The following is a 55,439-nucleotide window of genomic DNA, read 5'->3' as shown; positions in this document are numbered from 1 at the left end:
CTCCACCCAGGGCCGCAGCTCCAGCTCCCAGCTCCAGGCGCTGCGCGGCTGCTGCAACACGTTCCAGTAGCTCGCCGCGATGGCATCGGGATCGAGCATCGAGTCCGGCTTGTCGGCTGCTTCCGTGCGCGCGGCGCTGCGGATGCCGCCGTCGATGACGAAATGCGCGACATGGATACCCTGCGGCGAGAGTTCCCGCGCCAGGCTCTGCGCCAGCCCGCGCAATGCGAACTTGCCCATCGCGAACGACGCCGACTGCGCATAGCCCTTGACGCTGGCCGAAGCGCCGGTGAACAGGATCGCGCCGTGCTGGTTCGGCAGCATGCGCTTGGCCGCCTGCTGCGCCACCAGGAAGCCGCCATAGGCGCTGACCGCGATCGCCTGCGCAACGTCGGCCGGGATCAGATCCACGAACGGCCCGCGCGTCCGGCCGCTGGCATTGTAGACGACGAGGTCGGGCGTGCCGATCTCGCGCTCGACCAGGCCGAACAGCCGCTCGACCTCCTCAGGCTCGGTGGCGTTGCAGGCATAGGCCTTCGCGCCGGTCTCGCTGCAGAGCGCGCCGAGCTTTTCGATTTTTCGCGCGGCAAGTGCGACGCGGATCCCTTGCGCGGACAACAGCCGGGCCAGCGAGGCGCTCAGGCCTTCGCCGGCACCGACGATGAGCGCGATCTTGTATTTCGGGTGTTCCATGGCGTGATCTCTCAGGACGGGGAAGCCGTTGATCTATGCATGGTCCGCGCGGACAACCAGCCAGCCGATCACAATTCCGCAGAGCGAATTGCTCCTTCACGGCGATCATGCCTCCCTGACAATTTGCAGCTTTATCGCTGTCCGCGACAGGAGCATGATCGACATCATCCAAAGCGGCAAGCGCCAAAACAGCGCAAAATGTCCGTAAGGCGGAAACGAAGAGGACGATCATGCACAAGCCGGGCCCAGCGCAGCCGAAACATGTCGCGGCCGAGCAATCTGGCCTGCTGGCGCCCGACACCACAGGCATAAATTTCTATCGCGCCGATCCGGCGCTGACGGACCTGCTTCGCATCCATCTGCCGGATAATCTGTTCCGCCACATCGAGCCGCATCTCGATCGCCTTGGCGAGCTCGCCGGCGGCGTGCTCGACGAATGCGCGCGGCTTGCCGACCGGCACACGCCGGTGCTGCACCAGCGCGACAAGTTCGGCCGCGATGTGCAGTCGATCGAATACCACCCGGCCTATCGCGAGCTGGAGAACGCCGCGTTCGGCCAGTTCGGCATTCACGCGCTCTCGATCCGCAAGGGCATCATGGGCTGGCCGGACAAATATCCGGTCGTGGCCAAGCACGCTTTCACCTTCCTGTTCAACCAGACCGAATTCGGCATGGGCTGCCCGATCAACGTCACCGACGGCTGCGCCAAGCTGCTGGCGAATTTCGGCAGCGAGGCGCTGAAGGCGAAATATTTGGACGGCCTGACCTCGACCGACATGAGCAAGCTGACACAGGGCGGCCAGTTCATGACCGAGAAGGAGGGCGGCTCCGATGTCGGCACGCTGACCACGCGCGCGGTGCAGGAGGGCGACCATTGGCGTCTCTATGGCGAGAAATGGTTCTGCTCGAATGCCGATGCCAAGGTCGTGATGCTGCTGGCGCGCCCCGAAGGCGCCGGCCCCGGCACGCGCGGCGTCGGCCTGTTCCTGATGCCGCGCTTTCTCGACGACGGCTCGCAGAACCACTACCGGATCGTGCGCCTGAAGGACAAGCTCGGCACGCGCTCGATGGCGTCAGGGGAGATCAAGCTCGAAGGCGCGATCGCGTATGCGGTCGGCAAGCTCGACCGCGGTTTCGTGCAGATGGCCGAGATGGTGAACTCGTCGCGGCTCTCCAACGGCGTCAAATCCACCGCGCTGATGCGCCGCGCCTATCATGACGCGATGACGGTGGCGACCAACCGCGTCGTGTTCGGTCAGCGAATCATCGATCTGCCGCTCGGGCGGCGGCAGATGCTGAAGATCATGCTGCCGGTCGAGCAGGCGTTGTCGATGAGCTTTCTCACCGCCGACGCGCTCGACCGTGCCGAAGCCGGCAGCCAGGATGCGGCGGCGCTGCTGCGCATCCTGACCCCGACGCTGAAATTCCGCGCCACGCGCGATGCGCGAAAAGTCTGCGGCGATGCGCTCGAGATGCGCGGCGGCATCGGCTACATCGAGGAATTCGCGACCCCACGCCTGCTGCGCGATGCGCATCTCGGCTCGGTCTGGGAAGGCACCGGCAACATCGTCGCGATCGATGCGCTGCGGCGCGCGGTCGGCCGCCACGGCGCCGAATCCGCGCTCGCTGCCGATCTGCATGCGCGGCTCGACGACAGCGCCTCCGTGCCGCAGGCCTGGCGCGACAATCTGCGCGGGCTTGTCGATCGTGCCGTGGGGTTTGCGCGCGAGGTTGCGGGGAAATCCGAGAACGAGGCCGATGCGCGGCGCGCGACGAGCCTGCTCTATCATGTCGCCAGCGCGGTCGCGCTCGCATGGGAGGCGCATCGCATCCACGAGATGCGCGGTGATGCACGCCGGCTGCTGCTGTCGCGGCTGGTGATCGATCATCGCGTATCGCCGAACGATCCGTTCCGGCTGACGGAAAATGCCACGCAAGCGAAGATCGCCGCGCTGCTGCTCGGCGATCGCTCAGCAGGCATGAGCGAGGTTGGCGAATTGGTTCTGGCAGCGTAGGCTGCGCTCCGCGATCAAACAAAAAAAGCGATAGGGAGTGTTCGATGAAGGCCGCCGTCCTCTACGAAGTCAACCAGCCGCTGGTCATCGAGGATGTCAGCCTGCCGATGCCCGGCCCGCGCGAGGTCCTGATCCGCACTGCGGTTGCCGGCCTCTGCCACTCCGATCTGCACTTCATGGAAGGTCTCTATCCGCATCCGCTGCCGGCGGTGCTCGGGCATGAGTCTGCCGGCGTGGTCGAGCAGGTCGGCTCCGACGTGACTTACGTGAAGCCCGGCGACCATGTGGTCACCTGCCTGTCGGTGTTCTGCGGCACGTGCGACAATTGCACCACCGGCCGCACCGTGCTCTGCACCGACGCGACGGTGAAGATGCTGCCGGGCGTCTCCAACCGCATGCAGTGGTCGAAGCCCGAGAAGCTGCACCAGTTCCTCAATCTCTCCTCCTTCGCCGAGCAGATGCTGGTGCACGAGAATGCCATCGTGAAGATCCGCAAGGACATGCCGCTCGATCTCGCCGCGCTGATCGGCTGCGGCGTCATCACCGGCTATGGCGCGGTGGTGAACACGGCGAAGGTCACGGCCGGCGAGACCGTGGCGGTGATCGGCTGCGGCGGCGTCGGCATGGCCGCGATCAACGGCGCGCAGATCGCGGGCGCCGGCCGCATCATCGCCATCGACACCAATCCGGCAAAGCTCCAGCTCGCGACCAAGCTGGGTGCCACCGACATCATCAATCCCGCCGACGGCGACGTCGTGAAGCAGGTGCGCGACCTCACCAATGGCGGCGTGCATCACGCCTTCGAGGTGCTCGGCCGCAAGGAGACTGCGGAGCAGGCGTTCGGCATGCTCGCCGCCGGCGGCACCGCCACCATCGTCGGCATGATCCCGTTCGGCCAGAAGATCGAGCTGCACGGCTTCGATTTCCTGCGCGAGCGCAGGATCCAGGGCTCCTCGATGGGCTCCAACCATTTCCGCGTCGACATGCCGCGCCTCGTCGATTTCTATTTGCGCGGCCGGCTTCATCTGGAGGACTGGATCTCGGCGAAGCTGAAATTGTCGGAGATCAACGAGGGTTTCGCCAACATGAAAGCCGGCAAGACGCTGCGCAGCGTGATCGTGTTCGATAGCTAGGCGCTTTACCTCTCCCCGCATTGCGGGGAGAGGTCGGATCGCCCCCGGGGGCGATCCGGGTGAGGGGCCATGCAAGGTGGTGGCGCCACAATTGGTCTCTTCGACTCCTCGTTTGATCGAGTCGGCATGTACTCGGGGCGCGGCTGGCAGTGTGCCGTGCCCCTCACCCGCCGCCTGCGCTACGCTCCGGCGTCGACCTCTCCCCGCATTGCGGGGAGAGGTAAAGAGCTCACCGCGACACGTGCGCGGACACCGCCAGCCATGTCCCGTTCTTCTTCGCCCAGCAATCGGTATACCGCCCCGTCGCCTGCTGGCCGTCGGCCGTCGTGTAGCTGGTCGCCGCGTGGATGATGGCGAAGTCGCCCATGATGCGGATGATGACGTCATGCGCATGCAGATTGCGGATCGCGATCGGCTGAGCCGTCTGCTCCAGGAAGGCGGCGCGATCGACCAGTGTCTTGTCGGGATTGGAGCAGTAGAACTCCGGCGCGAGGATCTCGTCGAAGCGCTTGACGTCGCAGGCCTGCACGGAGGCGACGTAGTCGCGATTGAGCGCGGTGAGCTGTTCCATGTCCTGGCTCATGACGTTCTCTCCCCTGTGTCGTTGACGACAGGACTAATCATCGAACAATGGCGGCGGTGTGAAGCCGCCGAACTCCCTCTCGATCAGCTCGGCGAGCTTGAGCGGCGTGCGGTCCTCGAGGAAGGGGCCGACGATCTGGATGCCGACGGGCAGGCCGTCTTTCGACAGGCCTAGCGGAACGGCCGTCGCAGGCAGGCCCGGAAGCGTCGCGATGCCCGGCCAGGCGAGCTGGTCGGAATAGGGATAGTCGTTGCCGTCGATGCTGATGCGTCGCAGGCTCTGTTCCGGCAAATGATCATGCGGAAAGGCTGGCGTCGGCATGATCGGGCAGATCACCGCGTCGAAGCTCCTGAACAGCGCGCGCCATTGCGCACGCAGGCCGGCGCGGCTACCCGCGTCGAGCACCCAGGCGCGGTGGCTCGCAATCGTGCCGCGCAGTCGCTCCGCACCGAGGCTCCGGTCCTCCGGCGCCAATTGGCTCGCCCGTGCCCGCGAATCCGCGAGTTCGTCGGGCAGGAAGAACGCGCCGAGGAAGCCCAGCAGCATGCGCATGTAGAGCCGCGAGGTCTCCGCGAAATCCGGCAGCAGCGCGCTCTCGCGCGCGACCGCAACGCCGGCCTTCGCGAGATCGGTTGCAAGTTTGTCGATCGCGCCGCGGACATCCCGGTCGGTCGGCAGCAGCGGGTGGCTGTCGATCACCAGGACACGAAAATCCCGCAGCGACTGATGTCGTGCAGCAGGCAGGTCGAGCTTGTAGGCGACACCGGCTTCCAGCGGATCCGGCCCGGCCATGACGTCGAGCAGCAAGGACAGATCCGCAGCGGTGCGCGCCATAGGACCGATGACGGCGAGGTCGCCCTCGCGCGGAAGGGCTGGAAATGGCGGCGGGGTCTCACCGCGCGCCGGGCAGAGATTGATGGTCGGCTTGTGCGCGAAGATGCCGCAATGAAATGCCGGCACACGCAGGGAGCCGCCGATGTCGGAGCCGCTGGCGAGCGCGCAATAACCTGCGGCAAGGGCGGCCGACGATCCCCCGGACGATCCACCCGGTGTGCGGCCGAGATCATAGGGGTTGTTCGTGGTGCCGTAGATGTCGTTGTAGCTCTGCCAGTCGGCGAGGCCGACCGGCACGTTGGTCTTGCCGAGGATCACGCCGCCGGCCTGCCTGATGCGGGCCACCGGCAGTGCGTCTTCCACGGGCCTGAAATCCTTCTGCGGCACGAACCCCCAGGTCGTCGGCAGGCCGGCGATGTTGAAGGATTCCTTGATCATCATGGGCAGGCCGAGCAGCGGCTTGCGCTCGCCGCTTGCCAATGCGGCGTCCGCCTCGCGCGCGGCGCCGAGCGCGCGATCGAAATCCCGGACGCAGATCGCGTTGATCTTGCCGTCGTGACGCTCGATACGGGCGATCGCGTCCTGCGCGAGCTCGACCGCGGAGACCTTCTTCGCGCTCAATGCGGCCGACAGCTCGACCGCGCTCTTGAAACTCCATTCCGATCTGGCCACGGCGCTTCTCCCGCTCCGGTTGTTGGAGGATGATGCGCAGTTTGGCAGAACGCTGCAACCGCTGTTTGACCGCGATTGATGTGTCTCAAGTGTCATCGCCCGCGAAGGCGGGCGATCCAGTATTCCAGAGGCCCGCGTTGGAGAGCTCGCTCTCACCATATCCGCCGCGGCGTACTGGATCGCCCGCCTTCGCGGGCGATGACAGCGAGTACGAGGTCGCTACGCCGCCCCGATCAATATCCCCACCGCCAGCACGATGGCGCCGCCGAGCACGATCTGGAACACCGCCTGCAGGAACGGCGTGTCCATGTAGCGCGAGCGGATGAAGGCGATCGCCCACAATTCGAAGAACACGACGACGCAGGCGATCGCGGTTGCGATCCAGAACGCGTTGGCCCAGGTGTCGGGTACAAGATACGGCGCGGTGTGGCCGAGCCCGCCGAGCGTCGTCATCGCGCCGCAGGTGATGCCGCGCAGCCAGGGCGAGCCGCGCCCCGTGAGCGAGCCGTCGTCGGACAGGGCTTCCGCAAAGCCCATGCTGATGCCGGCACCGATCGAGGCGGCGAGGCCGACGAGGAACGTCTGCCAGTTCTGATGCGTGGCGAAGGCCGCCGCGAACAGCGGCGCCAGCGTCGAGACCGAGCCGTCCATCAGGCCGGCGAGGCCCGGCTGCACATATTGCAGCACGAACATGCGCCGGCGCGTGCGGTCTTCCTCGGCGCGCACGTCGGGCTTGAGGATCTCGCCGGTCAGCCGGGCGGCGGTGTGCTCGTGGCTCTTCTCGGCTTCGGCGAGGTCGCCGAGCAGCCGGCGCACATTGACGTCCTCGGCCTGCTCGGCGGCCTTGGCGTAGAAGCGCTCGGCCTCGAGCTCCATGGTCTCGACTTCCCTGCGGATGGTGTCGAGCGGCAGGTTCTTGGTCAGCCAGATCGGCCGGCGGCGCAGAAAACCCTTGACGTCCTCGCGGCGGATCGGCGGCAGATGCTGCCCGAAGCGCTGCTCGTACATCTCCAGCAGCATGTGGCGATGGCCGCGCTCCTCCTCGGCCATCTGCTCGAACAGCTTGGCCGAGTCGGGATAGCGCTCCTTCAGATCCTCGGCGAAGGTCATGTAGATGCGGCTGTCCTCCTCCTCGGAGGAGATCGCGACCGCCAGCACCTCGCGCTCGGTCAGATCGGCAAAATTCTTCACGGCGGCTCTGTTTCAGTAGTTTAGAACTATTCTAAACTATATAGGGCGCCGCGGTTCCCGGGTCAAATCAGGCCGCGCCGGCCTTTGCGAGGAAATCGAGCAGCAACCGGCTCACCTCGGCCGGCTGCTCCTGCTGCACCCAATGGCCGGCGCCGTCGACGAGATGGCAGCCGAGCAACTTCGTGCAGCCGCGCCCCTGCATCGCCTCGAATACACCGGGCCGCTGATAGGTGCCCCAGTCCTGCTTGCCGGAGATGAAGCAGGAGGGCACGTCGATGCTGCGTCCCGAGAACAGCTGCATCTCGCTGTTGAGCATGCCCGACGTGCCGTAGCGATACCATTGCAAGCCCCCCTGGAATCCGGTGCGGCCATATTCGGCGCTGTAATAGGCGAGCTCGTTGTCCGGCAGCCATCGATTGGCGGCGATGGCGGCGGGCGAGGGCATCTCCTTTGCGACTGTCTCGGCCATGGTCTCGCCGGCGTCCATCACGTAGTAGGTCGGCAGCTTTGCAAGCTCGCCCGCCGACCACGCCTTGAGCGGATACGGCTTGTTGTCGGTCCAGTCCGCGCTCTTGTGATGATAATAAGCGCGCAGGAAATCATGCACGCCCTGCGGCGCGTGCTGCATGTCCGCGTTGGCCGGACGTGTCGCGTAATACCATTGATAGTGCTTGCGCGGACGCGGCAGCGCGGCGAGCTCGCGATGCACGGGGTCTTCGACCGCAGGCTTTGCGGGACCATCAACTGTATTGAATGGCAGCGGTGGCGCTCCACCAAACGGCGCGCTCATCAGCGTCACCGAACGAAACACGTCGGGCCGGATCAGCGCGCACCACGCCGCGACCGGACTGCCGAAATCATGCCCGGCGAGATCGACCTGCCTGTAGCCGAAGGCCGAGACCAAAGCGAGCGCATCGCGCACCAGGTTGAGGAGAGAGAACGGCGCGAGGTCGTCGTCATAGTCCGCTCGCCATCCCGTGGTGCGGCCATAGCCGCGCTGGTCCGGCGCGATCACGTGATAGCCGGCCTCCGCGAGCGTCGGCATCACCTTGCGCCAGGAGAAGGCGAGCTCGGGAAAGCCGTGCAGCAGCAGGATGCAGGGACGGTCCCTGGTCTCGAAGCCGGCTTCGAGCACATGCATGCGCAAGCCGTTGATGCCGTCGACGTAACGCGAGCGGATTCCGGCAGGCAGGGAGATGTCGGGGAGTCTTGTCATTGCTTTCTCCACACGGGTGGAATCGTAGGGTGGGCAAAGCGAAGCGTGCCCACCATAAGGAGTGGTGGGCACGATGCGCGAAGCGCGCGCCTTTGCCCACCCTACGGCATCTCGGCTAGATCACACCGCCGCACACACGAACGCGTTGCCCTTGCGCTTGATCTTCCCCACCGACGGTGACGGGAAATGCGCCGTGCAGCACAGCGTGTCGGTGTCGCAATAGCGCTCCAGGAAACTGCGGCGCGTCGTGGCTGCCTTGGCCGGATCGACGTCGAACTTGATCGACAGCTCCGGATAGAGCGTCTGCAACGGCGAGTGCATGAGGTCGCCGGAGAACACGGCGTCGTCCCTGCCGCGGCCCATCGTGATGGCGATATGGCCCGGCGTGTGGCCGGGCGTCGGCAGGACGCGGACGTGATCGCCGATCTGGTGGTCGTTGCCGACCAGCTCGTGGCGCTTGGCTTCGACCACCGGCAGCACGCTGTCGGCGAAGGGCGGAATCTCCGTCTTCGCATTCTCCGCGAACCAGTGGTCGTACTCCTGCCTGGCGAAGACGTAGCGCGCCCTCGGGAAGGTCGGCACCCAGCGGCCGTTCTGAAGCCGCGTATTCCAGCCGACGTGATCGACGTGCAGATGCGTGCACATCACGAAATCGATGTCATCGACCGCAAACCCGGCGGCGTTCAGCGCGCGCAAGTAAGTGTCGTCGGTCTTCATGTTCCATTTCGGCCGATTGGGCCGCGGCTTATCGTTGCCGATGCAGCTGTCGATCAAAATGGTGTGGTGCGGTGTCTTCACCACATAGGACTGGAAGCACAGCAGCAGCACGTCCTGCTCGTCCAGCGCCTTGGCCTGCCGCATCCACGCCCGGTTCTCGGCCAGCACCTCGGGTGTCAGTCCCGGCAGCATCTCCAGCGCCGGGACGAACGAGGTTTCCTGCTCGATGACGCGATGGATGGTGAGATCGCCGACCGAGAATTTCAGGCTCATGGACACTCCTTGCGGGTTACGCCGCCGGCGGCACCGAGATCTTCACGGATGGCCGCTCCAGCATTTTCTGATGGAAGGCGTCGAGCTTCGGATAGGCCTTGCGCCAGCCGCAATCGGCGAAGCGGAAATCGGCATAGCCGAGCACGCAAGTTAGACCGATCTGCGAGATGTCGAACGGACCGTTCAGCACGTCGGGCATGTTCTCGAAGCGCGCCATGCCGGTCCAGGCCCTGTTCCAGTGGTCGTCCGACCACGCCTGCCATTGCAGGCCCTGCGGCCGCACCATCTTCTCGTAGCGGCACAGCAGCATGGAATCGAGCATGCCGTTGATCAGGGAGTGATTGGTCTTGGCCTTCCAGCGCCGCGGGCCGTAATCCGGGATCAGACTGCCGCCGGCCATCTCGTTGAGATATTCGACGATGACGTAGGAGTCCAAAATGACGTCGCCGTCATTGGTGATCAGCACCGGCAGCTTCTTCAGCGGCGTGATGCGCGAATAGTCCTCGTTGGCCGTGCCCGGCGCGACGGTTGCGGGTGTCAGCTCGATCTTGTCGATCAGCCCGAGCTCGATCGCGGCAATGCGCACCTTGCGGGCGAAGGGCGAGGCGGGGGAGAAGGTGAGCTTCATGGGAAATAACCTCTATCCAGACACACAGTCCTCATCCTGAGGAGCGCGCCCCTTGGCGCGCGTCTCGAAGGATGGACAACGAGGGAGGGTCTCTGGTCACCCGGCGCGAACGTCGGGTGACTGTGCTTGTGGCGCATCCTTCGAGACGCGCGCGTTGCGCGCTCCTCAGGATGAGGGCGGAGGCTTACGCCGCCACGATCTCCTGGCGCTGCTCGCCGAGGCCCTCGATGCCGAGCGTCACGACGTCGCCGACGTTGAGGAAGGTCGGCGGCTTCATGCCGAGGCCGACGCCGGGCGGGGTGCCCGTGGTGATGATGTCGCCCGGCAGCAGCGTCATGAACTGCGAAACATAGGAGACGCACTTGGCCATGGAGAAGATCATGGTCTTGGTCGAGCCGGCCTGGCGGCGCTGGCCGTTGACGTCGAGCCACATCGACAGGTTCTGCACGTCCTTGATCTCGTCCTTGGTCGCGAGCCACGGCCCGACCGGGCCGAAGGTGTCGTGCGACTTGCCCTTGGTCCACTGTCCCAGGCGCTCGATCTGGAAGGCGCGCTCGGAGACGTCGTTGCAGACGCAATAGCCGGCGACGTAGTTCAGCGCATCGGCTTCCGAGACGTACTTGGCGCGGGTGCCGATGATGGCGGCGATCTCGACCTCCCAGTCGAGCTTGGTCGAGCCGCGCGGCTTCTCGACCGCATCGTTCGGGCCGGAGAGCGAGGTGTTGGCCTTCATGAAGATGATCGGCTCGGTCGGGATCGCAGCGCCGGTTTCCTTGGCGTGGTCGCTGTAGTTGAGACCGATGGCGACGAATTTCGAGATGCCGGTGACGGGCGCGCCGAAGCGCGGCTTGCCGGAGACGGCGGGCAGCGAGGCGGGGTCGAGGGCCGCCAGCTTCTTCAGGGACTCCGGCGAATAGGCCTCGCCCGTGAGGTCCTTCAGATGCGCCGACAGGTCGCGCAACTGGCCGGATCTGTCGATCAGGCCGGGCTTTTCCGCACCCTTTTCGCCATAACGAACAAGCTTCATTCTCGTTTCTCCCTGGAGATGGACCGATCGGTTGATAGCTTCATGGAACAGGGCGGCGGGAAATTCAACCGCCCAAAACGGGCTGCATTGCAGCCCTTCCTTTGGAGGGTGGGCGGGGGATCGTAGGGTGGGTTAGCCGAAGGCGTAACCCACCTCTTTCGTCTCCGCGGAGACAGAAGCGGTGGGTTACGCCTCGCGGTTTGCGCTTCGCGCAATCCGCGGGGCTAACCCACCCTACGAACCCTGCGATTCCAACACCACAAACCTGAACGCGTCCCCGTCGCGCCTGATGTGCCCGGCCGAAAAATGGCCGCCGATCACCAGCGTCTCCGTATCGGCAAAGCGGCCGAACAGCGCTGCCCTCGTCACCGCCGATTGCGCCTGGTCGGAATCCGCGGTCGAGGACCAGCCGAGATGCGCCATCTGGCAGGGATGATGGGCGACATCGCCGGTGAGCAGGCCCTGCTCGCCGTCCGACCGGATCAGGACGCTCATGTGCCCGGGGCTGTGGCCCGGGGTCGGGATCATACTGATCTCGTCAGACAAGTGGTGATCGCTCGGGACGAGATCGGCCTTGCCGGCGTCGACGATCGGCTGCACGGAATCGCCAAACACGGCGGCCTTGTCCGGCTCGATGGAATGGTCGCGCCAGTGCTCGTATTCGGTGCGGCCGAAGACGTAACGCGCCTTCGGGAAGGTCGGCACCCATTGGCCGTCGACCAGCTTCGTGTTCCAGCCGACGTGATCGACATGAAGATGCGTGCACAGCACCGTGTCGATGCTATCGGGTGGAAAGCCTGCCGCGGTCATCGTCTCGAGGAACGGCGTGGTGCGGTTGTTCCAGGTCGGGACGCCGCGGCCCTGCTTGTCGTTGCCAAGGCCGGTGTCGACCACGATGCGCTGGTTCGGCGTCTCGACCACCAGCGAATGGATCGACATCTTCAGCCGGCCTTCTTCGGTGGCGAAATGCGGGATCAGCCAGGGCAGCTTGCGGATTTCATCATTGCTCGCCAAGGGCAGGATGAAGCGGGTCGAGCCGACCGTCTCCAATTCCACCACTTTGGTGACCCTGACCCTGCCGATCTTCCAGTGCATGCGGCGTGCCCCGATGTTCTCGCTTTGGCGCGGAACATGCGCACTTTCCGCCCTCAAGCGCAATGGATCATCTGGTGCGATGCGGCGTTATCGCGGGAACCCTGGAGAAAGCGACGCCAAAAGAGGCTACCATGCCAGAGCTTGCAATTTCCGCCGAGAAAGTCGCCTTCATCATCGAGAAGGCGCGCGAATTCGACGTCAAGGAAGGGGATGCCGATCCCGATTCGGGCTCGAATCCGAGCGATGACGATGCGGTCGATGTGCTCAAGGATGACGGCTCCGATCCCGTCGCCAGCGAGCTCGGCGGCCTCATCGTTGCGCTGAACGAGGACGAGCAGGTCGACCTCGTCGCGCTGACCTGGCTCGGCCGTGGCGACGGCACGATCGATGACTGGGATGATCTACGTGCTCGCGCGGTGGAGGCGCGCGCCGAGTATCGCAAGCCCCGGCACGAAACGGTGCAGTACCTGCTCGGCGAGCCGATGCTCGGTGATCTGCTCGCCGATGGTCTCGATGCCTTCGGCATCGACTGGACCGACGAGCGCCTCACCGCCGATTCCTCCGACCGCAGCGAGCGGGACGAGGATGAGCCGACGAAGCAGCGGTGAATGAACTTGCCTCCTCCCGCAAGAGCGAGGTCTCTCGCTTTCGGCAACGCCTCACCGCACGCCTCGTCCTTCGAGACGACCGCTTCGCGGTCTCCTCAGGATGAGGCTAAGCAGCATTGCGCCCGTTGAAATCGTTGCCGCGCGCACTCCGCCCTCATCCTGAGGGCCCGCCGTAGGCGGGCGTCTCGAAGGATGGGCTGCGGGCGAGCTGTCCCGCCAGCTTCTCAGATGCGATAGCCCTGCTCGCAAGAGCGGGGAGAGGCAGAAGCCTCAGAGCGTGCCCGGGAAAGCGCCACCGTCGAGCAGAATGTTCTGCCCGGTGATGAAGCCGGCCTTGGCGCCGCAGAGGAACGCGCAGGCATAGCCGAACTCGTCGGGCTGGCCGAAGCGCCCCGCGGGGTTGAGCTTGGCACGCTCGGCCAGGATCTGCTCGGGTGTCGTGCCGCGCTTGTCGGCTTCGGCCTTCGCGGTGCCGGTCAGGCGGTCGGTCTCGAACGGGCCCGGCAGGAGGCCGTTGATGGTGACGTTGTTGATCACCGTCTTGCGCGACAGGCCGGCGATGAAGCCGGTGAGGCCGGCGCGTGCGCCGTTGGAGAGGCCGAGGATGTCGATCGGCGCCTTCACCGCGGCCGAGGTGATGTTGACGATGCGGCCGAACTTGCGTGCCATCATGCCGTCCACGGTCGCCTTGATCAGCTCGATCGGGGTCAGCATGTTGGCGTCGATCGCCTTGATCCAGTCGTCGCGCGTCCAGTTGCGGAAATCGCCGGGCGGCGGGCCGCCGGCATTGTTGATCAGGATGTCCGGATCGGGGTAGGCCTTCAGCACGGCCTCGCGCCCCGCCGGTGTCGTGATGTCGCCGACGATCTCGGTGACCTTGACGCCGGGATAGGTTTTCCGGATCTCGTCCGCCGTCTTCTTCAGCGCTTCGGCTCCGCGCGCGGTCAGCGTGACGTCAACGCCGGCTTCGGCCAGCGAGATGGCGCAGGCGCGCCCCAAGCCCTTGCTGGATGCGCAGACGATGGCGCGGCGACCTTTGATCCCAAGATCCACTGTTTCACTCCCGTAATGTCAGGCAGGTTTTGGACGGGCCGCACTCTAGCCAACTGTGACGCGGCTGATAAGGGAGGGAGCCGCGTCAAAATGCATGGCGCGCGCTGCGGCGATGCAAATGCGCGCTAGATGCGCTGCTCCTGCTTGAGGCGGTCGATCACGGACGCTGCCTCCGGCGGCAGTGATTTGAAGCCCATTTGGCCGACCGTGGAGAACAACGGCCGCAGATGCGAGCCGGCGAGGAATGGCGGCTGGTGGTTCGCCGGCACGATCCGGTCGAACACCAGCACCAAGGTGGTGGCGACGAGGCCGACCCTGACGGCGCCGAGCGCGGCGCCGCCGAGCCGGTCGCCGATGCCGGCCTCGCCGATGGTGTCGTTCAGCGCGACGCGGCCGATATGGCCGAACAGCATGCCGACGACGACGAAGATGCCGAAGAACCAGATCCAGTTCTGCAGCAGCGGCGAATTCGGATTGCCTGCGATCTGCGGCGCAATCAGCGGCATCAGCGCGACCGCGATCGGCGCGGCGATGAGATAGGCGAGGATGGTCATGCCGCTGCGGAGCAGGCCGGTCCTGAAACCCAGGCCCACCGCGACGGCGAGCGCGGCGTAGACGGCGAGATCGAAACTGTTCATGAGCACAACCCTGCATTGACGGAACGAATGAACGCCGGGCCGGTCATTCCAGTTTCAGATCGCTAAAATCGTCTGTATTGATGGTTCCAAAGGATCAGGGGGCACGCTCAAGGACATCGTCATGTCAGGCCTATTCGACGTCAGTAAAGAAACCATCCTCGTCACGGGCGCGAGCCAGGGGCTGGGGCGGCAGTTTGCCCGGGTGCTGGCAGCGCATGGCGCGGCCGTCGCGCTCGCCGCGCGGCAGACGGACAAATTGAAAAGCCTGGAAGAAGAAATTCGCGGCAAGGGTGGCCGCGCCGCCGCCGTCGCGCTCGACGTCACCGACACCGCCTCGATCGCGAAGGCCGTCGATGCGGCGGAATCAGCGCTCGGTCCCGTCACGGTGCTGATCAACAATGCCGGCATCGCCATCGAGAAGCTTGCGACCGAGCAGACCGAGGCCGATTGGGATGCCGTGATCGGCGCCAATCTGAAGGGCGCCTATTTCCTCGCCACCGAAATCGCCCGCCGCATGATCGCGCGCAAGCAGGAAGGCAGCATCGTCAACATCGCCTCCGTGCTCGGCACCGGCGTCTTGAAGGCGGTGTCGCCCTACGCGATCTCCAAGGCCGGTATCATCCAGGCGACCAAGGCGATGGCGCTGGAGCTCGCGGGGCAGAACATCCGCATCAACGCGCTCGCGCCCGGCTACATCGACACCGAGATGAATCACGCCTTCTGGTCGACGCCCGCAGGCGAGCGCCTCGCCAAACGCATCCCCCAGCGCCGCGTCGGCGCCGAATCCGATCTCGACGGCGCGATCCTGCTGCTGGCCTCGAAGGCGTCGCGGTACATGACGGGGAGTGTCATCACCGTCGACGGTGGTTTCCTGCTGAATTGAGCCCAACTGTCGTCCCGGACAAGCGCGCCCCAAGCGCGCGCAGATCCGGGACCCATAACCACAGGACGTGGATTGGCGCGAGATCGGTAACTCCGAGTCTTCGCCAAATTACTCCCTGTGGTTATGGGTCCCGGCCTTCGCCGGGACGACGTCGAGAATGAGGTGACAGCGTCGTCTAACTCGCCCGCATCTCCCCCCTGATCATATCCGCCGCCTTCTCCCCGATCATGATGGTCGGCGCATTGGTATTGCCGCCGATCAGCGTCGGCATGATCGAGGCGTCGACGACGCGCAATCCCTCGATCCCGTGCACCTTCAGAGCCGGATCGACCACGGCCATCGCGTCCGAGCCCATCCTGCAGGTGCCGACGGGATGATAGACGGTGTCGACGCGCTCGCGCAAAACGCTGCGGATGTCGTCATCGGTTTGCACATCGGCGGTGAACATGTCCTTCGTCTGCAGCGCGCGCAGCGCCGGCGTCTCCATCAACCGCCGTGTCGTCTTGAAGCCCGCCACCATCGCCTCGAGATCCTCCGCCTCGCCCAAAAAATTCGGGTCGATCAGCGGCGCCTGCATCGCGTCGTTGCTGGCGAGCGCGACGCTGCCGCGGCTCTTCGGGCGGAGCAGGCAGACGTGGCAGGAGAAGCCGGTGCCGCCGTGGCGCTTGCGGCCGTGGTCGTCGACCATGGCCATGCCGAAATGCAACTGGATGTCGGGAATGTCGAGATCGGCCTGAGTCTTCAGGAAGCCGCCGCATTCGGCGAAATTGGAGGTGAGGGGCCCGCGCCGCTCGCGCCTGTATTGCAGGATGGCGCGGATCAGCCGCGGCATGCCCTTGAGCGAGATGCCGGCGAAATAGGGACTGTCGGACATGTAGCCGAAGATGAAGTCGGGATGGTCCTGGAGATTTTGTCCGACACCCGGCAGATGATGCACGCTTTCAATGCCGTGCTGTTTTAGCGCGGTGGCATCGCCGATGCCCGACAGCATCAACAGTTGCGGCGACTGGAACGCGCCGGCCGCCAAAATCACCTCGCGCCGCGCGCGCAGCTGTTTCAGCTCCTTGCCCTGCCGGTATTCGACACCGACCGCGCGCTTGCCTTCGAACAAAATGCGCGTCGCATGCGCTTGCGTCTCGACGCGCAAGTTCGCCCGCTTGCCCATGTGTGGATGCAAATAGGCCCGCGCCGCGCTCCAGCGCTCGCCGTTCTTCTGCGTCACCTGGTAGATGCCGAGCCCTTCATGATCCTCGGCGTTGAAATCCTCGCGGATGCGGAATTGTCCCTCCTGTGCGGCCTGCAGGAAGATCTGCTGCACCGGATTGCCCGAGCGCAGTTTGTTGACGAAGAGCGGCCCGCTTTTGCCGTGATACTCGCCGTCGAAATCGGCATTGTTCTCGGCGCGCTTGAAATAGGGCAGCACGTCCGCATACGACCAGCCGGCATTGCCGAGCGCGGCCCAGTTGTCGTAATCGGCGCGATGACCGCGGATATAGACCATGGCGTTGATCGCGGAGGAGCCGCCGAGCCCCTTGCCGCGCGGCTGATAGCCGATGCGGCCGTTCAGCCCCTTCTGCGGCACGGTGTTGAACGCCCAGTTGTTGACGTTGCCGGCGACCATCAGCACCAGCGCACCCGGCGTTGTCACGACCCAGTTGTCGCAAGGCCCGCCCGCATCGAGCAGCGCCACCGATGTCGCCGCATCCTCCGACAGCCGTCCTGCAACCGCGCAGCCGCCGGAGCCCGCGCCCACGACGACGAAATCGAATGTGTCAGTCAATATTGTTTCCCCCTCAGAGTCTTTTTGTTGGTCGTCATTCCGGGGCGCGACGAAGTCGCGAGCCCGGAATCTCGAGGTTCTCTGGTACGCAAGTGCGCACCATAGTTCGCTTCGCGCCCCCGGAACGACTGCCCCCTTACGACATCAACCGCATCAACTTCTCCAGCCGCGCGATCTTGCCGCCATAGGGCGGATAGAGGTCGGCGAGGCGGTTGAATTTCGAGCGGTAGAACACCGGCTTCAGCTTGCTGAACGTCTTAAAACCCCATTCGCCGTGATAGACGCCGGTGCCGGATGCGCCGACGCCGCCCATCGGCTGGTTGATTTGCGCAAAATGAAACAGGCAGTCGTTGACGGTGACACCGCCGGAGATCGTGCGCGCCAGCACTTCGTCGCGGGCCACGCGGTCCTTGCCGAACCAGTACAGCGCGAGCGGCCGGTCGCGCGCGTTGACGAAGGCGATCGCCTCCGCCGGCTGGCGATAACCCAGCACCGGCAGCACGGGCCCAAAGATCTCCTCCTGCATCGCCGCCATCGCCTCCGTCGCACCGAGGATCAGCGTCGGCGGGAATTTGCGGTGCGCTTTCCAGTTCGGATCGTCCGCCTTCGCCGGCTGCAGGATTTTTGCGCCGCGCTGCGCTGCGTCCGCGACCAGCCCCTCCAGCCGGGCATAATGCCGGTCGGAGATGATGGAGGTGTAGTCCTTGCCGGCGGGATCGGCGCCGAACATGCGCCGCATCTGCGCGCGCACCTTCTCGGCGAAAGCCTGCACCGAATTTTCCGGCACCAGCACGTAATCCGGCGCGATGCAGGTCTGCCCGGCATTGAGCAGCTTTCCGTAGGCGATGCGCTCGGCCGCCTCTTCGAGATCGGCGGAGGCGTCGACGATCGCCGGCGACTTGCCGCCGAGCTCGAGCGTAACAGGCGTCAGATTACGTCCCGCAGCCTCCGCGACCAGTCGCCCGACCCGGGTCGAGCCGGTGAAGACGAGATGATCGAAGGGGAGGCTCGCAAACGCCTTTGCGACCTCTTCCTCAACGCCGGTGATCAGCACTTCGGTCGCATCGAACTTCGCGGCCACCGTCTCCTTCAGCAGCGCGGAAAAGTGCGGCACGAGCTCGCTCGGCTTGATGATGACGCGGTTGCCGGCGGCAATCGCGCCGATCGCGGGCGCGAGCGTGAGCTGGAGCGGATAATTCCAGGGCGCGATGATGCCGACGACGCCGAGCGGCTGCGCCATCAGCCGGTTGCGCGCGGGCAGGAATTGCAGCGATGTGGCGATGCGCTGCGGCGCCATCCAGCCCTTCAGGTGCTTCGTCGCATGCCGGATCTCGCTGTAGACCATCATCGCCTCGGCGATGGTGGTCTCGACCGAAGAGCGGTGGCCGAAATCGACCGCGATCGCCTGCCGGAAGCGTTCTTCATTGTCGGCGACGACGCTGCGCAGCCGCGCCAGCCGGTCGAGCCGTTCGGCCAGATCAGCGGCTGGCCCGGTCCGCGACCGCGCGAGCATGGCACGGAAGCCATCCTCCAGCGCCCGCAGCGCGGCGCTCGTCGGGGGGCGGTCCAAGGCACTATCCAAGGGATGATCCAAGGGACGATCCAAGGCGTGGTCCATGGCGTTCTCCCCTCAAAGGGCGTTTGCCCCGGTTTTTGTTGCCGCAAGCTGGCCCTTTGCGGAACTTCTGGCAAGTCTGCGGCAAATCGATCGGAATCCGGTCCATCTGCCTGTCATAAAGTCGAAAAAAACGCGGCCCAGCCCTTTCCAAAGGCAGCCCGCCTTGATACATACCCCCCGCACCCGACGGGCTTCGCCCCGGGATTGCCTTCCAAGGAAGCCTTTGGGACGGAAGAGAAAAGCCACGCGAACAGCGCCGGCCTCAACCGACCGTCCCCGGTATTCTAGCGAAGGCTAGGCAACGGTTTAACGCGGGGTGGAGCAGCCCGGTAGCTCGTCAGGCTCATAACCTGAAGGTCATAGGTTCAAATCCTATCCCCGCAACCAAATTCGGATTGACCGGATCCGATACGAAAACGGCCCGCATTACGTGGGCCGTTTTTGTTTTGCAGACTGCTGTTTTCAAAACTCCTTGATCGCCTTCCCGTCCGCCCCCACCAGCGTCGACGGCGCCTCGCCGAACACCAGCCCCTCCGGCTGAAACTTGATCGTCTTGCCGCCCTCGACGAACTCCGCAAAATTCCTTGGCGTTGCCGAGTGCACGCCGTTTTGCAGGAAGTCGCCGGTCTCGTAGCAGGTGTCGGGCTTGCCGCCGGAGCCTTCGCCCAAGAACTTCTGGAAATTCTGGCTCGTCACCTTGGCCTTCTTGCGCGCGGACCAGTTGGTGTAGCGGCGGTAGAGCTTGGGCAGGATCACCGGGCCCTTGTCGGTCGCGAGCACGGCGGTTTCGCCCACCTTGGGCTCGCGCAGGTCGAAGTCGAAGGCGCCAATGGTCTTCGCGAGATGCTTCCAGACCAGCAGCTTCTTTGCGCGCGCGGTCTTGGTCAGTGCAAGGAAGGCTGTGATCTCGTCCTCGTTCATCGAGGAGTAGAACGTCGGATAGGCAAAGCCCTGCGCGACCAGCCAGTGGTTGATGTCGACCTTTTCGCCCGCGACCGTCACCTCGATGTCGCCGACCAGCCGGCCATAGGTGTCGAACACCTCGTTCGGCGCATCGACATGGGTGAACACCCGGCAGGGCAGCGTCGGCCCGCCGGCATGGCTGAGAAAATCATGCAACGCCTTGCTCGCGGTGGCGCCGAGGAATTGCCGGTAGGGATGGGTAACCTCGTGATAGGCCTGCTTCCTGGCATCGGTCAGCCCCTTCTTCTCGGCGGCCGACAGCGGCGACGGCATGTAGTGCAGCTCCGGCGCGTCGATGCCCTGGAGGCGAATGGTGAGCTTGCCGTTCTTGATCGGTGGCGTCGAAGTGCGGCCCTTGACCTTGGCACCCTCGAACACGTGGGTCGGCTGGAACGGCGCGGTGTCGTTCTTGCGGAAGCGGATCGCATCCGGCGCGATGGTCACCACCACCTTGGTCGTGTCGGCGTCCGACCGCCCCGCCGGCCAGAACTGTTTGACATCGATGGTGCCTTCGACCTCCAGCAGTCCAACGGGCATCGGCCGCTCCCTGTCCAACGCGCGCGACGGTCGCTCTCACGGGGGCGACTCGCGCACACACTGAAGAGGAGCGGATCATCTTCGTGCGACAGGGCCGTGACGGGAGGTGGGACGGGCGCGACACGTTACGGCCCCGGCAGACAAAACGCCCGCGCGGCTGTAGCGCGCGGGCGTCGATGATTCTCTTGACGAAGCAGAACGTTTCTAATCAGGACCTGTGCGGGCAGACCATCGTCAGATTGAGCAGCGTCGGCGCCTTGTCCTCGCCATTGCGATATTCCCACTCCAGCCGGATCTCATGCCGGTGAGCATAGGCATCGCTGGCGGCATGGGTGATGATCTTCGTCTTCATCGGGATCGGCGGCTCGGAGTTGAAGCATTTCCGGACGCAGGCATCGAGCAGATCGCATCGGGTCAGAGGGATGACGCCGGGCTCGTCCTTGGAGAGGGGGACCGTATTCGGCTGGGTGCTGAGGTCGACGCGAGCCCGGCCCTTCTCCTTGTGCCAGTATTTTGCGCTTCCCTGCGGCCATTTCGAAGGCGGGTTCAGGATCAGGTGATACTGGCCGTATTCCAGGGTCGGCAGGTCGATGTCCTCCGATGCCTTGAGCTTGGCGACGCTCTTTTTCATGTTCGCCAAGGGATAGTAATTGGCGTTCATCAAGTCTCGAAATGCTTTGCCGCTATATACCAGTCCGGCCATCGCCTCTTTCCCCGATATGTCTGTTTGTCAAAACCTGTCCCTGGCTGCCCGAAATGCGCAGCGCATCACGACTGATCACACAATTTGTTGTGTGCAGTCACGCTACCACCCAAGACTGCGCTTCGTCCAGCGAGCCACCATCCGGTAACATCGCGTATCTCGCAAGCCCAATTGCCATGCATTCCTCTATGGGTAATGTACGTCCAAACGCCTTGCGGGCGTTGGAGCGGGACTGCCGCGGCAGTCGTTGAAGGCGCTGGAATGCATTGCTTCGCGTGTCAGTCGGCGATTGGTCCGGGCGACAGCTGGTGCTCCAAATGCGGGGCGGCGGTTCGTCAACGCGTCGATCCAGACAGCGAACGACGGTTCGTGACGATTCTGCGCGCCGACGTCGTCGATTCAACAGGTCTTGTTGCCGAACTGGAGCCGGAGGAGGCGGTGTCGCGCCTCGAGCCCGCTCTTGCGGCAATGCGAGGCGCGGTGCGTCAGTTCGGCGGCATCGTCAGCAAGGAGCTGGGCGACGGGGTGGCCGCAGTATTCGGCGCCCCGATCGCCGACGACAACCATGCGCCGCTGGCCTGTCACGCAGCGATCGAGCTAGTCCGGCGTGTCGGCAGCCTCGGCGATCCCGGACTTCAGGTCCGGGTCGGCCTGCACTCCGGCCATGTGGTGGCCTACATGGTCGCCAACGAGTTTTCCAAGGTCTACGAGATCGGCGGAGCCGCCCAGCATCTGGCCGCGCGGCTCGAGGCGGCGGCCGAGGCGAACCAGATCTACGTCTCCGAAGCCTGCCAGGAGCTCGCGGACGGGCATGTCCGCTTTGAATTCCTGGGCCGAAAGGCGCTCCGGGGCTTCGGCGAGCCCTTGCCTGTGTACCGCGTCATGGGGGCCAGCGATCTTTCGAGCTGGCGAGTCAGGCGTGCGCGCAGTGTCTCCCGATTCGTCGACCGCACGACGGAGCGGGCATTGCTATGGCGTACTACGGAAAAAGTCGCCGCTGGCCGGCAGACGGTGCTGTTGATGGGGGACGCCGGCATCGGGAAGTCGCGCCTTGCGCATGAGTTCGCGCAGGACCTCCGGGCTGGCGGCTGGCGGCTGGTCGATGCCGAGTGCAGCCCGAATCTCCAGGGCGCGCCGTACAGCACCCTCAAGCGCCTGCTGCTGTCGGTCCTTGATCAGGGCAGGGTAGACGATCCCCGGGAGGCGCTGCCGGCGGTGCAGCAGCGAGCCGTCGACGCGGTGCTGGACCTGCCGATTTCCGATCCGCACTGGGACGAACTGGAGCCTCACGCGCGTGGCCGCGCGATTTCGGATGCAAGCTGCGCGATCGTCGAGAGCGTCGCCCGTCGCCAGCGCACGATCCTTCTGATCGAGGACGTGCACTGGATCGACCGGGCCAGCGATTCGGTTGTGGCCACCCTGTCCACGCTGCAATGCCCCGATTTGCTCGTGCTGCTGACGACGCGGCCCAATGGAATGCCGGTATGGATCGCGCGCTGTCACGCGGAAATCGTGGCGATGCGGCCTCTCGACGACGATTCGGGTCTGGCCATGCTGACGGAGATGCTCGGCCCCGCCACGACGAATGCAGAGCTGAAGAACCGGATCATCTCTCACACGGCCAACGTTCCGCTGTTCATCGAGGAAGTCTGCCGCAGTCTGAAGGACAGCGGCATGCTTCTCGGCCAGTGGGGCGACCTTTCCCTGGCGCGTCCTGTCGACGAGCTCGGCATCCCCAGCAGCATTCAAGGTGTGATCGCGGCACGGCTGGATCGCGTGTCACGACAGGAGCGATCGCTGCTCCAGATCGCAGCGGCGCTCGGACCGCGGGCAAACCAGGCCATGCTGCGGAAAGTCGCGGGCTTGCCGGAGGACGTCCTGCAGGATTGCCTCACCGCGCTCGACCGGGCCGAACTGCTCGTCAGGATCGATAGCGAGCTGGAGGACTCGCTCGAATTCCGGCACGAGATGGTCAGGCAGGTGACCTACGATTCGATGGTCGAAAAGGTGCGCGAAGGCATCCATGCCAGCATTCTCGCGGCTCTCGAGGGCGACGAAGCATGGACCGATGGTCCGGACGCGCTTTGCTATCACGCCACAAGGGCAAAGGATTGGCAGAAGGCGTTTCACCATGGCAGGAGCGCCGCTCGAAGATGCCTGGCTCGCTCAGCCTATGCCGACGCGGTCGATTATTTCGAGATCGCGATGGAATCGCTCGACAAGACCGCGGCGACGCACGCGAGAGAGACGGACGCCATCGACCTCCGGATGGAGGCTCGTTTGGCTTTTGCCGGATCAGGGCGCGTCGCGGAAGCTCTGGATCTGGGAAGCGAGGCCGAACGGCGAGCCGATGCGATCAACGACATCGGACGCAAGGTCGCGGCCATGACGATGAGGGCGGGTGCGCAGAACTTCTATGGGACGCCGGTCGAAGCTGTCGCGATCGGTAAGGACGTCGTGCACCTGGCGGAAAGCTCGGGCAATCCTGGTTGGCGCAATCTCGCGCAATATGGACTTGGGCAGGCGTATTTTCTGGCCGGCCGCTACCACGGCGCGGAGACGATGCTGGCTACGGCCCGCGCCCATCTCGCGGGTTCGGCAGCGAGCGCCCCGATCGGTACGACGCCGCGATCCTTGCTCCTGCTCTGCTGCATGATGAACAGCATTGCCAACACCGTCATGGGCGAGCTCGATCTCGCAGAACAGCTCCAGCGCGAAGCGGCCGCGATCGCGGAAGAGACCGGCCGCCCCTATGACCGCGTTGCCGCCGCCTATAGCGGCGGCTGGCTCAAGCTCGGGCGGAACGATCCGGCGGCGGCCGCTGCGATTCTCGAGGAAGGCTTCGTGCTGGCGCAGAAGCACGGCATCCGGCTGTTCGTGCCGGTGCTCGCCTGCCACCTCGGCATCGCCTATCTCGAGCAGGGGCTGTTCGACCGGGCGCGCGGCATGCTGACCGAGGCGCGCGAGGAGGCCAAGGCGGTCGGCTATACCTCGGCGGTGCTGCGCAGCTCGATCTATCTTGCGCTCGCGACCCACCGCCTCGGCGATGTCCAGGCCGCGCAGAACATGCTGCGCGAGGCGCGCAACACCGCACGCCAGCAGGGCTTTTCCGGCCTCGAGGCCGAGGCCCTGTTCGGCGAGGCCGTGGTGACGCCGCCCTCGGGCGAGGTGAACAAGGCCGCGATCCTGGCCGCCCTGCGCGCGGCCATCGCGATCGCCTCCGACAGCGGCGCGCTGCCGTTGCAGCAGAAGGCCGAGGCGATGCTGAACGAGGCGCCCGCCCGCGGCGACGAGCTGACCTGACCGAACAGCGGCCTAGCGATGCAGGTTACGGGTGCTGCCGCCTGCAGGCGGCACAGATCGGGACACATCTGGAAATGATCGCGGCCGCGCACTAGGTATCGGGACACTGGTTCGTAAGCGGTGAAGGGGAAGTCAGGTGCAGGGGGCGGACGACAACGCGGCAGATCAATCGCCGCTTCCTCATTTCGTACTTGATACGCAGGGCACGCCGCACAAGCAGGCTTTGGCGATCTGGCACGAGCAGGTCGGCCTTCTCGGCCAGACCCGGCTCAAGAACCCCGAGCGCTTCCACGCTCGGGTCGAATATTATCAGCTCGGTGCGCTCGTGCTCGGCACGGCGAAGACGCAGGCGCAATCGTTCGACCGCTCGCGCTATCAGATCGGGCGTGACGGCGTCAGCCATTATGTCCTGCAGTTCTATGTGGACGGCGGCTGCCGGCCGCGGTTCGGCGCGCAAACGGCGTCGAGTCGCATCCGGCGATTTCATGACGTTCGATTGCGCGCAGCCGCAAATGACGGAGACGCCGGACTATGCCAGCATCCACCTCTTCGTGCCGCGTCCGCTGCTGGCGCCGCTGCTGAGCGCGCCGGACGAACAGAACATGCGCATCTTCTCCGGCGGCGGCGCGCTGGTCGGCATGTTCCGGGATCATTTGATGGCGCTGTGGCGCCGGGCACCCCTCCTGACCGTGCGCGAGGGCGAGGCGCTGGCGAAGCCGACGCTGGAGCTGGCGGCAACGGTGATCAACGGCTCGGTGCGCGAGGATGCCGCAGGCGGCGTGCAGCTTGCCCTGTTCGACATGATCTGCCGCCATGTCATCGACCATACGCTGAACCCCGAACTGACACCGGAGAGCATCGCGGCGCATTTCGCCATCTCCCCGCGAAAACTGTCTTATTTGTTCGAGAATGCGGGCGGCATCGCGAGCTACATCCAGGAGCAGCGCATGCATCGCGCCCGGATGGCGCTCGCCGATTCGGCGCAACGGCACAAATCGATCTCGGACATCGCGGAAGCGCACGGCTTCGTGCATCCGCAGAGCTTCACCCGCGCCTTCCAGCGTCTGCACGGGCTGACGCCGCGCGAGTTCCGGGCCCTGGCGCGCGATCAACGCTCCTGGGACCCGCAACTCATCACGCGGCAGATGTGGTGGAAATGGATGACCAGCATCCCGTCCTGAGAGGCACGGTCGAGCCGCTTGCGCACAGGGTGAAGTTTACGCGGAGCTTTTGCGCGCAATGAGAAATCGAGACGCCGCCTCGCAGTTTCGCTGGCGGGTTGCATAATGCCCGTGGCATGCCCATTGCGGGCGCGCCCAAAGCCATCACAAGGGGACACTGCAAGCGATGCAATTCGCTGATGTTGTTGCCTAATTGCCTGAAGGCCGTGCCCGCGGAAGTGAAGCGGGTTGTCGGATGGGAATGGGACGGTGCCGGGCGGTCTGGGCGGCGATGCTGGTGGCAGGCGCTGCGGTCCCGGCCGATGCGCAGGATGCCGGATCGCTGCTGCGCGAGATGCAGCGGCAGCAGGAATTTCAGCGGCAGGAAATGTTGCCGGCCCCTGACGGGATACGTCCGCCGCAGGCGCCGGCGGCGATTCCGGACCGGGGCGAGCGCATCACCGTGAAGGGGGTGCGCTTCACCGGCAAGGTGGAGTTGCTGCCGGACGACGCGCGCGAGCAGCTGGTCGCTGCGGTGCGCGGCAAGCGTCTCGGCATCAAGGGGCTCTATGCGCTGGCCGATCAGGTCACCGCCGCGCTCCAGGGCCGGGGCCGGCTGCTGGCGCGCGCGCTGCTGCCGCCTCAGGACGTCACCAACGGCATCGTCACGATCGAGATCGTCGAGGGCGCGCTCAAGACCATCACGCTCGATCGCGCCAAGGGCGTGCGCGTGCGCGAGGATCTGCTGCGCGCCATCATCGAGGGCCGGCTCAAGCCGGAAGGCGTGACGCGGCAGGATCTGGAAGACGCGCTGCTGCGCATGAACGACCTGCCGGGCGTATCGGTGCACGCCAAGCTCGCGCCGGGCGAGGCGCCGAACACCAGCAAGCTCGTGGTCGGCGTCGCGCAGGCGCCCATTCTCGGCGGCGGCATCTGGGCCGACAATTACGGCAGCTCCAACGTCGGCAAGGCGCAGGGCAACGGGCTGGTGACGCTCACCGACGTCTCCGGCTATGGCGACTTCACGCGGCTCTCCGGCACGGTATCGCAGGGCCAGGAGTACGGCACGCTGGCGACGAGCGCACCGCTCGGTGCCAGCGGCCTCACAGCCAATGCGAGCTACGGCTATCTCGGCTATCGTAACATCGACGCCATCGGCCGCGCGCTCGGTCTTACCGGCTTTGCCCATTTCGCCAATGGCGGGGTCGACTACGGCTTGATTCGGTCGCGCGATCTCAACCTCCAACTCGGTGGCGCGGTGACCTGGAAGGCGCTGGTCGACGACAGCATCGCCGGAAAACTCCAGGACAAGCGCTCCATATCGGGCACGCTCGGCCTGAGCGGAGACCTGCGCGACGCGCTGCTCGGCGGCGGCATCACCAACTGGTCGGTGAGCTGGACGTTCGGCGATCTCGATCTCGGACGCGTGCCGGGCGCGCTTGCGGCGGATCAGGCCGGGCTGAAGACGCAAGGGCAGTTCAACCGGATCAATGCCGCGGTCGCCCGGCTGCAGGCCTTGCCCGGCGACTTCGCGCTGTTCGGCCGGCTCTATGGGCAATGGGCCGACAAGAACCTCGATTCCTCGGAAGATTTTGCGCTGGGCGGCCCGTTCGGTGTGCGCGGCTATCCGGTCGGCGAAGCCCGTGGCGACATGGGCGTGCTCGGCACGCTCGAGCTCCGCTACAACGCCCCGATACCTCCGCGCTTCGGCAGTCTCCAGCTCGCGAGCTTCGTGGACGGCGGCTACGTCAAGCTCAACGTGTCGCCGAACGGCATCCCGCCGCTCAATGTCTGTGGCTGCAACGATTACGGGCTTGCCAGCGCCGGACTTGCCGCGCGCTGGACGCGCGAGTGGCTGAACGTGTCGGCAAGCTGGGCCCATACGCTGGGCGACAATCCCGGCCGCTCCATCATCACCGGCGCGAATGCCGACGGCGTCAAGGCCAACGACCAGTTCTGGCTCCAGGCCGGCATTCGCTTCTGACGTTTCGAGAGGGCACGCCATGACATCGATCCTGCCGAAGAAGCGGTTCGCAATCGCCCTGTCCGCGACCACGATGCTGACGCCGCCGGCGCTGGCGCAGACCCTGCCGACCGGCGGACAAGTCGTTTCGGGACAGGCCACGATCAGCCAGTCCGGCAATGCGATGACCGTCAACCAGTCGAGTGACCGGATGATCGCGAACTGGCAGAGCTTTTCGATCGGCGCCGGCAATTCCGTGACCTTCAATCAGCCCGGCGCATCCTCGGTCGCGCTCAATCGCGTCGTCGGACAGGACCCCTCCAGGATCCTCGGCAGCCTCAGCGCCAACGGGCAGGTGTTCCTGATCAATCCGAACGGCATCGCCGTCGGCAAGACCGGCAGCGTGCAGACTGGCGGCTTCGTCGCATCCACGCTCGGCATCAGCAACGCGGATTTCCTGGCCGGCCGTTACAATTTCACCGGCAGCAGCGGTGCAATCAGCAACGAGGGCAGCATCTCCGGCAAGGTGGTGGCGTTGATCTCGCCGAGTATCAGCAATTCAGGCACCATCACCGGCAGCACGGCGCTCGCCGCCGGCACGGACGTTCTGCTCGATTTCAATGGCGACGGTCTGCTCTCGGTCGAGGTCAAGGCCTCCACGGTCAAAACCCTCGTCGAAAACAAGGGACTGATCCGCGCCGATGGCGGTGTCGCCATCCTCACCGCCAAGGGCGCAAGCGATGCCATGAAGGGCGTGGTCAACAACACCGGCATGGTGCAGGCCGCGAGCATCGGCAGCCGCAACGGCCGCATCCTGCTGCTCGGCGACGCCAGGCACGGCGAGGTCAATGCCGGCGGCACGCTGCGCGCCCGATCGGTCGAGACCTCCGCCGCCAAGGTCAATCTCGCCGCAAACCTGAAGGTCGACCCGCTGGGCGGGCACTGGCTGATCGACCCCGTCAACATCACCATCGACGCCAGTTATGCGCAGGCCTTGCAAACCGCGCTTGCGAGCGGCGACGTGACGGTGACGACCTCCGGCAGCGGCACGGATGCGGGCAACATCGCGGTCAACGCGCCGATCAGCTGGGCATCGCACATCCTCACCTTGCGTGCCGACAACGCCATCAGCATCAACGCGCCACTGACCTCGACCGGTACGACCGGCCTCGACGGGCTCGTGCTGCAATATGCGCAGACCACCACGACGGGCACCTACAGCGTCAACGCGCCGGTCAATCTCGCCGCCGGCAGCCTGTTCCGGACCCAGAATGGCAGCGCCGCGCCGATCACCTACACGGTGATCACAGATCTCAACGCCTTGCAGAACATCAATACGAATCTCACCGGCAACTATGTGCTGGGCACGAACATCGATGCGAGCGCCACGGCCGGCTGGAATGGCGGCGCGGGCTTCACGCCGATCGGTGGCAATGGCGGTTCCAGCTCTTTTTCCGGAATTTTCGACGGGCTCGGCCATGTCATCGGAAATCTGACGATCTATCGGCCGGCCACCGACAATGTTGGCTTGTTCGGCGCTGCCACGGGCGCCACCATCCGCAACGTCGGGCTGGAAGGCGGCAGCGTGACGGGCAACAATTCCGTCGGCGGGCTGGTGGGGCAGGGTGGTTACTACGGCAACGGCGGCTTGGATCACAACACCATCAGCAACGTCTACAACACCGGCAATGTGACCGGCGGCGGCGCTCTCGTCGGTGGGCTGCTCGGGGACTCCTACCTCACCACGATCGTCAATTCGTATGCCACCGGCACGATTGCGGGCTACAACGCCGTCGGCGGGTTGGCAGGTCGCATGATCGCCGGCTCCGTATCCAACTCACATGCCACTGGCAATGTGTCCGCGATCTACGAACTTGCCGGTGGGCTGGTGGGAATTGCGTCAGGCTGGAAGGTGGCGCCGATGGATTACGTCCCGGCCACGGTGAGCAACTCCTACGCCACAGGTGCGGTGACGGGCGTCAGCAACACGGGTGGGCTGGTCGGCGGGGGCACCCTCCTTAACGTCAGCGACACGTACGCCACCGGAAATGTCACGGCGACCGGCGCATTTGTCGGTGGACTGCTGGGATACGTCTCGTACGGCAATGTGATCCGCTCTTACGCCACCGGCAACGTGTCCAGCAGCAGCGAAGTCGGCGGATTGCTGGGAGCTACCTTCACCGGTGGCAACGTGAGCCAGTCTTACGCAACCGGTAACGTGTCCGGGGACCATAGCGTTGGCGGGCTGGTGGGGATGAACTACGACACCAGCTCAATAACGAACTCCTACGCCACGGGGGCGGTTTCAGGAGTTCACGAGGTCGGCGGGCTGCTGGGGATGAACTGGTTCATCAGCACAGTGAGCCGCAGTTACGCCACGGGCGCGGTTTCTGGCACCACCAATGTCGGCGGGGTCGTGGGAGTCAACGGCGACGGAAGCTCGGTTTCCCAAAGCTATGCGAACAGCGAGACGACGGGGCAGAGTTCCGTCTGCGGCTACAACTACGTTGGCCACATCTGCGGGGGCGCCGTCCTCACCACGGCCCAGATGCGCGATCCCTTCACCTTCATCAACAACGGTTTTGACTTCGCCGGGATCTGGGGCAAGTCCGTCAGCGGCGCCAACAACGGCATGCCGGTGCTGCGCGCGTTCGGCGGCACGGTCTATGATGCGTATGTGAATGTGTCGGGCTCGGCCAGCACCACCTATGGCACGCTGGCATCGCTCAGTGGATTGACCGCGACCGGCGTGAACGCCAATCGCGTCACGCTCGGCTGGGGCAGCGCAGTGACGGCCTCGCTGGGCGCGGGCAGCTACAATCTCAGCGGCCCCGATATTCTCCGCGCGACCGGTTCGGGCGGCCCGGTCTATATCGGATCGACTGCGGTCGGCCTTACCGTCAACAAGGCGCCGCTCACCGTCACCGCCAATGCCTCCAAGACCTATGACGGTCTCGCCTTCTCCGGCGGCAACGTCACCTATTCCGGCTTCATGAACGGCGAGACCGCGTCCGCGCTGTCGGGTGCGCTTCTCTACGGCGGTACGGCACAGGGCGCGGTGAATGCGGGCCGCTACAGCCTGACCGCGTCTGGCCTCTCCTCGGCCAATTACACCATCACCTTTGTCGACGGCGGGTTGACCGTCAACAAGGCGGCCCTCACCGTCACGGCGGCCGACGTCTCCAGGATGTATGACGGTGTGCCGTTCTCGGGAGGCAGCGTGGCCTATTCCGGTTTCGTCAACGGGGAGGGGCCCGCCGCACTGTCCGGCACGCTCGCCTATGGCGGCTCGGCGCAGGGAGCGCGCAATCCCGGAGGCTACGGCATCACCGCCTCGGGCCTGACGTCCGTGAACTATGACATCAGCTATGTCGACGGCCGTCTCTTGATCATTTCGCGGGATGTGGGCGGCTGCTCTCTCGGGGCCGGCGGCAGCCCGGTCTGCGGCGCCACATCGCCCGATCCCGCCGCTCCGCTTGGGCCGCGCGATCTCGCGCCGATCGAGATCGTGCCGCCTCCGCCGCCGACGATCGCTGATGCCGGCAAGATTACGTTTGGCCCCGGCTGTCGCGCTGGCGACGGGAAGCAATGTCCAGCCGTATCGCAATGAGAAGCGGCGCTGTATTTTGTTACCGCATGAGGCTGCCATCTCCTGCCCGACGGCGCATCTGGCTTTCGTAAATGAAACAATGCCTTAGCGGCAAGCGTCTACTGTGCATGGGGTTGTTTTCGCACTTTTTTTGAGCTGGCCGCCGCTTCGGCGCGGCCCAGCGATAGCTGGCGCCGCCACGACGAACAAAGTCCCTTGCGCAGACACAGAGGTCGGCTACCGTCGGCAGGCAGCTGGCCACTGGGTCAGGTGACCTTTTGATTCGCATTTTTTAGCATTCCATTTTGCCGGCGCCGCCATGGCGCGACGCCCACCGGAAGAGGCGGGGGCCATGATTACACGGGACCAGTCAGCACTCCTTGCGCCGATCGAGCGCGACCTGCGGCTCGATCTCTTCCGCGGCATCGGGCTGTGGATGATCTTCCTCGACCACATCCCGCACGACGTCGTGGCCTGGCTGACCTTGCGCAACTACGGCTTCAGCGACGCCGCCGAGTTCTTCGTCTTCATCTCCGGCTACCTGGTCGGCTGGATCTACGGGCCGATCGTCGCGGGGGGGTGGTTTCTCGCCGCGCTGAAGCGGCTGTGGCGGCGCGCGCTCGAGATGTATGTTGCCCACATCATGCTGTTCCTGCTGTTCACGGCGCAGATCGCGCGCACCGCGCGCCGCTTCGACAATCCGATGTACGAGCACGAGTTCAACGTGTTCAACTTCCTGTCGCATCCGGACGAGTTGATCGGGCAGGCGATCGTCCTGAAATACAAGCCGGTCAATCTCGACGTGCTGCCGCTCTACATCACCCTGGTGTTCGCCTCGCCCTTCATCGTGTGGTGCCTGGTGCGCCGGCCGAACCTGACGCTCGCCGGCTCCGTCGTGCTCTACGTGCTGTCGCGCTGGTTCGACTGGAACGTGGCGTCCTATCCGCCCGGCAGCCACTGGTACTTCAACCCGTTCTGCTGGCAGCTGATGTTCGTGTTCGCGGCCTGGTGCGGCATCGGCCAGGTCGAGAAGATCGCGAAATGGGTCTGGTCGAGGGCGGCGATGGCGCTCGCCGCGGCGTGGCTGGTATTCGCGCTGCTGATCGTGATGACCTGGCACGTTCCCGCGCTCGAAGCCCTGATCCCGAAATGGATGATCAAGGCGATCTATCCGATCGACAAGACCGACCTCGACATGCTGCGCTTCACGCACTTCCTGGCGCTCGCGATCTGGGTCACCCATTTCATCTCGCGCAAATGGCGGGCGCTGCATTCCATCTGGCTGCGCCCCGTGATCGTCTGCGGCCAGCACTCGCTGCCGATCTTCTGCCTCGGCGTGTTCCTGTCGTTCTCCGCGCACTGGATCCTGACGCAGTACAGCAAGGGAATCTGGGAGCAGCTCGCCGTCTCCATCGCCGGTATCGTCATCATGGTCGGCGCCGCATGGCTGCTCAGCCGGGCCGAGCGCGTGCCGAACCTGTTCGTGAAGGTGACGGAGGTCGAGGAGCCGGAGATCGTGGCCGAGAGCGCCGCAACCGCCACCGTCGCCCCTGCGAGCCGCTGAAGCATCGCGCCGCCTGCTTTTCACGGAGAGGTCCAACGGAGAGCTCAATGTCCAGACGTTTATTGACGATCGCCGGCACTCTCCTGTTTCTCGTCTGCGACACCGCTGCGCAGGCGCCGTCGCCGGAGGCAATGAGCGCGGCACGCAAGCTCGTCGTCACCTTGAAGATCGCCGACCAGTATCGCGCATTGCTGCCGCAGCTCCTGCTCAAGCTACGGCCCGTGGTCGCGCAGGACAGGCCGGAGATCGAGCGCGATTACGATGCGGTGACGGCACCCGGCTCCGAGATCTATGCCCCGTTCGTTGCGTCCATGACCGACCAGATCGCGGCGCTCTATGCCCAAACTTTCACGGTGGATGAGCTGCGCCAGATCGACACCTTCTACGCCGAGCCCGCGGGCCGGAAGTTCCTGGAGAAGTCGGATGCGCTGGCACAGGCGAGCGCGCAGATCAGCCAGGACGTCAGCCAGAAGGCCGCCGACGAATTGAAGCAGCGCCTCATCGAGGCGCTGCGCCAGAAGGGGCACAAGCTCTGAGATCGATCCGGGAGATCAGGCACGCGATGAGGATTGCTCGCGTGCCTGCTTGGCTCACTTCACCAGCGGGCAGCCACCATCCTTCAGTGGCCGGAACGCCTGATCGGCAGGGACCTCGGCGAGCAATTTGTAGTAATCCCACGGCCCCTTCGATTCCTCGGGCTTCTTCACCTGGAACAGATACATGCTGTGCACCATGCGGCCGTCCTCGCGCAGCGTGCCGTTGTCGGTGAAGGCATCCTTCACCGGCAGCTCGCGCATCTTGGCCATCACCGTCTTGGTGTCCTTGGTGCCGGCGGCCTGCACGGCCTTGAGGTAATGCAGCGTCGCGCTGTAGGTCGCGGCCTGGTTCATCGTCGGCATGCGCTTGACGCGCTCCAGGAAGCGCTTGCCGAAGGCGCGGGTCTTGTCGTTGAGGTCCCAGTAGTAGGCCTCGGTGATGATCAGCCCCTGCGCGAGCTTCAGCCCCAGGCTGTGCACGTCGGAGATGAACATCACGATCGCGGCCAGGTTCTGGCCGCCGGCGACGATGCCGAACTCGCCGGCCTGTTTGATGGCGTTTATGGTGTCGCCGCCGCCATTGGCGAGCCCGATGATCTTGGCCTTGGAGGCCTGGGCCTGCAGCAGGAAGGATGAGAAGTCCGCCGTGTTGAGCGGATGCTTGACGCTGCCGGCCACCTTGCCGCCGGCGGTCTTCACGACGTCGCCGGTGTCGCGCTCGACCGAATGGCCGAACACGTAATCGGCGGTGAGGAAGAACCAGGTGTCGCCGCCGTTCTTGACGATGGCGCTGCCGACGGTGTGGGCGTTGGCATAGGTGTCGTAGGTCCAGTGCGCGGTATAGGGCGAGCAGGATTTGCCGGTGATGTCGGAGCTCGCCGCGTCCGTCACGATCATGATCTTCTCGTACTGCTTCGACAGCTCCATCACCGCGAGCGCGGTGGCCGAGGTCGGCAGGTCGATGATCATGTCGACGCCTTCGGTCTCCCACCATTTGCGGGCGATGGTGGAGGCGATGTCGGGCTTGTTGAGCACGTCGGCCGAGACCATGTCGATCGGCTTGCCGAACATCTGCCCGCCGAAATCCTCGATCGCCATCTTGGTGGCCTCGACGTTCCCCATGCCGCCGATGTCGGAATAGACCGAGGAGAAGTCGGAGAGCACGCCGATCTTGAGCGGGGTCTGCTGGGCCGATGCGGGGATGATCATGGCAGCCGACAACAAGCCGGCCGCAGACACGAGGGCTGCGATAGGTCTCACGGATACATTTCCTCTTATTCGGGGCTATTTTGCCCCTTTGTCCGACAAAGTTAGAGTGGGGTTCCTTAGGAGTCAATTTGCTGCATCTGCGGCATTAATGATGCAGTTTGACGCACTCTCGGACCGGTCCTATAGTTTGTCCGACAAACGCCATTAGGAGCTATCGTGCCCGTCGCGCCGCTGTTCCGCCCGATCGATGTCGCGCCGGCCTATCAGAAGGTGGCCGACGCGATCGAACGCGAGATCGTCAATGGTCGCATCAAGCCGGGTGATCCCATCGGCACCGAGCACGACCTGGTCCGCCAGTTCGGCGTCAACCGTTCGACCATTCGCGAAGGCATCCGCGTGCTGGAGGAGGGCGGGCTGATCCGCCGCGATTCATCGCGCCGCCTGCACGCCTGCCTGCCGCGCTATAGCAAGCTCGCGAGCCGCCTCAGCCGCGCTTTGGTGCTGCACGAGGTCACATTCCGCGAGCTCTACGAGGCCTCGATGACGCTGGAGGTCGCCAGCATCGAGGGCGCGGTCGAGCGCGCGAGCGAGGAGAACCTCGCCGAGCTCGCCGACAATCTCGCGCGCAGCGAGGCGGTCGTTGGTAATCCCGCGATGCTTGCCGAATGCGATGCCGAATTCCACGTGCTGGTCGCCAAGGCTTCGCAAAATCGCGTGCTCCAGCTTGCGCGCGAGCCGGCGGCTCAGCTGTTCTATCCGACCACCGAGATGATCGTGACAGGCGTCGCCGAAGGCGGCCCGCGTCTCGTCGCGGCGCATCGCCACCTGATCGATGCGATCCGCCGGCGTGACCGCGAAGCCGGGGTGCTGTGGACACGCCGGCACTTGCAGGACTGGCGGCGCGGTTTCGAGAAGATCGCCTCGCTCGATCGGTCGGTCGAGCACATGTACATGGAGCACGCGCAGGCGGCCCGGCGAAGATAACGCGCATGATCCGGAAAAGTGTGAAGCGGTTTTCCGGCAAGATCATGCGCAAGAAAGACAAGACGCAAGATTTCAGACAAGAAATCCAACCAACAAAGACATCACACGGAGGAACACATGACCGGCGATACCGCAGCCACCATCTCGAAAGCGCGCGAGCATTCCATCGGCGATCTCCTGCGCCGCTCCGCAGGCCGCGACCCGAACAAGCTCGCGGTGAGCTGCGGCAATGTCAGCTGGACCTTTGCCGAGATGGATGCGATCTGCAACCGGCTCGGCCGCGGCCTGCTCGGCCTCGGCGTCAGGAAGGGCGACCGTCTCGCTGTGCTCTCGCGCAACTCGCATGCCTTCGCGGCGTTGCGTTTCGCACTGGCGCGGATCGGCGCGGTGCTGGTGCCGACTAACTTCATGCTCAATCCGGACGAGATCAATTTCATCCTGAAGAGCTCTGGTGCCAAGCTGCTCGCGACCGGTCCTGACTTCGTCGAGCCGGCGAAGGCCGCAAGCGCCAAGGATTGCGCGGTCGAGAAGATGATCTGGCTGCCGGGCGAAGATGCCGCGACGGCTCCGGCCGGCCTCACCACCTTCGACGATCTTCTTCATCCCGACGGCTCGTTCCTGGAGGCGTCGGTAGACAGCCGCGATCTCGCGCAGATCGTCTACACCAGCGGTACGGAGTCACTGCCCAAGGGCGCGATGCTGACCCATGAAGCCGTGATGTGGCAGTATGTCAGCTGCGTCATCGATGGCGGCATGAGTGTCGAGGACAAGTTCCTGCATGCGCTGCCGCTCTATCACTGTGCGCAGCTTGACGTGTTCCTCGGGCCGCAAATCTATCTCGGCGCCTCCGGCGTGATCACGGGCAAGCCGACCGCCGACAACATCCTGGCGCTGATCCAGGCGCACAAGATCACGTCCTTTTTCGCGCCGCCGACGATCTGGATCGCGATGCTGCGCTCGCCGAACTTCGACAAGACCGACCTGTCGACGCTGCAGAAGGGTTATTACGGCGCCTCGATCATGCCGGTGGAAGTCCTGCTCGAGCTCCAGCGCCGCCTGCCCGCAGTAAAATTCTGGAATTTCTACGGCCAGACCGAGATCGCGCCGCTGGCGACCGTGCTGCGGCCCGAGGACCAGCTGCGCAAGGCGGGCTCGGCCGGCAAGCCGGTGCTCAATGTCGAGACGCGCGTCGTCAACACGGCGATGGAAGACGTCAAGGTCGGCGAAGTCGGCGAGATCGTGCATCGCTCGCCGCATCTGCTCTCCGGCTATTACAACGATCCCGTGAAGACCGCGGCGGCGTTTTCCGGCGGCTGGTTTCACTCCGGCGATCTCGCCACCGTCGATGACGAGGGCCACATCACCGTGGTCGATCGCGTCAAGGACATGATCAAGACCGGCGGCGAGAATGTCGCGAGCCGCGAGGTCGAGGAGATGGTGTACCGCATCCCCGCCGTCTCCGAAGTCGCCGTGGTCGGCCTGCCCGATCCGCGCTGGATCGAGGCGGTCACGGCCATCGTCGTGGTCAAGACCGGGGAAAAGCTCGACGAAGAAACCGTCATCAAGCACTGCGCCGGCCATATGGCGCATTTCAAGGTGCCCAAGCGCGTGATCTTCGTGGATGCCCTGCCGAAGAACCCGAGCGGCAAGCTGCTCAAGCGCGAGCTGCGCCAGCGCTTCGTCGGCGGCGAGACGCTCGACAAGGCGGTCCAGAAGAGCTTCGGGACATAGCAGGCGCCGTTCCGGCGGAGTCCGCCTATTCGGCCTCGCCGGCCAGCTTCCTGATATCGTCGGGTGTCGCTCCGAAACGGCGGCGAAACGCGCGATGGAAGTAGGAGACGTCGTGAAATCCCGCGAGGTGTGCGATCTCGATGATCTTGCGGGAGCGCAGGCCCGGGTTCCGAAGCAGCCGCTCGGCGCGTAGCAGACGTTGCTCGAGCAAGAAGCCGCTATAGGTGATGCCGGCCTTCTCGAACAGCAGCTGGATCGTGCGCGGGCTGATGCGGTGCGTGGCCGCAAGGTCGGACAGCGACAGTGCGGCGCTGTCCAGCTGCGCCAGAATGTCGGCCTTGATGGCTTCGAAACGCGCTGCCGCAAGGCCGCGTAGGCGCGCCTCGTCGGCGACATCGCCGCGCGCCCCGATCATCAGCACGGAGAGGTCGAACAGGTGCTGCGAGACCGCATCGAGCTCCGCGGGTGCGAGCTTGTCCGCATGCGCATGCGCGAGGTCGTAATATCGCAGGAACATCGACGTGATCGGATTGGCGCCGGAGATCGACCGCGCAATCAAGTCCTCGGCATTCGGGCAGGCGCGCAGCAGGGCCTTGCGCGGCAGCAGCGCGGTCTGGAAATTACCATGCCCTGTCTGAGTAATGTGGGCGCCCTTGATCGAAGGGTCGCCGATCGTGATGTCGCCGGCGGCGATCTCCAGCGGGCGCTTGCCCATGGCCCCGCTTAAAGCCGAATTGGGCGACATCGTGATGATCAATTCGTCGTTCGTCCCCAATGACACGAAAGACATCGGCGTGCCGAACGACGCCGAGAGCCTGATGCGGGGAAGAATCGCCGGCGCAATGGTCCGGTGAACGCGCCCTTCGCCGACAGGCACGAAATCGACGTTCGCCACCTGACGGCAAAACTGCTCGCGCCATCTTTCATAGGCCGGACCGTTGGGGTCGCCATCGAATGAGAGTTGAGGCTGGATCATCGGCCGAGTGGGAGTCGTTCGCTGGCGATTGCTGCAGCCGGTATCCTCGCCGTCGGGCCAGGGCGCCGCAACGGGAAAAGCGCTGGATTGCGTGATAAGCCACTCGCGACGGCGCGTTGAGACCGTGACCAGGTGCCGCAGCCTGCCGGTTGCCCGGATTGACGCGTTAACTTGTGCCGGGATTTCCCGCGACGATTGGTCTCAATACTTCTTCACCGCTGCTCCGAAGGCCAGCCACAGCGCGATCGACGCAAGGCCAAAGCCGCCGAGCAGCAGGAAGGTCGGGCCGTAGCCGATCCATTGCGCGATCCAGCCGCCGAGCGCGGGACTGAGGCTCGCGCCGACGCCCTGCACCGTGATCACGGCACCCTGGCCGAGATTGATGCGCCCGGTGCCGTTGAGCGAACGCGCGATCATGCCGGGGACGGCGACCGTTTGCAGCCCGGTGCCGATGCCGTCGAGCACCTGCATCGGCACGACGCCCCACCATCCCGTGACGAAGAAGGCGAGCACACCGCGGACGGGTAGGAACATGAAGGAGACCAGGATCACCGGCCAGTAGTTGCGCTTGCCTGCGACCTGCATCGCGATGAGCGAGGTCACGATCATCACGCCTTGCGCGATCACGACAGTGGTTGCGACGAAGCTCGGGCCGTTGGCCTGGCCCTCGGCCACGGCAGCAAGCCCGTAGAGCGGCACGATCGCCGCATTGCCGAGATGGAACAGGGCCAGCGCCAGCGCCAGCACCAGAAGCGGCTTGTGCTTGAGGAGGACGGACATGCCGTCCGGCGGAGCCTTGCTGTCGTCCTCCCGGCTGCCGCGCGCGGCGCGATCGTCGATCGATTTCGCCGGGATCATCATCACGCAGGCGATCGCAATGGCGCCGAAGGCTGCAGCGAGGAGGAACACGGAGACGTAGCCGTATTTGTAGCCGAGATAGCCGGACAGCGCGGCGCCGACCATGTTGCCGGCGTGGTTGAAGGCCTGATTGCGACCGTTCAGCGCGTTGAAGCCTTTCTGCCTGGCAATGCCGAGCGTGATTCCGGTGACCGCCGGCACGATGGCGGCGCTCGCGAGCGATTGGGCGATTTGGGAGAAAGTGACGGCCCAGAAGTTTTGCGAGATGAGGATGATCGCGGATGCCGCGACCACGCAGATGCCGGGGATGACGACCCACATGCGCTTGTTGCGGCTCGCATCGATGAGGCCGCCGATCGGCGTCGTGATCAGCATGCCGGCGATGTTGCCGATCGTCATGGCGGTGCCGATCAGCCCGCTCGCCCAGCCGCGCTCCTGCAGGAACACGCCGACGAAGGGCCCGATGCCGGACTGCATGTCGGCCATGAAGAAATTGACTGCAAACAGCGGCCAGATGCGGGTTGGTGAGGAGCGCGATGTCATCGAGACGCTGAAATGTTCCTGCCGGTCGAGTAGGTCTCGTGCAAAGCTGATCGTGACGACCGGCCGATTGCGCCGGCATGGACCAGAACGTAACCTGCGCTGACAACGTTGGTTCCTCGCCACTTGCGCTCTGCGGGACGATGTCGCGTCACGCCGTTCCGGCTTCTTTTGGACCCTGACCATGCCCCTCTGGACCTGCGAAACCTGCGGCGCGCAATTTTCGGACAGCGGACGCCCGCCCGCATCCTGTCAGATCTGCGAGGACGAACGGCAATTCGTGAATTGGAAGGGACAGACCTTCCTGACGCGCGAGGCGCTGGCGGAACGTCACCGCGTGGTTTGGCGCGACGATCTCGGGCCTCACCGGTCTCGGGCTCGAGCCGAGCTTCGCCATCGGTCAGCGCGCACTGCTGGTGCCGCTCAGCGACGGATGCGTGATGTGGGACTGCGTGCCGTTGGCGACGTCGGAGACGATCGCTCATGTGCGCTCGCTCGGCGGACTGAAAGCGATCGCGATCTCGCACCCGCATTATTATGGTGCGCTGGCCGACTGGAGCGATGCGTTCGGCGGTGTGCCGGTCTACCTGCATGCCGATGATCGCCAATGGGTGACGCGGGCGCATTCGTCAATCGTGCACTGGACCGGCGATCAGCACCGCATCTCCGACGATGTGCTGCTGCTGCGGACCGGCGGCCATTTCGCCGGCGCCACCATGCTGCACTGGGCACGCGGCGCAGATGGCGGCGGCGCTCTGCTCACCGGCGACATCGCACAGGTGACGATGGACCGCCGCTTCGTCAGCTTCATGTATTCCTATCCGAACTACATGCCGCTCAACGCGGCCGCGGTGCGGCGGATCGCCGATGCCGTCGAGCCGCTCGCCTTCGATCGCATCTATGGCGCCTGGTGGGGACGCAACATCGCCAGCGGCGCCAAGGCCGCATTCGCGGCATCTGTGGCGCGATATATCGCAGCCATCGCCTGAGAGCGCTCTTATCGATTTATCTTGCCGGTCGATAATAAATGTACTAATCGTACACTTATTTAGCGGGCGCAATGTCGCGTCTGCGACCGGCACGATCGATGCATCGCCGTTGCCGCGGCGCGTTGTGGGGGCCGCGTGAGCGAGGGTGGGACGCATAATGACTGAGCGCAACTACGAAATCTTCGAGGCCGGCAACGTCGTGCTCCAGTCCGGCGTCGTCTTCCCGAAGCTGAAGCTCGCCTACAAGACCTACGGTACGCTGAGTCCGGCCAGGGACAACGTCATCCTCTATCCGACCTCGTTCAGCGCGCAGCATGTCGACACCGAGTGGTTCATCGGGCCCGACGGCGTGCTCGACCCCTCGCGCTATTTCGTGATCATCCCGAACCTGTTCGGCAACGGCCTGTCGTCCTCGCCGTCGAATTCCGCCGCGCCGTTCCCGGAGCTCACCTATCATGACGCGATCGCCGTTCAGCATCGCCTCCTCACCGAGCGTTTCGGTATCACAAAGCTCGCGCTCGTTTATGGCTGGTCGATGGGCGGCATGCAGGCCTATCACTGGGCCGCGCTGCACCCCGACATGGTCGAGCGAGCCGCCGTCGTCTGCGGCAGCGCGCGTTGCGCGCCCTACAATCACGTCTTCCTGGAAAGCGTGAAGGCGGCGCTATCAGGCGATCCCGCTTTCCGCGACGGCCGCTTCGTCGAAAGGCCCGTCGCCGGCTATCGCGCGATGGGGCGCGTCTATGCCGGCTGGGCGATGTCGCACGGCTTCTATCGCGACGAGCTCTGGCGCGAGGCTGGATTTACGTCACTGGAGGATTATCTCGTCCGCGCCTGGGATACGATCTTCGCGCGGCGCGATGCCAACGATCTGCTGGCGCAGATCGGCATCTGGCAGCGCGGCGACATCAGCCGCTGCGGGTCCTTCGGCGGCGATCTCGATCGCGCGCTCGCCGCGATCAGGGCGCACATGCTGCTGATGCCGGGCGCGACCGATCGCTATTTCGACGTCCGCGACAACGAGGACGAGCTCGGCCGGCTGGTCAATGCAAAGTCAGCCGTGCTGCATCCGATCCCGTCGCTCCACGGCCATCGCGCCGGCAATCCCGTCAGCAACCCGCGCGACCAAGCCTTCATCAAGGCCGAGATCGCAGCGCTCCTCGCCAAGTAGCACAGGCATCCGATCATGACCGACGCGACCGTTTCAGAGCCCGGCCATCGCCTGAAGCCGCTAAGCCCGGCGATGCTGCGTGAGTTGTCGGTGCGCTCCAATCTCAGGGGCGCGGCGCAGAGCCTCGGTCATTACGCCGTGATCGCACTGGTCGGCGCGGCGATCTGGAAGGTGTCCTCCAGCCATGGCGTGCTCTGGGCGCTGCCGCTGATGGCGGTGCAGGGCTATGTCGTCGCCTTCCTGTTCATGGCGGTGCACGAGACCGCGCACAAGACCGCGTTCAGGAGCCGCGGCCTCAATCTCGTCGTCGGTTATCTCTCGGCCTTCACCATCGGATTGCCTTACGAATACTACTGCCTATTCCACTGGGATCATCACCGCTACACGCAGGATCCGGACAAGGATCCCGAGCTGATCGTCGGCGTGAAGCCGGCCTCGGACGCGCAACTCGCGATCGCCTATAGCGGCCTGCTCCAGGTCGCCGGGCGTTTGCGACTGATGCTCCGCCATGCCGTCACCGGCAAGGTCGTCGTGCCCTGGATTCCCGAAAACAAGCGCGCCACCATCGTCGCCGAGGCGCGCGCCTATGTCGCGCTCTACGCTTCGTTGCTCGCGCTCTCGCTGTGGTTTTCCTCAGCGCTGCTGCTCTGGGTCTGGATCGTGCCGCTCGTGATCGGGCAGTTCTTCCTGCGGCCCTATCTCTATGCCGAGCACACCGGTTGCGACCGCACCCGCAGCGCCTTCCAAAACACCCGCACCACCTATACCGGTGCCATCGTCAAATGGTTCGCGTGGAACATGCCCTACCATGTCGAGCATCACGCCTACCCCTCGATTCCCTTTCACGCCCTGCCGAAGCTGAACGAGATCGTCGACGGCGAGATCGTCTATCGCGGGCGCGGCTACATCCAAACGACACGCGAGACCTGGACCTGGTTTCGCCGGCAGCGGCAGGGTAGCTAGCCAAACGCAAAACTCCGGCCGCGATGCGACCGGAGCTTTGTCGTGGGGGCGAGATATCAGTAGATCCCGTAGGCGCAGACGTTCACGACGCGGACGCGCAGGCCGTGACGGGTCTGGACGACGCGCTCCTGGTAGCAGTTGCTGACGCCGGTGTTGACGTAGATTCCGCCGAAGCCATAGCCCGGGCCCCAGCCATGACCCCAGTGATGATGATGGAAACCGCCGGCCGAAGCGGCGGTGGGGGCGAGCGCAGCAACGCCGAGCGAGCCGGCAGCGATCAGACCAAGAGCAAGCTTACGAAACATCTTCATTCTCCAATATGGCGCGAGGCCGTTGTTGTGTCCCTGCATCTCGGTCGGGTTGAGCCGCGAATGCGTTCACGGCGGTCCTTGAGAATCGTGTTTCAGGATTGTTTCGTCGGCTGTGGCGAGGTGCGCCGCCGTCAGGCTTTCCGCGCCGCGCCATAGCGCGCGGCCATGGCCCGGGTCATCTCGGCCATCTTCTCGCGGAGGTCCGCGGGCTCCAGCACTTCGGCCTCCGGGCCGAGCCGCAGCAATTCGGCTGCGGCGTGCCATGACGTCTTGCCGGTCGGCACCCGCGCGATGCGCCAGCCGTCCGCGTCAGTGGTCTCTTCGATCTCCGTGCGCGCCTTGACGTAGGGCTGGCTCAACGCGTCCAGCAGCTTGACGCCGAATGGCGACAGCCGGACGATCGCGACATTCGGATGCATCTCCGCTTCGAGACGAAGTGTCGCAGCCTGCCAATAGGCGGCGAGATCGAAGTCGGCGGGACGATCGAAGCGGTCGTCGAGCGCGGTGCAGTCGAGCACGCGCGCGGCGCGATAGGTCCGCACGCTGCCGTCGACTTGCCCGGCGAGGTACCAGCTGCCAGCCTTCAGCACGAGGCCGAGCGGGGCGACACGGCGCTGCTTCTCCGCGCGCCAGCTCCGGTAGCGGATCTTGATCAGCGTTCCGCGCAGCACCGCGCCGGCGATGGTGCGCAGATGTTGAGGTTCCTCCGCCTCGCCGAACCAGCCCGGTGCGTCCAGGTGAAAGCGCTCCTGCATCCGGCCGGCGTCCTCGCGCAAGTTCGCGGGCAACGCGGCCATCAGCTTGTTCTGCGCGGCGATCATCGCGGCATCGAGCCCAAGGGCCGCGGCCGGGCCGGGGAGTCCAGCAAGGAACAGGGCTTCCGCCTCGTTCTGCGACAGGCCGTTCAGCCGGACACGATAGCCGTCGAGCAGGCGATAGCCGCCCTCCGCGCCGCGGTCGGCATAGACAGGAACGCCGGAGGCCGCGAGCGCGTCGATGTCGCGATAGATCGTGCGCACCGACACCTCGCAGGCTTCCGCGAGCTCGGGCGCGGTGACCTGTCCCCTGGCCTGGAGGGTGGTGAGGATCGACAGCATCCGGCTCGCGCGCATGATCCTTTAAACCATACCTGACACAGGATGTCAGGTATGGGTCTCTACAAGATGCGCCTCGCCAGACGGCACCCGAGGAGACCTGCCATGACCGATCCGAACCGCATCACGCTGTATTATTCGCCGCAAAGCCGCGCCACCGGCACGCGGGTGCTGCTCGAGGAATTGGGGGCGTCCTATGATCTCCATGTCCTCAACATGAAGGCCGGCGAGCAGCGTCAGCCGGCCTACCTCGCCATCAATCCGCTCGGCAAGGTGCCGGCGGTCCGCCACGGCGAAGCACTCGTGACCGAGCAGGTCGCGATCACCATCTACCTCGCCGATCTGTTTCCGCAGGCGGGCCTCACGCCCGCGCTGAACGATCCGCTGCGCGGTCCTTACTTGCGCTGGATCGCGTATTACGGCGCCTCGTTCGAACCGGCCATGATCGACAAGTTCATGCAGCGCGAGCCGGCGCCGATCACGCAATCGCCCTATGCCGACTACGACACCATGTTGGGTGCGCTCGAGGCGCAGCTGTCGAAGGGACCGTATCTGCTCGGCGAGCGCATGACGGCCGCGGACGTGTTGTGGGGCGTCGCGCTCAGCTGGACCATGATGTTCGGCATCGTGCCGAAGAAAGACGTGTTCGTCCGCTATGCCGAGCGCATGACCTCCCGGCCCGCGTTCCAGCGCATCAATGCGGCGGATGATGAGATGGCCGCGCAGCATGCCAAGGCGGCGGCTGCTGCGGGCGGGTAAGTTGGCACGTCATATACGGTGTCGTCCCGGCGAAGGCCGGGACCCATAACCACAGGGTGGAGTTTGGCGAAGACTCGGAGTTACCAGCTCGCGCCATAACCACTCCCTGTGGCTATGGGTCCCGGATCTGCGCGCGCTTGGGGCGCGCTTGTCCGGGACGACAGCGGAGTATGAGGCGCGTCCTCGCATTCCCTCACTGGTCCCTCAAAACCGCGGTGCCCGCTTCTCCGCGAACGCCTTGATGCCTTCCTTGATCTCGTCGCCGCGCATGCTGTCGCGGTGGCGCTGGTCGGCGGCAGCATCGTCGAGCTCGCCGCGGGCGAATTCGTTGATGGCGCGCTTCATGCCGCGCATCGCCTGCGGCGCGTTGCCGGCGAGGATTGCGGCGAGCTTGTCGACTTCCTCGTCGAGCGTCTCTTCCGGCACCATGGCGGTGAGATAGCCGATGCGCAGCATCTCCGGCGCGCTGATCTTCTGCGCGGTCAAAAACAGCTTCTTCGCATTGTCGACGCCGAGCCGCGTCACGTAGCGTTTGATTCCGCTTGGGTAATAATGCAGCCCGAGCCGCGCCGCCGGCATGAACATCTCGGCGGTGTCGACGCCGATGCGGAAATCGCAGGCGAGCGCGAGGTCGGTCGAGCCGCCATAGACGCCGCCGTTGAGCCGGCAGATGGTCGGCACGCCCAGATCCTCCAGTCGGTTGACGACCACTTCGAACGCCGAGCCCGCGCTCTGCTGCTCGTTCGCGCTCACCGCGCGTTCGGCGACCGAGTTGAGATCGTAGCCTGCGGAGAACGCGCGGCCCGTGCCGGTCAGCACCAGCACGCGGATGTCAGGATCGGCTTCGACGACGTCGAACAGTTTCATGAGCTCGGCGAGATCTTCGGCCTGGAGCCGGTTGAGATGTTTTGGCCGGTTGAGGCGGATGGTGGCGCGTGCGCCGGTGATTTCGAGCACGGGGCTGGATGCCGCGTCGGTGATATCCGACATTCTTGTCTCCTCTTATTTGTTTTCGAGCGCGCGCCGTTTTGCTTCGGCATCGATGGTCTCGGCGAGATCGGGATGCCGCGCCATCAGCACGCGGAAGTCGACGAGGTCGAGCACCAAGAGCCGCGACACCTTCGTGGTCGAGACGTTGGCGCCGCGCATGTTGTTGCCGAGCAGCGCCATCTCGCCGAAGAAGGCGCCTTCGCCGAGCTGCACCTTCTTGCCGGGCAGGTCGACCTCGACCTCGCCGGCGGCGATGAAATACATGCAGTCGCCCTGCGCGCCCTTGCGGATGATCATGGTGCGGGCCGGCAGCTCCATGGTCCGCAGCATGTGGGTGACGTCGGCGATGGCGGCAGGTCCGAGCGCCGCGAAGAACGGCACCTTGCTGACTGATTCCCAGGTCTTGAGGAAATTGTCGCGCCGGGTCTCCGCGGCAAAGCCGGTCGCCAAAATACCGGTCCAGAGGCCGAACACGCCGAGGCCGGAGATCATCACCAGCGCCGCCACGATGCGACCCAGCGGCGTGACCGGCACGACGTCGCCGTAGCCCGTCGTGGTGAGGGTTACGACGGCCCACCACAGTGCGGCCGGAACGCTGCCGAACGTCTGCGGCTGCACGTCCCGCTCCAGGAAATATTCGGCGACGGAGGCGAGGAAGACCACCATCAGGAAGATCACGAGCACGCTGACCAGCGGCCCCGATTCCAGCACCAGCACGCGACGCAGCTGCCGCAGGCCGGGAATGCCCGGCACCACCTTCAGCACCCAGAGCACGCTGAGCAGCCAGGCCGTCTTCGGCTCGACGCCGAGAACCAGCGCAACGGGCACGGCCAGCGCCCCAACCGCGTCGACGATGCCGGCGGAGGAGGACATGTAGAGCGCAAGGCGCCCCGTTCGCGCCATGTGGCGCAGCCGGACCACCCATTCGAACACGAAGTAGACGAGACAGGCCCAGAGCAGGCCGTGGACCCAGCCGCGCGCCTCATTGGCCCGGTTGTCCGTCAGCAGCACCATGCTGAGCACACCGACGCCGACGGCCACATAGGCCGCCTTGGTCATGTTGCGGCCGGCCGTGGCGGCCGCAAACTGGGCCAGAGCGGAGATCAGCGGCTTGGACATGAGAGAGGGCGGCTCGGTTTTGACTTTTGCGGTCCCGACTGGAACCTCCGCGCCAAAGTGCCCGCCCGGGCTGGGGCCGTCAACGACGGGCGCGGGCAACTGCGTCGTCGAATCGGGGGAGGCGGCCGGCCGAGCCGTCACCTGAAATGCGGCGGCTCGTCGTAGCCGCGGCGGCTGCTGAAGAACAGCAGGACCATCAGGCCGATGCCGACGATGACGGAAAATCCGGCTCCCAGGGTGAGGGCCACATAGCCTTCCGTCGGGATCGGGTCGCCTTCGACCGCCATCGCGGAATAAGCGAAATAGCCCACCGCCGCCAGCATTCCCAGGAGGAAGATCATCAGGAGGATACGCATGGCGCGTTTCTCCGGTTGTATCTGGTAACCAACGGTTGCGGATTGGACCGGTTCCTGGCGGCCGGCCCCTGATCGGGCGGGGCGGCGCTTATGCCGTCTCGACGGCGGTCTGCGCGCGCGCCTCGTCCTTCGAGACGACCGCTTCGCGGTCTCCTCAGGATGAGGCTAAGCCCCATCGGTATCGTCGCTGCCGCGTACTCCGCCCTCATCCTGAGGAGCCCGCCAAAGCGGGCGTCTCGAAGGATGGCGGCAAGGAACATTCGCCTAGCCCCCAAGGAACAATGCTGCGATCAGGCGCTCTGTGCGGTCTTCACCACCACGACATTGCTCTCGTCGAGCGGGGGCGCTGCGGCGTCGCGCGTGGCCTTCTCGGCTTCGCCGGCGTGGCGCTTGAGGTAGTCGCGCCGCATGCCGATCTCGTCGCGGACGAATTCGTAGCCGAGCTTGAAGGTGTCGAGCCCGTCGGTACTGATCGTACCGTCTCTGAGCCCGATGACGGCGCCGCGTAAAATGCCTTCCAGCTCGTCCTGCAGACATTCGAGCTGGTCCAGCGAATGGGCGTGCTCGATGCGCTCGCCGATGTCGAGAATGGCGGTGGAGAGCTCGCTGGCCTTCTCCGGCGCGATCCTCGTGATCTTGGCGTAGATGGCGGCGAAGATCGTGCCGATGACGCTGAGCGCGGCGGCGCCCAGATACATTATGTCGCTGTACTTATCCATGAACGACTTGGTGTCGTCGTTGATGTAGTCGGCTGCGCCCTGGTGCGCCATCACGAAGGCGTCCTTCTCGACGGAGGCCGGTTCGATCCTGCTGGCGAAGCCGCTGTCGAGCCCGAGGGCGGACTTGTTCTCGTAGATGGTGCGCGCCAGCTCGCCCGCCGTGGTCACCGACATCCTGGATTGCGTGACCAGCAGCCATTCGAGCCCGATCGTATCGAGATCGTCGTCGGGAATTTCAGGCGAGGCCGACAGCATGCCAGCCGTCAGCGTTTCCTCGGAAATGCCGGGGAATTTGCGCGCCAGCGCCTTGACCTCGTCGATCGCGTTGAGCGTGAAGCCGCCGCGTTTGGCGACCTGCTCATAGCTCTTGTCGCGCACCGCTTTCGAGGCATGGACGATGGCGATCACCGCACCGAAGCCGTTTTTCGGCGCAAACAGCTTGTCGAGCGTTGCGCCCTGCGGCGCCATCTGGACCTTCGCGGCATCAGGTCCCTCGGGAATGTCGAGGATGCCGCGGACGAAGGCGAGCGAGGCTTCGTTCTCGGCGAGGACGGCGATCTTTTTCTTCTTCAACTCGGCGAGCGACTTGATCGTCTTGTTGCCGGGTCCGAGCAGGAGCACGAGGTCGTGCTCGAGGATCGCAAGCGTGCGCGCCCGCAGCGGCACCTTGGCGTCGGTACGCAGCACGGCGAGGTCGGCCTGCCTGCGGTCGAACTGCGCGAGCGCCTTGGCGTTGTCGGGATTGTTGACGATCTTGATCCGGAAGCGCGAGGCGTTGTTCTTCAACACCGTGGCGAGCTTGGTAGCGAACAGCGCCTCGTCGCTGTTGGGGGCGCCGACGGCAAAGGTCAGCGTCTCCGAATTGTGCAGCAGGGCGCGGCCGCCCCAGACGGTGGCCAGCGACAGCAGCAGGGTCAGCACGACGTAGAGCAGCACCTGCTGCTGATTTGTCTTGATCACCATGGGGCGCCGCGGCGGCGGTTCGGCCGGTGACGAATTGGGGCCTTCAGTACTCATGGCAGCACTCTTGGCCTTATTCTTTGGTGGCGGGCGGCTCGCTCGTGTGATCACTGCGGACGCCCTGTAATTCCTAAACGCCTGAAAAAAGAACGATATTCTCTGTCGTCGATGATAGCGCGAAGGCCACGGGATGCAAATTTCGAGCCGAAGGTAACCTTACTCAATGCGGGCGCGGCGATTGGTCATCCTATCACCAGTTAGCCACAGTTTGCGATTTTCCGGTTCCCCCCGGCTGCATTCCGCCGCGGGAGATGTCATAAATTGCGGGTCCCGGCGATTTGACCGGTCCAAGAAGAAGTTGCGCTGAACGCTCCAATCTTTCTTGTCACGTCTATGAGGGCGTCAGCTTTGTCGTTTCCATCCCTGTCATCGGCGATTCCGGTCGAAGCGCTCATTGGCTGGATGCTGCTGCTCACCTTCAAGCACATCATCGCCGACTTCGTCCTCCAGACCGCCTGGATGGCGCATGGCAAGGACCAGAAGCACGGCTGGGCCCTGCCGCTGCTGGTGCATTGCCTGGTTCACCTTGCGGTCGCGCTGCCGCTGATCGTGATCGTCGCGCCGAAATTCTGGTTCGTGGCTTTCGTCGACTTCCTGATCCACATCACGATCGACCGCGCCAAGGGATTCGTCTCCGCCAATTTCGGGGTCGACCTTTCGCATCCCTGGTTCTGGACCCTCATCGGCGTCGACCAGGCGCTGCATCACCTGACCGGCTTCGGCCTTTCCATCTTCATGGCGGCGAACTGACTGCCCGCCCCGGAATGACGGACGAGGCAGAGGGCGCTCTGGAATAGCTGCTCGGCCTTCATGGTTCGAGACGCGCCGTAAGGCGGCGCTCCTCACCATGAGGGTCTGGCATTTCGCTGCGCACCAAGACCTCATCCTGAGGGCCTGCCGAAGGCGGGCGTCTCGAAGGATGGCCACAGGGAAGCTGCTCAGCGGAGCCCTCTGATTCGCGGCGATGGCGCAAGGGAACCCCGGGTGACTACCGCCCAGCGTGGTTAACCTTTCGTTAGAGAATTGCGCTGCATGTTCCGCACACGAGGGAGAACTGCAATGTTTTCAAGCCGCGACGCCTTTGAAAGCGATTTCTGCCCGGTTCGCGACGAGCTCCTTGGCGAGATGTATCGCGCCAGCGAGAGCGGCCTGCCGAGGCTGGTTGAGAGTGTTTCCCCTGACGCACGCGCCCGCCTGGCGCTGTTCTGCTATCGCCGCAGCCATCTGCATTCGCTGGCGGTCGCGATCGCAGCAAGCTGCAGCGAGCGCGACCTGATCGACAACGGCGGCCGTGTCGGCTCGACGCTCTACGCGCTGTCGCGTGAGCGCTCGGCCAAATCGTCGCCGTCGCTGTCGGGTGGCCGCAAGCCGATCACGCTGTCGACCAAGCCGCTCTCGGTGCTCGCTCCGCTCGATGACGAGATCGACGACGAGATCAGCGAAGCCGTCCCGGCTTAAATTGGTTCGATCGCTGGAAGCTTGAACTTCCGCCGCGCCATCGCGCATTCGGCGTCGCCCGGCATGCAGGTGCGGCACACCTCCGGCCGCACGTCATAGATGCCGCAGGCGGTCGCTTTTCCGATCTCTCCCTGCAACGCCGAGCAGCGATCGCCCTCGCAGCGCATGCCGGACTGGCGGTCGTTGACCAGCGCTTCAGGAATCGCGGCAAGCTCCTCGTCGCTCTCGATCGAGAAGCGCGGCCAGTTCTGCGAATAGCCGCAGCAGGCGCCGCAGCTCTGGCAGCAGGCCGAGAGATCGGTTTCCTCCATAGCGCTCACGTGTCCTTCGGCGGACCCCAGACCAGGCTCTGCCGCCATCTCGCGCGCAGCACGTCGCGCCGCTCCGGATATCGTTCGTCGAGATAGGTTGCGTCCACCACGCGGTCGGTGCGGAAGCTGCGGAAGTCGCTGCGCAGCTCGCACCAGGCCGCGAGCAGGCGCACGGCTTCGAGATAGCCGACGGAGATCGGCCAGATCATGCGTTCACTGGCGCGTCCCTGCTCGTCGCGATAGCGCAGCATGATCTTCTTGCCCTCGTGGATCTGGGTGCGCGTGCGCACCATGTCGAGGCGATCAGGCTCCCTGTTCCAGCTCGGCCGCGCCCGGCTCGCCGGCTCCAGCACGAAGGGACGCAGGCGCTCCGGCACGGTGTCGGCAATCTTGGCCATCAGGTCTTCTGCCGCGCGCGCGAGCGCCGAATCGGCATGGCCCGCGACCCATTGCGCGCCCAGCACCGCCGCCTCGATCTCGTCGGGCGTCAGCATCAAAGGCGGCAGGTCAAAACCCTTTTCCAGGATGTAGCCCATGCCGGCCTCGCCGCGGATCGGCACGCGCTGGCCGATCAGCGTCGCGATATCGCGATAGATCGTGCGCTTGGAGGTCTCGAGCTCGGCCGCGATCGCGTCCGCCGTCAGCGGCTTACGCGTGCGCCGGAGCACCTGGATGATCTGAAACAGCCGGTCGGCGCGTCTCATGACAATTCTCTTATCGGGGACAGTTCAGAAAACGGCGCGTTGCTGCTGACAGGATGTTGGCAGCAGGGGGGTTCTATACCGGGACAACACATCGACTGAAGAGGGTTTGTCCATGATCACTCCAATCCATCTCGGCCTGGCCGGTCCGCTGTGGCGGGCGCAGCTCTGGCACGCCTGGGCGTTTGGCCGCCTCGTTTCGCTCGATCTCATGGCCGTTGATCTCCGATTTGCACTCGCAAGCGTGGTGACACGCTCGCTGACCCAGGCCGCGGACGCGCTGGTCCGCCACGTCATGGGCCGCGCCTGGCGAGGGGCCCGTTTCGCAGAAGATATCACGGCTGCTGCCACCATGGTGGCAGCAGCCCGGCACTAGGTTCCATCAAACTTGGCAGGTTCAGGAGAGCTTTCATGATCACGCTTTACGGCTTTGGCACCGGCTTCGGCCTGCCGGAAATCAGCCCCTTCGTCACCAAGACGGAGGTGCAGCTCAAGATGGCGGGGCTGCCCTACCGGAAGGAGCGCGCGATGCCGCCGGCATCGCCCAAGGGACAATTGCCCTTCATCGACGATGGCGGCGAGGCGGTGGCCGATTCCACCTTCATCCGCGCCCATATCGAGCGCCGCTACGGCTTCGACTTCGACGCCGGCCTCTCCTTGGCTGAGCGCGCGCAGGCCTGGGCCTTCGAGCGGATGATCGAGCATCACGTCTATTGGGCGCTGGTCGGCGCGCGCTGGGTCGATCCGGTCAATTTCGCCAAGGGGCCTGCGCATTTCTTCGATGGCGCGCCGGAGCACAACCGCGAGAAGCTGCGCGAGGACGCGCAGTTCCGCGTCGCCGAGAACTATCTGCTCTCCGGCCTCGGCCGCCACGCGCCCGATGACGACGTCGATCTCGCCGTGCGCTCGCTGTTCGCGCTGTCGGTGCAGCTCGGCGACAAGGCCTACCTGATGGGCAACAAGCCCTGCGGCGTCGATGCGACAGCCTTCGGCGCGCTTGCAGGGATTTTGACGCCGTTCTTCGAATCCGGACTGCGGCAGCGGGCCGAGGGATTTCCGAACCTCACGGCGTATGTCGACCGCATGATGGACAATTACTATCCGGAGTTCGCCTGGACCCCGCTGCGGCAGGCGGCTTGAGGCCGCACTGCTGCCACGGGCTCGGTGCACCTCCCCCGCTTGCGGGGGAGGTCGACACGCTCGCAGAGCGTGGCGGGTGAGGGTTCTCTCCTCTGGGGGATTTCGTCCGTAGGCCTCGGACAATCCCAATGCCGAGCGACCCTCTCCCCAACCCTCTCCCGCAAGCGGGAGAGGGGGCGCGGCGACGCCCGGGGCCGCAGTTCGATTTCAAAGCCAAACGAAAAGAGCCGGCCTATCAGGCCGGCTCTCGTCGTCTCGAAATTTTCGCGGCGTCTACTTCACCAGCGTGTACTTGCCGTTCTTCACGGTGAGCAGGATGCGCGAGCGCTCGTCGAGGCCGTAGCGATCCTTTTCGGTGAAGTTGTAGACGCCCTGGCTTGCCGCCAGCTCCTTCTCGGAGAGCAGCGCCTGGCGGATGGCTTCGCGGAATTCCGGCGTGCCGGGTTTTGCGGTTTTCAGCGCGGTCGGGATGATGCGCTTGAGGATCTCGAAGGCATCGTAGGAGTGGCCGGCGAACTGGCTGCGGCTGTTCGGGCCGTACTTGGCTTCATACGCCGTGTTGAGCGCGAGGCCCGGCTTCTTGGTGGCGGCTTCGTCCGGCTGGTCCTCGGGGTCCATGACGGGACCGGAGGCCATCAGCACGCCTTCCGCCGCTTTGCCGGCGATGCGGATGAAGTCCATGCTGGCGGCGCCATGGGTCTGGTAGATCAGGCCCTGATAGCCGCGCTCGCGCAGCTCGGTCTGCGGCAGCGCGGCCGCGGTGCCGGAGGCGCCGACCAGAATCGCGTCGGGATTGGCGGCGACGAGCTTCAGCACCTGGCCGGTCACCGAGGTGTCGGGACGGGCGAAGCGCTCCTCGTCGACGATGGTCATGCCCATCGGCACGGCCTGGGCCTTCAAATCGTTGAACCAGAGGTCGCCATAGGAATCGGAATAGCCGATATAGCCGAGGGTCTTGATGCCCTTCGACTTCATGTGATCATACAGCACCTTGCCGACGATCGGGATCGGCTGCGGCATCGCCACCGACCACTTCATGCGCTCCGGCGTGATCGGGAAGGGCGCCAGACCAAAGTGCGGGATGCCGGCTTCGTTGGCGACGTTGGAGACCGCAATCGTCGGCGGTGTCAGCGCCGAGCCCATGATGATGTCGGCCTTGGATTCGGTCACGAAGCGGCGGGCATTGGTGGTCGCGGTGGTGGGATCGCCGCCGTCGTCGAGCACGATCACCTTCAGCGGCACGCCGCCGATCTCCTTCGGCACGAATTCCAGCGCGTTGCGCTCGGGAATGCCGAGGGCGGCGCCCGGGCCGGTCGTGGTGGTGGTGATGCCGATGGTGATTTCGCTGGTCTGGGCCAGCGCGGGCAGCGCCGGCAGGGCGAGCGTCGCCGCGGCAATGGCGGCGGTCAGGTAAAAGCGTTTCATCTATTCCTCCCTTGACGTGTTTCCTTGAAAGCAGAAATCGGGGGGTAATTCAGCCCCCTCTTTTGGTGATGCGGCGATTTAGCTTCCCGTGAATTTGGCGATCATTTCCGGCGGAAACGGTGCGGATTTCAGCTTGTCGGGGTCGGCAGGATCGCGCCCGACCAGGACGCGGGTCTCGAACCCCTCGATCGCCAGCGCCTCGCCCTTGTAGACGTTGTGCTTCACCTCGAAGCTCGAGCGCTTGATGCTCTCGATCTTCGTTTCGATGGTGATCCAGTCGCCATAGGTCGAGGGGATGTAGAACTTGGCCCGCGTGTCGACCATGGGAATTCCCACGAGGCCGTATTTGCGGACCAGGTCCTGCTTCGAGAATCCGGCGACCTCGAACAGGGTCGAGGTCGAATCGTCGAACATCGCGAAATAGCGCGGGTAGTAGACGATGTTGGCGGGGTCGCAATCACCCCACTGGATCTGGACCTCGCGCCGGTTCACGAACATCTGACGCGCCTTATTTCGGCGCCATGCGCAGCGAGCCGTCGAGGCGCACCACTTCGCCGTTCAGGTACGCGTTTTCCACCATGTGCAGCGCGAGTGCGGCGAACTCGTCGGCCTGGCCGAGCCGGCGCGGGAAGGGGATCGCGGCGGCAAGCGAGTCCTGGGCTTCCTGCGGCAGGTTCGCCAGCAGCGGCGTCAGGAACAGGCCGGGCGCGATGGTCAGCACGCGGACGCCGAACTGGGCGAGCTCGCGCGCGATCGGCAGCGTCATGCCGACGATGCCGCCCTTGGAGGCCGAATAGGCGGATTGCCCGATCTGGCCGTCATAGGCGGCGACGGAGGCGGTGTTGATGATGACGCCGCGCTCGCCGGTCGCCTGCGGCTCGAGCTTGGACATCTCGGTCGCGGCAAGGCGCAGCATGTTGAAGGTGCCGATCAGATTGACCTTGATCACCTTGTCGAAATCGGCGAGCGCCATCGGGCCGTCGCGGCCGACGACGCGCTTGGCAACGCCGATGCCGGCGCAGTTGACCAGCACGCGCGCCGGGCCATGGGCCTTGGTCGCCTGCGCGATCGCGGCTTCAGCGGAAGCGGCGTCGGAGACGTCGCAGGTCACGGCGACGCCCTTGATCTCGGCGGCAACGGTTTCAGCAAGCTTGGCATTGAGGTCGCACACCGCGACCTTGGCGCCCTGCGCCGCCAGCTTTCGCGCGGTGGCCGCGCCCAGTCCTGATGCGCCGCCGGTGACAATGGCTGCCTGATCCTTCAACAACATGGCGTTCTCCTTTGGCGATGGTTTCTTAGCTGACCGATATCACACGGTCCGACGGATTGGCAGCGTAGAGCTCGTCGATCAATGCGGTGCGATGTTCCAGCACGGCGCGCTGGTTGATCGAGCCCTTGTCGGTGACCTCGCCCTTGTCGATCGACAGCGGCGTATCCATCAGGATCGCGCGCGTGATCCGCGTCGAGGACCCGGTGGCTTGGCTGAGGAAGCGGGTCAAGCGCTCGCGAAAAGCCTCGCGCACCAGCCGGTCGCGCGTGGCGGCGACGAGATCGTCCGCCGGCAGCGTCGGATTGATCAGGCGGCAGCCGTCGAGGTCGAGCACGACCAGCGCGGAGACCTCGTCGCGGTTGATGCCGGC

At 65.0% G+C, this 55,439-nt stretch carries 51 protein-coding genes, 1 tRNA gene and 1 pseudogene (2 of these 53 running past the window's edge); 22 read left to right on the top strand and 31 right to left on the bottom strand.

Annotated elements, in window-relative coordinates; translation table 11 throughout:
- On the bottom strand, positions 1–693 hold the 5' portion of the coding sequence (locus tag ACVJ19_RS08610) for an SDR family NAD(P)-dependent oxidoreductase (protein ID WP_453949347.1). It extends 9 nt beyond the left edge of the window; 693 of the gene's 702 nt are visible here — the first part of the coding sequence; it begins with the start codon at positions 691–693; its stop codon lies beyond the left edge, outside the window.
- 230 nt (positions 694–923) lie between these two features.
- Between ACVJ19_RS08610 and ACVJ19_RS08605 the strand changes: the two genes are divergently transcribed.
- Both ACVJ19_RS08605 and ACVJ19_RS08600 read left to right on the top strand, forming a co-directional pair.
- The gene (locus tag ACVJ19_RS08605; RefSeq protein WP_453949348.1) at positions 924–2,708 is read left to right on the top strand and encodes an acyl-CoA dehydrogenase family protein; all 1,785 of its coding nucleotides are present in this window, start codon (positions 924–926) and stop codon (positions 2,706–2,708) included.
- A gap of 44 nt (positions 2,709–2,752) precedes the next feature.
- Positions 2,753–3,841 carry a Zn-dependent alcohol dehydrogenase gene (locus ACVJ19_RS08600; protein WP_453949349.1) on the top strand — a complete coding sequence of 363 codons (1,089 nt, stop codon included), beginning with the start codon at positions 2,753–2,755 and terminating at the stop codon, positions 3,839–3,841.
- Between the two features lie 229 nt (positions 3,842–4,070).
- On the opposite strand, the gene ACVJ19_RS08595 is transcribed toward ACVJ19_RS08600, so the two are convergent.
- From ACVJ19_RS08595 to ACVJ19_RS08560, 8 genes are all read right to left on the bottom strand, one after another.
- On the bottom strand, positions 4,071–4,424 hold the full coding sequence (locus tag ACVJ19_RS08595) for a nuclear transport factor 2 family protein (protein WP_453949350.1): 354 nt from the start codon (positions 4,422–4,424) through the stop codon (positions 4,071–4,073).
- Positions 4,425–4,457: 33 nt separating this feature from the next.
- On the bottom strand, positions 4,458–5,930 hold the full coding sequence (locus ACVJ19_RS08590) for an amidase (RefSeq protein WP_453949351.1): 1,473 nt from the start codon (positions 5,928–5,930) through the stop codon (positions 4,458–4,460).
- Between the two features lie 219 nt (positions 5,931–6,149).
- Entirely contained in the window at positions 6,150–7,121 is a 972-nt protein-coding gene (mbfA, locus tag ACVJ19_RS08585) for an iron exporter MbfA (RefSeq protein ID WP_453949352.1), read from the bottom strand.
- A 67-nt stretch (positions 7,122–7,188) separates the two neighbouring features.
- A complete protein-coding gene (locus ACVJ19_RS08580; RefSeq protein WP_453949353.1) occupies positions 7,189–8,337 on the bottom strand; it encodes an alpha/beta fold hydrolase in 1,149 nt (382 codons plus the stop codon).
- Between the two features lie 120 nt (positions 8,338–8,457).
- The gene (locus ACVJ19_RS08575) at positions 8,458–9,327 is read right to left on the bottom strand and encodes an MBL fold metallo-hydrolase (protein ID WP_453949354.1); all 870 of its coding nucleotides are present in this window, start codon (positions 9,325–9,327) and stop codon (positions 8,458–8,460) included.
- Between the two features lie 16 nt (positions 9,328–9,343).
- Positions 9,344–9,955 (bottom strand): glutathione S-transferase family protein, encoded by a 612-nt coding sequence (locus tag ACVJ19_RS08570; RefSeq protein WP_453949355.1) that lies wholly within the window; start codon positions 9,953–9,955, stop codon positions 9,344–9,346.
- A 184-nt stretch (positions 9,956–10,139) separates the two neighbouring features.
- The gene (locus ACVJ19_RS08565) at positions 10,140–10,982 is read right to left on the bottom strand and encodes a fumarylacetoacetate hydrolase family protein (RefSeq protein WP_453949356.1); all 843 of its coding nucleotides are present in this window, start codon (positions 10,980–10,982) and stop codon (positions 10,140–10,142) included.
- A gap of 234 nt (positions 10,983–11,216) precedes the next feature.
- Entirely contained in the window at positions 11,217–12,077 is an 861-nt protein-coding gene (locus tag ACVJ19_RS08560) for an MBL fold metallo-hydrolase (protein WP_453949357.1), read from the bottom strand.
- Between the two features lie 131 nt (positions 12,078–12,208).
- On the opposite strand from ACVJ19_RS08560, the gene ACVJ19_RS08555 reads away from it, so the two are divergent.
- Positions 12,209–12,685, top strand: a complete 477-nt coding sequence (locus ACVJ19_RS08555) for a DUF3775 domain-containing protein (RefSeq protein ID WP_453949358.1) — start codon at positions 12,209–12,211, stop codon at positions 12,683–12,685.
- Positions 12,686–12,955: 270 nt separating this feature from the next.
- Here the strand turns inward: ACVJ19_RS08555 and ACVJ19_RS08550 are convergent, their stop codons facing one another.
- Positions 12,956–13,738 (bottom strand): SDR family oxidoreductase, encoded by a 783-nt coding sequence (locus ACVJ19_RS08550; protein ID WP_456739372.1) that lies wholly within the window; start codon positions 13,736–13,738, stop codon positions 12,956–12,958.
- A gap of 125 nt (positions 13,739–13,863) precedes the next feature.
- Positions 13,864–14,376, bottom strand: coding sequence for a CvpA family protein (locus ACVJ19_RS08545; RefSeq protein WP_453949359.1), 513 nt, complete (start codon positions 14,374–14,376; stop codon positions 13,864–13,866).
- A gap of 121 nt (positions 14,377–14,497) precedes the next feature.
- Between ACVJ19_RS08545 and ACVJ19_RS08540 the strand changes: the two genes are divergently transcribed.
- Positions 14,498–15,259: an SDR family oxidoreductase gene (locus ACVJ19_RS08540; protein ID WP_453949360.1), complete on the top strand. Its 762-nt coding sequence runs from the start codon at positions 14,498–14,500 to the stop codon at positions 15,257–15,259.
- A gap of 175 nt (positions 15,260–15,434) precedes the next feature.
- On the opposite strand, the gene ACVJ19_RS08535 is transcribed toward ACVJ19_RS08540, so the two are convergent.
- Positions 15,435–17,039 carry a GMC family oxidoreductase gene (locus ACVJ19_RS08535; protein ID WP_453949361.1) on the bottom strand — a complete coding sequence of 535 codons (1,605 nt, stop codon included), beginning with the start codon at positions 17,037–17,039 and terminating at the stop codon, positions 15,435–15,437.
- A gap of 136 nt (positions 17,040–17,175) precedes the next feature.
- Positions 17,176–18,657 carry a coniferyl aldehyde dehydrogenase gene (locus tag ACVJ19_RS08530; protein WP_453949362.1) on the bottom strand — a complete coding sequence of 494 codons (1,482 nt, stop codon included), beginning with the start codon at positions 18,655–18,657 and terminating at the stop codon, positions 17,176–17,178.
- A gap of 310 nt (positions 18,658–18,967) precedes the next feature.
- On the opposite strand from ACVJ19_RS08530, the gene ACVJ19_RS08525 reads away from it, so the two are divergent.
- Positions 18,968–19,044, top strand: a tRNA-Met gene (locus ACVJ19_RS08525).
- Positions 19,045–19,119: 75 nt separating this feature from the next.
- On the opposite strand, the gene ACVJ19_RS08520 is transcribed toward ACVJ19_RS08525, so the two are convergent.
- Positions 19,120–20,157, bottom strand: a complete 1,038-nt coding sequence (locus ACVJ19_RS08520; RefSeq protein ID WP_453949363.1) for a thermonuclease family protein — start codon at positions 20,155–20,157, stop codon at positions 19,120–19,122.
- 208 nt (positions 20,158–20,365) lie between these two features.
- On the bottom strand, positions 20,366–20,860 hold the full coding sequence (locus ACVJ19_RS08515) for a hypothetical protein (RefSeq protein WP_211405395.1): 495 nt from the start codon (positions 20,858–20,860) through the stop codon (positions 20,366–20,368).
- Between the two features lie 261 nt (positions 20,861–21,121).
- Here ACVJ19_RS08515 and ACVJ19_RS08510 point away from each other — a divergent pair, with 261 nt between their 5' ends.
- Complete coding sequence (locus tag ACVJ19_RS08510) at positions 21,122–24,163, top strand: ATP-binding protein (RefSeq protein WP_453955120.1); 3,042 nt, start codon at positions 21,122–21,124, stop codon at positions 24,161–24,163.
- A gap of 91 nt (positions 24,164–24,254) precedes the next feature.
- On the opposite strand, the gene ACVJ19_RS08505 is transcribed toward ACVJ19_RS08510, so the two are convergent.
- Positions 24,255–24,566, bottom strand: a complete 312-nt coding sequence (locus tag ACVJ19_RS08505) for a hypothetical protein (protein WP_456739371.1) — start codon at positions 24,564–24,566, stop codon at positions 24,255–24,257.
- 82 nt (positions 24,567–24,648) lie between these two features.
- On the opposite strand from ACVJ19_RS08505, the gene ACVJ19_RS08500 reads away from it, so the two are divergent.
- The 5 genes from ACVJ19_RS08500 (at position 24,649) to ACVJ19_RS08480 (ending at position 32,975) form a co-directional block, all read left to right on the top strand.
- Positions 24,649–25,344, top strand: a complete 696-nt coding sequence (locus tag ACVJ19_RS08500) for a helix-turn-helix transcriptional regulator (RefSeq protein ID WP_456739370.1) — start codon at positions 24,649–24,651, stop codon at positions 25,342–25,344.
- Between the two features lie 241 nt (positions 25,345–25,585).
- Positions 25,586–27,307, top strand: coding sequence for a ShlB/FhaC/HecB family hemolysin secretion/activation protein (locus tag ACVJ19_RS08495; protein ID WP_453949365.1), 1,722 nt, complete (start codon positions 25,586–25,588; stop codon positions 27,305–27,307).
- 19 nt (positions 27,308–27,326) lie between these two features.
- Positions 27,327–30,896, top strand: a complete 3,570-nt coding sequence (locus ACVJ19_RS08490; protein ID WP_453949366.1) for a two-partner secretion domain-containing protein — start codon at positions 27,327–27,329, stop codon at positions 30,894–30,896.
- 331 nt (positions 30,897–31,227) lie between these two features.
- Positions 31,228–32,439 carry an OpgC domain-containing protein gene (locus tag ACVJ19_RS08485; RefSeq protein ID WP_453949367.1) on the top strand — a complete coding sequence of 404 codons (1,212 nt, stop codon included), beginning with the start codon at positions 31,228–31,230 and terminating at the stop codon, positions 32,437–32,439.
- 47 nt (positions 32,440–32,486) lie between these two features.
- A complete protein-coding gene (locus ACVJ19_RS08480) occupies positions 32,487–32,975 on the top strand; it encodes a DUF2059 domain-containing protein (protein WP_453949368.1) in 489 nt (162 codons plus the stop codon).
- Between the two features lie 54 nt (positions 32,976–33,029).
- Here the strand turns inward: ACVJ19_RS08480 and ACVJ19_RS08475 are convergent, their stop codons facing one another.
- The gene (locus tag ACVJ19_RS08475; protein ID WP_453955121.1) at positions 33,030–34,184 is read right to left on the bottom strand and encodes an ABC transporter substrate-binding protein; all 1,155 of its coding nucleotides are present in this window, start codon (positions 34,182–34,184) and stop codon (positions 33,030–33,032) included.
- A gap of 216 nt (positions 34,185–34,400) precedes the next feature.
- On the opposite strand from ACVJ19_RS08475, the gene ACVJ19_RS08470 reads away from it, so the two are divergent.
- Together ACVJ19_RS08470 and ACVJ19_RS08465 are read left to right on the top strand one after the other, a co-directional pair.
- Positions 34,401–35,168, top strand: coding sequence for a FadR/GntR family transcriptional regulator (locus ACVJ19_RS08470; RefSeq protein WP_453949369.1), 768 nt, complete (start codon positions 34,401–34,403; stop codon positions 35,166–35,168).
- Between the two features lie 117 nt (positions 35,169–35,285).
- On the top strand, positions 35,286–36,899 hold the full coding sequence (locus ACVJ19_RS08465) for an acyl-CoA synthetase (protein ID WP_453949370.1): 1,614 nt from the start codon (positions 35,286–35,288) through the stop codon (positions 36,897–36,899).
- 25 nt (positions 36,900–36,924) lie between these two features.
- Here the strand turns inward: ACVJ19_RS08465 and ACVJ19_RS08460 are convergent, their stop codons facing one another.
- On the bottom strand, positions 36,925–37,614 hold the full coding sequence (locus ACVJ19_RS08460; protein WP_453949371.1) for a helix-turn-helix transcriptional regulator: 690 nt from the start codon (positions 37,612–37,614) through the stop codon (positions 36,925–36,927).
- On the opposite strand from ACVJ19_RS08460, the gene ACVJ19_RS08455 reads away from it, so the two are divergent.
- On the top strand, positions 37,613–37,753 hold the full coding sequence (locus ACVJ19_RS08455) for a hypothetical protein (protein WP_453949372.1): 141 nt from the start codon (positions 37,613–37,615) through the stop codon (positions 37,751–37,753). The two genes, ACVJ19_RS08460 and ACVJ19_RS08455, sit on opposite strands and share 2 nt — an antisense overlap.
- Positions 37,754–38,076: 323 nt before the next feature.
- On the opposite strand, the gene ACVJ19_RS08450 is transcribed toward ACVJ19_RS08455, so the two are convergent.
- On the bottom strand, positions 38,077–39,276 hold the full coding sequence (locus ACVJ19_RS08450; RefSeq protein WP_453949373.1) for an MFS transporter: 1,200 nt from the start codon (positions 39,274–39,276) through the stop codon (positions 38,077–38,079).
- Between the two features lie 181 nt (positions 39,277–39,457).
- Between ACVJ19_RS08450 and ACVJ19_RS08445 the strand changes: the two are divergent.
- From ACVJ19_RS08445 to ACVJ19_RS08435, 3 genes and pseudogenes are all read left to right on the top strand, one after another.
- Positions 39,458–40,262: pseudogene (locus ACVJ19_RS08445) on the top strand (MBL fold metallo-hydrolase).
- A 157-nt stretch (positions 40,263–40,419) separates the two neighbouring features.
- Entirely contained in the window at positions 40,420–41,433 is a 1,014-nt protein-coding gene (locus tag ACVJ19_RS08440) for an alpha/beta fold hydrolase (protein ID WP_453949375.1), read from the top strand.
- A 15-nt stretch (positions 41,434–41,448) separates the two neighbouring features.
- Positions 41,449–42,396, top strand: coding sequence for a fatty acid desaturase (locus ACVJ19_RS08435; RefSeq protein ID WP_453949376.1), 948 nt, complete (start codon positions 41,449–41,451; stop codon positions 42,394–42,396).
- A gap of 56 nt (positions 42,397–42,452) precedes the next feature.
- Here ACVJ19_RS08435 and ACVJ19_RS08430 read toward each other — a convergent pair whose 3' ends face one another.
- On the bottom strand, positions 42,453–42,701 hold the full coding sequence (locus tag ACVJ19_RS08430; protein ID WP_212342234.1) for a hypothetical protein: 249 nt from the start codon (positions 42,699–42,701) through the stop codon (positions 42,453–42,455).
- A 137-nt stretch (positions 42,702–42,838) separates the two neighbouring features.
- Complete coding sequence (locus tag ACVJ19_RS08425) at positions 42,839–43,819, bottom strand: helix-turn-helix transcriptional regulator (protein ID WP_456739369.1); 981 nt, start codon at positions 43,817–43,819, stop codon at positions 42,839–42,841.
- An 87-nt stretch (positions 43,820–43,906) separates the two neighbouring features.
- Between ACVJ19_RS08425 and ACVJ19_RS08420 the strand changes: the two genes are divergently transcribed.
- Positions 43,907–44,560, top strand: coding sequence for a glutathione S-transferase family protein (locus ACVJ19_RS08420; protein ID WP_453949377.1), 654 nt, complete (start codon positions 43,907–43,909; stop codon positions 44,558–44,560).
- Positions 44,561–44,764: 204 nt separating this feature from the next.
- On the opposite strand, the gene ACVJ19_RS08415 is transcribed toward ACVJ19_RS08420, so the two are convergent.
- The 4 genes from ACVJ19_RS08415 to ACVJ19_RS08400 all read right to left on the bottom strand — a co-directional run bounded on the left by ACVJ19_RS08415 (position 44,765) and on the right by ACVJ19_RS08400 (position 48,761).
- Entirely contained in the window at positions 44,765–45,550 is a 786-nt protein-coding gene (locus tag ACVJ19_RS08415) for an enoyl-CoA hydratase/isomerase family protein (protein WP_453949378.1), read from the bottom strand.
- Between the two features lie 12 nt (positions 45,551–45,562).
- Positions 45,563–46,669, bottom strand: a complete 1,107-nt coding sequence (locus ACVJ19_RS08410; protein ID WP_453949379.1) for a cyclic nucleotide-gated ion channel — start codon at positions 46,667–46,669, stop codon at positions 45,563–45,565.
- Between the two features lie 137 nt (positions 46,670–46,806).
- Positions 46,807–47,025, bottom strand: coding sequence for a hypothetical protein (locus tag ACVJ19_RS08405; protein ID WP_453949380.1), 219 nt, complete (start codon positions 47,023–47,025; stop codon positions 46,807–46,809).
- 290 nt (positions 47,026–47,315) lie between these two features.
- Positions 47,316–48,761, bottom strand: coding sequence for a TAXI family TRAP transporter solute-binding subunit (locus tag ACVJ19_RS08400; protein WP_453949381.1), 1,446 nt, complete (start codon positions 48,759–48,761; stop codon positions 47,316–47,318).
- 405 nt (positions 48,762–49,166) lie between these two features.
- Between ACVJ19_RS08400 and ACVJ19_RS08395 the strand changes: the two genes are divergently transcribed.
- Positions 49,167–49,514, top strand: a complete 348-nt coding sequence (locus ACVJ19_RS08395) for a DUF3307 domain-containing protein (RefSeq protein ID WP_453955122.1) — start codon at positions 49,167–49,169, stop codon at positions 49,512–49,514.
- Positions 49,515–49,823: 309 nt separating this feature from the next.
- Positions 49,824–50,222, top strand: a complete 399-nt coding sequence (locus ACVJ19_RS08390) for a hypothetical protein (protein ID WP_453949382.1) — start codon at positions 49,824–49,826, stop codon at positions 50,220–50,222.
- On the opposite strand, the gene ACVJ19_RS08385 is transcribed toward ACVJ19_RS08390, so the two are convergent.
- Together ACVJ19_RS08385 and ACVJ19_RS08380 are read right to left on the bottom strand one after the other, a co-directional pair.
- Positions 50,219–50,533 (bottom strand): YkgJ family cysteine cluster protein, encoded by a 315-nt coding sequence (locus ACVJ19_RS08385; protein WP_453955123.1) that lies wholly within the window; start codon positions 50,531–50,533, stop codon positions 50,219–50,221. The two genes, ACVJ19_RS08390 and ACVJ19_RS08385, sit on opposite strands and share 4 nt — an antisense overlap.
- 5 nt (positions 50,534–50,538) lie before the next feature.
- Positions 50,539–51,237, bottom strand: a complete 699-nt coding sequence (locus ACVJ19_RS08380) for a helix-turn-helix transcriptional regulator (protein WP_183249310.1) — start codon at positions 51,235–51,237, stop codon at positions 50,539–50,541.
- Positions 51,238–51,349: 112 nt separating this feature from the next.
- Between ACVJ19_RS08380 and ACVJ19_RS08375 the strand changes: the two genes are divergently transcribed.
- A complete protein-coding gene (locus ACVJ19_RS08375) occupies positions 51,350–51,610 on the top strand; it encodes a hypothetical protein (protein WP_453949383.1) in 261 nt (86 codons plus the stop codon).
- Positions 51,611–51,645: 35 nt separating this feature from the next.
- Positions 51,646–52,374: a glutathione S-transferase family protein gene (locus ACVJ19_RS08370; protein WP_211405419.1), complete on the top strand. Its 729-nt coding sequence runs from the start codon at positions 51,646–51,648 to the stop codon at positions 52,372–52,374.
- Between the two features lie 273 nt (positions 52,375–52,647).
- Here ACVJ19_RS08370 and ACVJ19_RS08365 read toward each other — a convergent pair whose 3' ends face one another.
- From ACVJ19_RS08365 to ACVJ19_RS08350, 4 genes are all read right to left on the bottom strand, one after another.
- Entirely contained in the window at positions 52,648–53,799 is a 1,152-nt protein-coding gene (locus ACVJ19_RS08365; protein ID WP_211405420.1) for an ABC transporter substrate-binding protein, read from the bottom strand.
- A gap of 78 nt (positions 53,800–53,877) precedes the next feature.
- Complete coding sequence (locus tag ACVJ19_RS08360) at positions 53,878–54,297, bottom strand: acyl-CoA thioesterase (RefSeq protein WP_453949384.1); 420 nt, start codon at positions 54,295–54,297, stop codon at positions 53,878–53,880.
- A gap of 10 nt (positions 54,298–54,307) precedes the next feature.
- Positions 54,308–55,069 carry an SDR family NAD(P)-dependent oxidoreductase gene (locus ACVJ19_RS08355; protein ID WP_060737208.1) on the bottom strand — a complete coding sequence of 254 codons (762 nt, stop codon included), beginning with the start codon at positions 55,067–55,069 and terminating at the stop codon, positions 54,308–54,310.
- Positions 55,070–55,094: 25 nt separating this feature from the next.
- Positions 55,095–55,439, bottom strand: the 3' end of a protein-coding gene (locus tag ACVJ19_RS08350; RefSeq protein ID WP_453949385.1) for a feruloyl-CoA synthase. It continues 1,539 nt past the right edge of the window; 345 of the gene's 1,884 nt are visible here — the last part of the coding sequence; the start codon falls outside the window, past its right edge; the stop codon is at positions 55,095–55,097.

The sequence above is a fragment of the Bradyrhizobium sp. USDA 376 genome (assembly GCF_054063675.1).
This window is presented reverse-complemented; position numbering and strand designations above follow the sequence as displayed.

What these genes read in the sequence shown, in the direction of transcription:
- ACVJ19_RS08580 (WP_453949353.1), bottom strand. Translation starts at nt 8,337, where the DNA reads ATGACAAGACTCCCCGACATCTCCCTGCCTGCCGGAATCCGCTCGCGT.
- ACVJ19_RS08560 (WP_453949357.1), bottom strand. Translation starts at nt 12,077, where the DNA reads ATGCACTGGAAGATCGGCAGGGTCAGGGTCACCAAAGTGGTGGAATTG.
- ACVJ19_RS08410 (WP_453949379.1), bottom strand. Translation starts at nt 46,669, where the DNA reads ATGTCCAAGCCGCTGATCTCCGCTCTGGCCCAGTTTGCGGCCGCCACG.
- ACVJ19_RS08510 (WP_453955120.1), top strand. Translation starts at nt 21,122, where the DNA reads ATGCATTGCTTCGCGTGTCAGTCGGCGATTGGTCCGGGCGACAGCTGG.
- ACVJ19_RS08395 (WP_453955122.1), top strand. Translation starts at nt 49,167, where the DNA reads ATGCTGCTGCTCACCTTCAAGCACATCATCGCCGACTTCGTCCTCCAG.
- ACVJ19_RS08450 (WP_453949373.1), bottom strand. Translation starts at nt 39,276, where the DNA reads ATGACATCGCGCTCCTCACCAACCCGCATCTGGCCGCTGTTTGCAGTC.
- ACVJ19_RS08365 (WP_211405420.1), bottom strand. Translation starts at nt 53,799, where the DNA reads ATGAAACGCTTTTACCTGACCGCCGCCATTGCCGCGGCGACGCTCGCC.
- ACVJ19_RS08495 (WP_453949365.1), top strand. Translation starts at nt 25,586, where the DNA reads ATGGGACGGTGCCGGGCGGTCTGGGCGGCGATGCTGGTGGCAGGCGCT.
- ACVJ19_RS08400 (WP_453949381.1), bottom strand. Translation starts at nt 48,761, where the DNA reads ATGAGTACTGAAGGCCCCAATTCGTCACCGGCCGAACCGCCGCCGCGG.
- ACVJ19_RS08420 (WP_453949377.1), top strand. Translation starts at nt 43,907, where the DNA reads ATGACCGATCCGAACCGCATCACGCTGTATTATTCGCCGCAAAGCCGC.
- ACVJ19_RS08460 (WP_453949371.1), bottom strand. Translation starts at nt 37,614, where the DNA reads ATGGGCAAGCGCCCGCTGGAGATCGCCGCCGGCGACATCACGATCGGC.
- ACVJ19_RS08500 (WP_456739370.1), top strand. Translation starts at nt 24,649, where the DNA reads ATGACGTTCGATTGCGCGCAGCCGCAAATGACGGAGACGCCGGACTAT.
- ACVJ19_RS08505 (WP_456739371.1), bottom strand. Translation starts at nt 24,566, where the DNA reads ATGGCTGACGCCGTCACGCCCGATCTGATAGCGCGAGCGGTCGAACGA.
- ACVJ19_RS08355 (WP_060737208.1), bottom strand. Translation starts at nt 55,069, where the DNA reads ATGTTGTTGAAGGATCAGGCAGCCATTGTCACCGGCGGCGCATCAGGA.
- ACVJ19_RS08565 (WP_453949356.1), bottom strand. Translation starts at nt 10,982, where the DNA reads ATGAAGCTTGTTCGTTATGGCGAAAAGGGTGCGGAAAAGCCCGGCCTG.
- ACVJ19_RS08605 (WP_453949348.1), top strand. Translation starts at nt 924, where the DNA reads ATGCACAAGCCGGGCCCAGCGCAGCCGAAACATGTCGCGGCCGAGCAA.
- ACVJ19_RS08485 (WP_453949367.1), top strand. Translation starts at nt 31,228, where the DNA reads ATGATTACACGGGACCAGTCAGCACTCCTTGCGCCGATCGAGCGCGAC.
- ACVJ19_RS08465 (WP_453949370.1), top strand. Translation starts at nt 35,286, where the DNA reads ATGACCGGCGATACCGCAGCCACCATCTCGAAAGCGCGCGAGCATTCC.
- ACVJ19_RS08480 (WP_453949368.1), top strand. Translation starts at nt 32,487, where the DNA reads ATGTCCAGACGTTTATTGACGATCGCCGGCACTCTCCTGTTTCTCGTC.
- ACVJ19_RS08405 (WP_453949380.1), bottom strand. Translation starts at nt 47,025, where the DNA reads ATGCGTATCCTCCTGATGATCTTCCTCCTGGGAATGCTGGCGGCGGTG.
- ACVJ19_RS08475 (WP_453955121.1), bottom strand. Translation starts at nt 34,184, where the DNA reads ATGATCATCCCCGCATCGGCCCAGCAGACCCCGCTCAAGATCGGCGTG.
- ACVJ19_RS08360 (WP_453949384.1), bottom strand. Translation starts at nt 54,297, where the DNA reads ATGTTCGTGAACCGGCGCGAGGTCCAGATCCAGTGGGGTGATTGCGAC.
- ACVJ19_RS08435 (WP_453949376.1), top strand. Translation starts at nt 41,449, where the DNA reads ATGACCGACGCGACCGTTTCAGAGCCCGGCCATCGCCTGAAGCCGCTA.
- ACVJ19_RS08595 (WP_453949350.1), bottom strand. Translation starts at nt 4,424, where the DNA reads ATGAGCCAGGACATGGAACAGCTCACCGCGCTCAATCGCGACTACGTC.
- ACVJ19_RS08515 (WP_211405395.1), bottom strand. Translation starts at nt 20,860, where the DNA reads ATGGCCGGACTGGTATATAGCGGCAAAGCATTTCGAGACTTGATGAAC.
- ACVJ19_RS08440 (WP_453949375.1), top strand. Translation starts at nt 40,420, where the DNA reads ATGACTGAGCGCAACTACGAAATCTTCGAGGCCGGCAACGTCGTGCTC.
- ACVJ19_RS08530 (WP_453949362.1), bottom strand. Translation starts at nt 18,657, where the DNA reads ATGGACCACGCCTTGGATCGTCCCTTGGATCATCCCTTGGATAGTGCC.
- ACVJ19_RS08390 (WP_453949382.1), top strand. Translation starts at nt 49,824, where the DNA reads ATGTTTTCAAGCCGCGACGCCTTTGAAAGCGATTTCTGCCCGGTTCGC.
- ACVJ19_RS08575 (WP_453949354.1), bottom strand. Translation starts at nt 9,327, where the DNA reads ATGAGCCTGAAATTCTCGGTCGGCGATCTCACCATCCATCGCGTCATC.
- ACVJ19_RS08490 (WP_453949366.1), top strand. Translation starts at nt 27,327, where the DNA reads ATGACATCGATCCTGCCGAAGAAGCGGTTCGCAATCGCCCTGTCCGCG.
- ACVJ19_RS08385 (WP_453955123.1), bottom strand. Translation starts at nt 50,533, where the DNA reads ATGGAGGAAACCGATCTCTCGGCCTGCTGCCAGAGCTGCGGCGCCTGC.
- ACVJ19_RS08425 (WP_456739369.1), bottom strand. Translation starts at nt 43,819, where the DNA reads ATGCGCGCGAGCCGGATGCTGTCGATCCTCACCACCCTCCAGGCCAGG.
- ACVJ19_RS08520 (WP_453949363.1), bottom strand. Translation starts at nt 20,157, where the DNA reads ATGCCCGTTGGACTGCTGGAGGTCGAAGGCACCATCGATGTCAAACAG.
- ACVJ19_RS08540 (WP_453949360.1), top strand. Translation starts at nt 14,498, where the DNA reads ATGTCAGGCCTATTCGACGTCAGTAAAGAAACCATCCTCGTCACGGGC.
- ACVJ19_RS08430 (WP_212342234.1), bottom strand. Translation starts at nt 42,701, where the DNA reads ATGTTTCGTAAGCTTGCTCTTGGTCTGATCGCTGCCGGCTCGCTCGGC.
- ACVJ19_RS08375 (WP_453949383.1), top strand. Translation starts at nt 51,350, where the DNA reads ATGATCACTCCAATCCATCTCGGCCTGGCCGGTCCGCTGTGGCGGGCG.
- ACVJ19_RS08455 (WP_453949372.1), top strand. Translation starts at nt 37,613, where the DNA reads ATGGCCCCGCTTAAAGCCGAATTGGGCGACATCGTGATGATCAATTCG.
- ACVJ19_RS08545 (WP_453949359.1), bottom strand. Translation starts at nt 14,376, where the DNA reads ATGAACAGTTTCGATCTCGCCGTCTACGCCGCGCTCGCCGTCGCGGTG.
- ACVJ19_RS08415 (WP_453949378.1), bottom strand. Translation starts at nt 45,550, where the DNA reads ATGTCGGATATCACCGACGCGGCATCCAGCCCCGTGCTCGAAATCACC.
- ACVJ19_RS08555 (WP_453949358.1), top strand. Translation starts at nt 12,209, where the DNA reads ATGCCAGAGCTTGCAATTTCCGCCGAGAAAGTCGCCTTCATCATCGAG.
- ACVJ19_RS08600 (WP_453949349.1), top strand. Translation starts at nt 2,753, where the DNA reads ATGAAGGCCGCCGTCCTCTACGAAGTCAACCAGCCGCTGGTCATCGAG.
- ACVJ19_RS08570 (WP_453949355.1), bottom strand. Translation starts at nt 9,955, where the DNA reads ATGAAGCTCACCTTCTCCCCCGCCTCGCCCTTCGCCCGCAAGGTGCGC.
- ACVJ19_RS08370 (WP_211405419.1), top strand. Translation starts at nt 51,646, where the DNA reads ATGATCACGCTTTACGGCTTTGGCACCGGCTTCGGCCTGCCGGAAATC.
- ACVJ19_RS08380 (WP_183249310.1), bottom strand. Translation starts at nt 51,237, where the DNA reads ATGAGACGCGCCGACCGGCTGTTTCAGATCATCCAGGTGCTCCGGCGC.